This is a genomic window from Calidithermus roseus (genome assembly GCF_003574095.1).
GTDB classification, from domain to species: domain Bacteria; phylum Deinococcota; class Deinococci; order Deinococcales; family Thermaceae; genus Calidithermus; species Calidithermus roseus.
In genome coordinates this window covers 1-55,211 of record NZ_QWLA01000014.1, presented here as the reverse complement: position 1 = coordinate 55,211, position 55,211 = coordinate 1, and the positions used below count along the sequence as shown (strand labels likewise).

Genomic DNA, 55,211 nt, shown 5'->3' with positions numbered 1-55,211 from the left:
GCGCGGGGAGGGCATCCAACCGAGCCAGCTGGGCACTCAGCCCCTCGGCTTCGCGCCGCAGCCGGGCCTCCAGATCGCGCAGGTGGGCGATCTCCTGGCTCATCAGCCGCCGCTCGCCCTGCAGGGCCTCGGCCTGGCGCAGGGCCTCGGCGTGAGCCTTGTTGAGCTGCTCGAGGTCCCCTTGCAGCTGGGTCTTTTCCCCCTGCAGCTGTTCCAGGCGCTCGGCGAGTTGCCCCCGCTCGGCTTCGAGTTCGGCGATGCGGGCCTGGGTCTTGCGAGCTTCGGCCTGGGACTCCTGGATGCGTGCTTGCACCAGGCCGCGCTTGAGCGCGAGCAGCTGCCGGGCGAGCGCGCGGGCCTGGCGGGCGGCTTCGGCCTGGGCCGCTTTGGCCTGCAGGCTCTCCTTCAGCTCAGCGTGCTTTCGCCCCAAGCCCTCCATCTCGCGCGTGGCCGCTTCCAGCCGCTCCTGCGCGGTGCGGCTGGCCAGGGTCACTGCCTTGAGGCCGGCGGCTTCCTCGAGGTAGGCCAGCAACACCTCGGGCCCCGCCTGGAGCACCTCGCCCACCTCCCCCTGCCCGATGATGGCGTAGCCTCCGCGCGCGAGCCCCGAACCCGCCAGCGCCCGCTCGATGGCCTTGAAGGTGGCCTTCTGGCCCGAAAGCCGCACGTCGCTGCTGCCATCGCGGTCGAGCCGGCGGGAGATCACCAGCCGCTCGCGGCCTCTGGAAAGCACCAGCTCGACCTCGGCAAAACCCATGGGGGCGTGGCCGTCCGAGCCGTGGAACAGCAGGGCCTGGGCTTCCTCCCCCCGCAGTTCCCGCGCCCGGGCCCCCACAATCCAGCGCAGGGCCTCGACCAGGTTGCTCTTGCCCGACCCATTGGGCCCCACTACCCCGGTCACGTTGGGGCCGAAGTCCAGCCGGGTGCGCTCACCGAACGATTTGAAACCCTGGAGGGTGATCTGCTCTATCCGCATGGTCTAAGAACATCCGCCTCGCGTCGATCGAGGGCTGAGTGTACCGTATAGGACTGGGTTTGCCTACTCAGTATGTAAGTGAATAGATTCACGATAAACCTGATCGTGAAAAATTTATAAGCTGGCCTATTGAGACCGGGTGATGGGCTCGAGCAAGCTGAGGTGCCCGAGCGATTCAACTTCCTTACCCTCGAGCAAAAAACGCACCGACTTGACCTGGGGAAAGTCGAGCAGCGTGTAGGCCATGCCGTAGACGAGCATCACCTCGGCGGCGCTGCCTTGTCGGAGCTTGCCGTACTCGGCGGGCAGATTAACCACGGCCATCTCACCGTACAGGTACACCTCGGGCACCCCCAAGCCAACCGGGGCGATGGGGAAAGCTCCCTGGGCCTGGGGCCCCTTGAGCAACTCGGCCAGGGCCAGCTCGAGGGGGTCGTCGCCCGCGGCAATCCGGATGGTTCGGGTCTCGACGGCAAAGCCATCGGCCTTGGCATTGGCAAAATGCAGGCGCACGGCGCGCTGGCCCAACTGCTCGTCGGCCTTGCTGGGGAGGCTGACCACCGGCACCTGCAAAGCCCCCTGGGTATAGAGGAAGACCCAGGCTCCGCCGATTAGTACCAGCAGGCCCAAAAGGTTGAAGAGGGTCAGGAAACGTCTCATCGGGTGCCGCCTCCAAGCGGGGGGGACGCGTCGATAGGCTGGGTTCGAGGTTCCTCCAGGGGGATCCCCAGGTACTTGAGGATGGCCTCGGTCAGTGCCTCCACGATCTTCCCACGCTGTTCAGGGTTGCTGGCTTCGTCCATGCCCACCTCGAGCAGCACCGCCGCGCCTCCGGCCTGCGAGAGCACGAAGTAGGGGCCCTGGGCCTCGAGGGGTACCAGGGCCCGGCTGGCCAGGGCACCGGTGATCTCCCTGGATAGGCGCAAGCTGGCGCCGGGTTCGGCCACGAAGCGGCCCAGCACGTCCCGGCGGGGCCCCGGCGTCTTGGGCAGGAGTTGCCGCCCTTTGTCCAGGAAGGCCAGGCCGCGCTCGTCGGGGTAGGTGTAGAGGGTGACGTTCTTGCCACTGGTCGCGTGCAGGCTGACGAAGACCTGGGCGAAGGTGGCCTCGCCGGCCCGTTCCCGCAGGGAGGGGTTGCGGTCATCCGAGCGGGTCAGGGTCACGCTCAGGTCACGGCTGCGGAGGTTTTCGGCCAGGCGACGGGCGAGGTTGAGGACGATGTCCTTCTCACGCACCCCCCCTACCACGACTCCCGTATCGCCGCCGCCGTGGCCGGGATCGAGCACGACCTGGGGGCTGAACTTGCCCTGACCCCACTCCAGCATCACCGCGTTGCTGGAATAGGAGATCCGCAGAGAGCCGGGAACGGAAGGAAGGGTCAGGCGCAGGCCGTAATCAGCCGGGCTGAGTTCGAGGCCCCCGCTCTCGCCGGCCTCCACCACACCGATGAGGGCCAGGGTGGGGGGACTCTGCTCGAGCAGGCGCACCTGCACGTCGCGGTCAAAGCGCAAAATCACCCGGCCGGGGTCGGAGCTCGCGCTCTTGCGCACCGCCAGCAGGCGGGCCGGACGCAGACCCAGCACGTAGATGCTGCCTACCTGGCGATACTCCAGGTCGAACACGGCAGCCAGGCCGCGGATGGGAAGCCAGGGCTCACCCTCCCGCCGCCAGGCCTTGCCGGTGCTCCCGGCCTCGGCGGCGCTGTTGGCATAGGCAAACCACTCCACCCGCCCCCCCAGACTGACGTAGACGCCTGTACGGGAGGCGGTGAAACCCAGCCCCAGGGCCTGGGCGATGGGCTCAGCTGGGCCGTAAGCAACCCCGCCGGCGAAAGCCACGGGCACGGTGCGGTTGCCTACGGCCAAGGAGGACTGGTCCTGGGCTGCGGTGAAGGCCAGCAACAACAGGGCCAGTAAGGCCAGCATCGGCCAGCGCCCGCGTTCATCTCTGGCGAACAAGCCGAACATCGCTACAGTTCTAACCGCTGTGAACACTGCTTGCAAGCTCACCAGCTCTCCAGCTCGCGCTGCACGGCCCGGCGCTTATCGTCGTCCTTCTTCTGAAAGGCTTTCTTGCCGCGCCCAAGCCCTATGAGCATCTTGGCCAGGCCGCGCTCATTGAAATAGATCTTGAGCGGGACCAGGGTCAGACCCTTCTGCTCGACCCTCGAGCGCAGCTTTTGCAACTCGCTTTTGTGCAACAGCAGCTTGCGCAGGCGGCGGGGGTCGTGGTTGGTGTAGGAACCCTTCTCGTAGGGGGCGATGTAGAGCCCTTCGATGAAGAGTTCGCCGTCCTCGAAGCGGGCGAAGGCACCGGTGAAGTCCACCTGGCCCGACCGGATGGACTTGACCTCGGTGCCCCGCAGTACCAACCCTGCCTCGTAGGTCTCGAGGATCTCGTAGTCGTGGCGTGCGCGGCGGTTCTCCAGTCCAGCCATGAGCACTTCAGTCTAGAGGCAAAGCGCCTGAGATGCAAAGGCTGGTCGCATGAACCCACTGAGCTATAATTGCTTTGGCATATCCGCTGATATATCCACTTGCCAGCCCGCACCAGACTGTCGGTGGCTGGTAGTCGCGCCTCCAGATAGTTCAGCAATTCACGATGTTACGCCGTCGCCAATGGCGACAGTAAAGGAGGTGAAACAATGGTTAGGCTTGTAGGCAAGACAGCGAGCACGCGGCTGGAGCTTTTGTCTGGGGCGGTTTCGGTGGTACTGGCCATCTTGGGCCTCGCGGGCGTTTTCGCCACGAGCTTCGTTCAGATCGCAGCCGCGGCGACCGGCTTGGCCCTTCTGGCTTATGGCGGAGAGATGATGGGCCGGGTGATGGACCTGGCGGGCCGTCTGAGCGAGGAGGAAGCCAAGCGCCTGCGGGACCTCGGCCTCAACGGTGGTGGGGAGTACGCCAGCGCCCAGGCCGCCGGCATCAGCGGGGTGATCCTGGGCATCCTCGCCATCCTGGGGGTGGGTGCTGGAACCCTCCCGGCGGTGGTGGCCATAATCCTGGGGGCCGCACTCGCTTACTCGGCGGGTTCAGTGAGCCGGTTCCTGGCCCTGACTCTCGAGGTCACCAACCTCAGCCCGATCGCTAAAGTGGTGGCCCAGGAACGGATTTCCTCGGCCGTCGGCGGATACGTGCTGGCCGGAATCGCGAGCGTGGCCCTGGGCATCTTGGCTCTGGTGCTCACCGAACAGGCCGTGGTGCTGACCCTGGTGGCCTTCCTGGTCCTAGGGTTTAGCCTCCTGGGTGGAAGCATACTGTCTACAGCGAGCTAAAAAGGGCCACCAGGAAGTACCCCCCGCTGAAGACTGGCGGGGGGTATTGTGGTATGCGGTATATTCAGGCCCGATGGGTACGCGCTTAGCCCTCTATCTCGGCCTTGGCGTGGTGGCCGTGCTGGTTCGGCTGCTGTGGGAGCTGCGCTTTGCCGGGGCGGGTTCGTATGCCCTGGCAGCGGTTGCAGCCCTCGCAGCCGGGCTGTGGGCAATCCAGGGCAAACCGCTTCCTCTAGCCTGGTTGGGGCTGGCCATTGGATTGGCGGGGACTGTGGCGGGGTATGGCCTGCCCTGGCTATCGCTGTTGATACCGCTGGGCGTATTCGTGGGCTACTGGGGCTGGGCGAGGCACGTCAGCGAGAAGGATCTGGGAGCGTTTTGGGGCTGGGCGTTGGTCTGGCCCGCGGTGGGCCTGCTGCTGGTGTGGCAGGTGATTCCCGCCTTTTACGCTTTGTGGCTTTCCTTTCTCGACCGCTTCAACTTCATCGGGCACAGCCGCTTCGTGGGGCTGTTGAACTACGAAATCCTGCTGACGCGCGACCCGCTGTTCTGGAAGGCCATGGGCAATACCTTCTGGTTCGTGGCCTTCACCGTGCCCATCGGGATCGGGCTGGCGACCCTCATGGCCATCCTGCTCAACGAGAAGGTGAAGCTGCAGGGGCTCTTTCGCACGCTGTACTTCCTGCCCTACATCACCGCGCTGACCGCGGCAGCGGCGGTGTGGGACTGGATCTACAACCCCGAGTTCGGCTTCTTGAACTGGCTGCTGGGAACGCCTGGCTTCCAGTGGCTGAGCACGCCGGAGGGGATCTTCGCCCGAATACTGAGGCCGCTGGGCATAAACCTGAGCGGTTTCTGGGCCGGACCGAGCGTGGCCTTCGTGGCGGTGATGGCCATGAGCATCTGGCACTTTCTGGGCTACCAGATCGTGGTGCTGCTGGCCGGGCTGCAGAACATCCCCAAGGAGTATTACGAGGCCGCCGAACTCGACGGGGCGAGCTGGTGGCAGAAGGTGCGCTTCATCACCTGGCCACTGCTCTCCCCTACTACTTTTTTCCTCTTCACCCTCTCCCTGATCGGGGCGTTCCAGGTCTTCACCCAGGTGCTCATCCTCACTCCCACCGGCGGGGTCTTGCAAGACACGCTGACCCTCGCGCTCTACCTCTACAACAAGGGCTTCCGCGACTCCAACTTCTCCTACGCCTCGGCGCTGGCGGTAGTGGTGTTCATCATGATCCTGGTGCTGACTCTGGTGCAGCGGCGGGTGCTCGAGCGGAGGGTGACTTATGAGGCTTAAACCCCTGCTGGGACAAATCACCGTCTACACCGTGCTCATCGCGGGCTCGGCGATCATGGCCTTCCCCTTCTACTGGATGCTCGCCACCAGCCTCAAGAGCCCGCAGGAGGCCCAGCAGGCCGTGCCGGTGTGGGTTCCTGAGCGGCTCAAGCCGGCCAACTGGGCCGCGGCGGCCCGGCTGGGAGCCCAGGGGGGCTCCATGTGGTGGGGCGGTTACCGGGCCGGGCGCAGCGTGGTGCTGCGGGTGTACACCGGGGAGAAGGGCCCCGAGCCGGTGGTCACCATCCCCACGCCCCCGGCGGCCTTCTCCGACCCCAGGGCCGACAACACCCGCATCGAAACGGCCTTCGAGGACGGCTGGTGGGAGGTCACGCTCACCAACGGCGGGCAGGAGTCCTTCCGGCTGCTGCCGGTGCGCCTGCGCATCGCCAAGAGCTACCCCACGTACCGCCTCGAGCTCCAGCCCGACAGCATCAGCAGTCGGGGCGAGGACTGGGAACTCTCCTGGAGCAACCTGGCGCCGGGGGTGCTGGGCTACGTGCTCCACAACTTCCGCGAGGCCTGGTACGCCGCGCCCTTTGGTCGCTACTTCTTCAACAGCTTCTTCACCGCGCTCACGCAGGTGCTGGGGGGCCTCTTCATCGCGGCCATGGCGGCCTTCGCCCTCGCGCGCATCCCCTTCCCCGGCAAGGAGTTCGTCTTCAGCCTGATCATCGCCACCTTGATGATCCCCGGCGAGGTGCTGCTGATCCCCAACTACATCCTGCTCTCGCGCTTGGGGTGGCTCGATACCTACTACGCCCTGATCGTGCCCTGGCTGGCCTCGGTGTTCGGCATCTTCCTGCTGCGGCAGTTCTACCTCTCGCTGCCCCAAGACCTCTTCGACGCCGCCCGCATCGACGGGGCGACGTACTGGAGCCAGTTGTGGCGTATCGCCCTGCCGCTTTCGGTCCCCGGCATGGTCACCTACGGCATCTTCACCTTTCTAGGGGCCTACAATGCCCTGCTGTGGCCCCTGATCGTGACGAACTCCCCGGAGATGCGCACCATCCAGCTCGGGCTGCAAGCTTTCATCGGGGAAGCAGGCAGCGACTACGGAGCCTTGATGGCCGCCTCTACCCTGTCCATCCTGCCCATCGTCCTGGGCTATTTCCTGGCTCAGAAGCAGTTCGTTCAGGGTGTGGCGAGAAGCGGGATCAAATAGGGTAGAAATTTTTCACCCAACGCGCACCGGGGATCGCGTTGTACCGGGAATTGCCAGGGACAATTCGCCCCAAAGTTCATAGTCATAATGAAAACGTCGGAAAGCGCCGCCTCGACATGATCAATCCGGCTTTGAGGGTGAGTGCGCATGCCAGTTCAGCGGCGCGGCGGTAGCTCGGCGGAGGGCTGGGGAACACCGTAAGTTGATGCTGCCGTCCACCTCGAGCAAGCTCCGAAGCGAGCCCAGCAAGCCGATGGAAGGGGGAGAGTCATGGCATGGCCTACTGGAGATTTCGTGACGGAACTACCGTATACAGCCACGCCCTGGTGGAGGGCCATAGCCCTTTTGCCGAACACTTGCGGCGCGAGTTGATCTGCCTGGCCTATGGCTGTGGCCCTCTGGTCTGGTTGACCCTGGAGGGTCAGGCGGTGGAGCTGGATACCGCCAACGATCAGTTGCTGGCGCGGTGGCTCGAGCAGGAAGCCAGGCTATTCGGCCTGGAGCTTGCCGAGAGCGACTTCAGTACGACCGCTCGTGTCCCGCCCCAGCCATCCATTTCGGGGCGCGTTCGGTAGAGGAGGCAAGAGGCACGCTGGTGGCTATCGGTGATCTGGAGGTAAAGATGATCAAAAACATCGTTCTGGCCTTCGACGGTTCCGAGCACGCGCAGAAAGCGGCTCGGCTGGCGGGGGACCTAGCCCGGCAGTACGGAGCCAGGCTGCACATTATCCACGCCTACGATCCGGTTCCCGGTTACCTGGGCGAGCCCTATCTGCAGGAGGTGCTTTTGCGGCGTACCGAGGCAGCGAGAGAAATTTTGCAGCGAGGCCAGGAGATCGTTGGTGAGGTTCCCGAGCTGGAAAGCGAGGCCCTGGAGGGAAGCGCTGCGGAGGTCATCCTGCGGGTTGCCGAAGCCCGCCAACCCGATTTGATCGTGATGGGCACGCGGGGGCTGGGACAGTTGCGTGGCTTGCTGCTGGGTAGCCAGAGCCAGAAGGTGGTATCCCACGCGCAGTGTCCGGTGCTGCTGGTGCGGTAAGGCCCCCGGAGCAACCTATGAACGAAAGCCAAATTCTCACTATGGGATTCTGAATCCGGGGCGGAAGGTTCGTGTCCGGCCCTCGAGGAGTAGAAACCATGAACCAGCGTGGGCTGTCCCATCCGGAGGCCCAGGCGCGGCTGAGCAGGTATGGCCCCAACGCCCTCCCGGAGAAGCCGCTCGAGCCCATCTGGGCCCGGTTTTTCCGCCAGTTCCAAAGCCCTTTGATCTACATCCTGCTCTTCGCGCTGCTCTTCGATTTAGGGCTGTGGGTCTACGAGGGTATGCACGGCCTACCCATCGAGGCGCTGGCCATTGGGCTGATCCTCCTGCTCAACGCGGGCTTGGGGGTCTATCAGGAGTACCGCTCGGAAGGGGCACTGGCCCGTTTGAAGGGACTGGCGGCCCCACAAAGCTGGGTGCTGCGCGATGGAGAGTGGCTACGCCTGCCCAGCCGGGAGGTCGTGCCGGGAGACTGGGTACGCCTGGAGGCCGGGGACCGGGTTCCCGCCGACGGGGTGCTACGGGAGGCCCAGGGGGTGATGCTGGAGGAGTCGGTGCTCACCGGCGAGTCGCTGCCACAGGAAAAGGAGTCGGGGCAGGAAGCCTTTAGCGGTACCCTGCTGGTGCGGGGAAGGGCCCTTCTGGAAGTCAGCCGCACAGGCGCACACAGCAGCATGGGTCGGCTAGCCTTGATGCTGGGCGAGATCGAGGCCGGCAAGACCCCCCTCGAGCAGCAGCTCGAGCGCTTTGGCCGCCAGGTCGCCCGCTGGGTGCTGATCCTGGCCGGGGCAATTGCGGCAGCCGGCGTGCTGGTGGAGGGCCTGGAACAGCTCGACGAGGTCGTGGTGTTCGCCGTAGCGCTGGCGGTGGCCGCGGTTCCAGAGGGGCTCCCGGCGGTGCTCACCCTCACCCTGGCCCTCGGCGTCGAGCGCATGGCCAAGCGCAAAGCCGTGGTGCGGCGCCTGGCCGCCGTCGAGGCACTGGGCTCGGTCACGGTGATCGTCACCGATAAGACCGGGACCCTGACCGAAAACCAAATGGAAGTGCGCCACCTCGACTCACCCGACCCTGCTCGAGCCCTCAAGGCCGTGGTCATCACCAACAATGCCGACGAGGACACCGGGGCCGGAGACCCGTTGGAGCTGGGGCTCATGCGCTTCGTCCAGGCTCAGGGGATGGACACGAGCGCCTTCAGGGAACTTCCACGCCGCTCGAGCCGCCCCTTCGACAGCGCCTGGAAGTACATGCGGGTCACGGTAGAGGAAGGGGGGAAGCCTGTGAGCTACTTCAAGGGAGCCCCCGAGGTCTTGCTGAATCGAAGCCGGCTGAGCCCCGAAGAGCAACGATCGTGGAGCGAGAAAGCCCTTGCCTATGCCAGCGAGGGGTACCGGGTACTGGGTATAGCCGCAGGACAGGGGGAAGTCGAGGAAGGCCTGGAATTTCTGGGCCTGGTGCTGTTTTGGGATCCCCCTCGGCCCGAGGTCCCCGAGGCAATCGCCACAGCCCAACAGGCCGGGATCCGGGTGCTGATGGTCACGGGAGATCACCCCGCCACCGCGCTCGCCATCGCCCGGCAGGTCGGGATTCACAGCGAAGGCGTGCTGAGTGGGGAGGACCTCGAGGCCTACACCACCGAAGCCCTGCAGCAAGCCCTGCAACAGGTCAGGGTGTTTGCCCGCGTGCGGCCTGAACACAAGCTGCGCCTGGTGCAGGCCCTGCAGGAGCAGGGGGAGATCGTGGCCATGACCGGCGACGGGGTCAACGATGCCCCGGCCCTCAAGCGCTCGGACGTGGGGGTGGCGATGGGGCAGCGCGGCTCGGACGTCAGCCGCGAGGTGGCCGACCTGGTGCTGCTGGACGACAACTTCGCCACCATCGTGGCGGCCATCGAGGAAGGGCGCAGCATCTACGAGAACATCCAGAAGTTTTTGCGCTTTTTGTTCTCCACCAACCTCTCGGAGGTGCTGCTGGTCGCGTTGGGGGCCTTCATCGCCTTCGTGCTGGGGCTGCGCGAAGCCGATGGCTCGCTTTTGCTCCCCCTCACGGCGGTGCAGATCCTGTGGATCAACCTCATGACCGACGGCCTGCCCGCGCTTGCGCTGGCGCTGGACCAGAACCCTGCAGTGATGCGGCGCCCCCCCAAACCGCCCAACTCGCCCTTGCTGGACCTGGCCTCGCTGCGCTTCGTACTGATCTCGGGGGCAGTCAAAGCGTTGCTGGGCCTGGGCTTGCTGGGGCTGGTGCCGCGAATGGGAAACCCACTCGAGACCGCCCGCAGCGTGACTTTCCACTTCATGGCCATTGGGCAGCTCTTCTTCGGCTACCCCTCGAGGCGCACCGAGGTCTCCCCACCCCTGAACCCGGCGCTCCACCTGGTGGTGCTGCTGGGGATCGGGGTTCAGGTGTTGGTGGGAGTCTGGCCCACGACCGTTCAGGCCTTCGGGACCGTCATGCTCCCGCTGCCCTTGTGGGGGATAGTCCTCGCCGCCGCGCTTTTGGCCTGGGTCCTGGCCGAAGTCATCGGCTGGTGGTTCTGGCACGAGAAACGAAGTGGTTATGAAAGCCAAGAAAGCCCTGGTTAGACCGATGGCTGAGGGCAGGGGCCCTCTGCCTGGTGCAACCGGCGTTGGGCATTCGGCTTTTGGTCTTCGCCGTGACATAATCCTGACAAGCACTACCGAATGTAGGGCTGTAAACCGAGGAGGAAGCATGAAACGGAGTTTCACGCTGTGGCTGTCGCTGGGAATCGTTGGCTTAGCCGTGGCTCAGCCCAAAGCCGAGGACGTGATCAAGGAGCAGTGCGCCAAGGCCGAGGTGGTGGCCGAACTCTGGCATGGCTTTACCGGGGGTGCGCCCAAAGCGGCGCTGGAGAACCTCATCGTGGAGTTCAACCGGGGCAAAGGGGGCACAGTCTGCGTCAAACCCGTTCCCCAGGGCAATTACCGCGACCTCTCCACCAAGCTCAAAGCGGCCTTCGCAGCAGGCAAGGTTCCGGCCATGGCCCAGGCTTTCGAGAACAACATCGCCCTTTACCTCGAGGCCGACGCCGTGCTGCCGGTCTCGAGCCTGGGCCTCGACCTCAAGGGCCTCAACCCGCTATTCGTCAACGCCACCAAGATCAAGGGTCAAGTCTACGGCGTGCCCTTCAACAAGAGCGTCCAGATCATGTACTACAACAACGACCTCTTGAAGAAGTACGGCGCGAAGGTGCCCACTTCCATCGACGAGTTCGTGGCCACGGCCAAGCGCCTTTCGGAGGGCGAGAAGACCCCGGTCTACTTCTTCGTGCCCGACGCCTCGACCTACGCCTACTGGTTCTTCACCCGTGGCGGCAACTACCTGCAAAACGGCAAGCTGGTGCTCAACTCGAAGGTGGGCGTGGAGACGCTGGAATTCCTGGTCCAGGGGGTCAAGGACGGCTGGGCCAAGCCCATCACCCAGGGCTTCATCAACCAGAACTTCGGCTCAGGGACCTTCGGCTTCTCCACCGATACCTCCGCTGGTTATAGCTTCTACAAGAGCGCGGCCAGGTTCGACCTAGGTACCGCGACCCTGCCCGGCAAGACCAGCAAGCAGCCCGGCTACGCGCTGGTGCAGGGCACCAACCTCATCGTCTTCAAACAGGCCGACGCCAAGGAGCGCGCCCTGGCCGCCGAGTTCCTCAAGTTCGTGATCACCCCCAGGGCTCAGGCGGTTTTCGGTGTGGCCACCGGCTACGTGCCGGTCCACCTGGGCGCAGGAGCCGATCCCACGGTGACCCGCTACGTCAAGGAGAACCCCTGGTTCGGCACCATCCTCACCCAAAGCCGCTTCGCCCGCTACGAGCCAGCCATCGCCGAGTGGGAGCAGATCCGCTTCGATATCCTGGGTCAGGCCATCAAGGAAGCCGTGCTGGGTCAGGCCACGCCCAAGGCTGCGCTGGACAAGGCTCAGAAGCAGGTGGAAGACCTGCTGGCGGGGCGGACGCGCTAAGCAGCCAAATTAGGGCCTCACTCCGCTCGAGCCGGGCCTCGAGCGGAGTAATCTATTGCAGGCGCGCTGCTTGGACGCGGTTCAGGAGCAGCCGGATTGAAAAAGTGGGGTATAGTGTGAGCGCTGCTGTGAAGCAGAACCCCACACAGGGAGGAACTATGCGCGTAGGAATCAACGGGTTTGGGCGTATCGGTCGCCAGGTGTTTCGCATTCTCGAGGAGCGCGGGGTAGAAGTGGTCGCCCTCAACGACCTCACCGACAACTCCATCCTGGCTCACTTGCTCAAGTACGACTCCAACTACGGCAAATTCCCCGGAAGCGTCAGCTACGACGAGAACAACATCATCGTCAACGGCAAGACCATCCGGGTCTACGAGGAGAAAGACCCAGCCGCCCTGCCCTGGGGCGACATCGGCGTAGACATCGTCATCGAATCCACGGGGCGCTTCACCAAGCTCGAGGCCGCCGAGGCCCACCTCAAGGCCGGGGCCAAGAAAGTCATCATCAGCGCGCCGGGCAAGGGCGACATGCTCACGGTGGTGATGGGCGTCAACGAGCACATGTACGACCCCGCCAAGCACCACGTCATCTCCAACGCCAGCTGCACCACCAATGGCCTGGCTCCGGTGGCCAAGGTGCTCAACAACCGCTTCGGCATCGAGCGGGGCCTCCTGACCACCGTCCACGCCTACACCGCCAGCCAAAGCCTCGTCGACGCGGCCAAGGACGACCCCCGCGACGCCCGCGCCGCCGCGCTCAACATCGTGCCCAGCGAGACCGGGGCGGCCAAAGCCGTGGGGCTGGTGATCCCCGAACTCAAGGGCAAGTTCGGCGGGATGGCCTTCCGCGTGCCCACCAGCACGGTGAGCGTGGTGGACTTCACCGCCGTGCTCTCGCGCGAGGCGAGCAAGGAGGAGATCAACGCCGCGATGAAGGAGTACGCCGAGGGGCCCATGAAGGGCATCCTGGCCTACACCGAGGAGCCATTGGTGTCCTCCGACCTCAAGGGCGACCCCCACTCCTCGATTTTCAGCGCCCTCGACACGCTGGTAGTGGGCAACCTGGCCAAGGTGGTGAGCTGGTACGACAACGAGTGGGGCTATTCCTGCCGCGTGGCCGACCTGACGCAGTACATCGGCAGCAAGCTGTAGCGACGCGAGGGGCAAAACGCCAAACGCGAGTGGCTATCGGCCATCAGCCATTGGCTATCGGCTATCGACTATCGGCTATCAGCTATCGACTATCGACCATCGACTATCGACATATTCCATGAGGTGAACCATGCGTACCCTCAAGGACTTCGACGCATCCGGTAAGCGGGTATTGGTGCGGGTGGACTTCAACGTGCCCGTGAAGGAAGGCAAGGTTAAGGACGAGACCCGCGTCTCGGCGGCCATCCCCACCCTAAAGCACCTGCTCGAGCAAGGTGCCACGCTGGTGCTCTTCAGCCACCTGGGCCGGCCCAAGGGGGGTTTCGAGGAGGCCAGCAGCCTGGCCCCGGTGGCGCCGGTTCTTCAGAAGCACCTGGGCCGACCCGTGATCTTCATCGGCGGCAGCCCCGAGCTGACCCCGGCTTCGGAGGCCGTGCTCGAGCGGGTCAGGGCGCTGCCCGCAGGCTCGGTGGCCCTGCTGGACAACGTGCGCTTCGAGGCGGGCGAGGAGAAGAACGATGAAGCCCTCGCGCGCAAGTACGCCCGGCTGGGCGACGCCTTCGTGCTGGACGCCTTCGGCTCGGCACACCGCGCGCACGCTTCGGTGACGGGGGTAGCCCAATTCCTGCCCAGCTACGCCGGGTTCTTGATGGAGAAGGAGGTTTCCAGCATCAAGCGGGTCATCGAAAATCCCGAAAAGCCCTACTGGGTGGTGCTGGGCGGGGCCAAGGTCTCCGACAAGATCGGGGTGATCGAGAACCTACTGCCGCGCGTGAGCGGCATGGTGATCGGCGGGGCCATGGCCTTCACCTTCATCAAGGCTCAGGGGGGTAAGGTGGGGGCCAGCCTGGTCGAGGACGATAAGCTCGAGCTGGCCCGTGGCCTGCTGAAGCGTGCGCAGGAACTGGAGGTAAAACTCCTGCTGCCCAGCGACGTGGTGGCTGCGCAGAAGATCGAGGCGGGGGCCCAGACGCAGGTCGTCCTGGCAGATCAGATCCCCGAGGGCTGGATGGGCCTGGACATCGGCCCCGAGAGCGCCAGGGCCTTCGCGGCGGCGTTGCAGGGTGCTAAGACCGTACTGTGGAACGGTCCCATGGGGGTCTTCGAGGTGGACGACTTCGCCAAGGGCACCCTGGCCGTGGGTCAGGCCATCGCCGAGCTGAAGGGGGCCTTCACGGTGATCGGCGGAGGGGATTCGGTGGCAGCAGCCAACAAACTGGGCGTGGCCGACAAATTCAGCCACGTCTCGACGGGAGGCGGGGCCAGCTTGGAATTGCTCGAGCTCGGCACCCTGCCCGGCATCGAGGCGCTGTCGTAAGAACGCCGATAGCCCAATGGCCTATGGAGTCTCTTATGCGCAAAACCCTGGTTGCGGGCAACTGGAAGATGTACAAGACCCCCTCCGAAGCCAGAGCCTGGTTCAAGGAGCTGCTCGAGCGCTACCCCACCACCCCCGCCGAAGCCGCCCTCATGGTCTCCTTCCCCTCCCTTCCCGCCGCCCAGGAGACGCTCTCGGATACGGTGGTGGCCTACGGCGCCCAGGACGTCTCGGCTCACGTAGAAGGGGCCTATACCGGGGAGGTCTCGGTGCGGATGCTGGCCGACGTAGGCTGCAAGTACACCGTGATCGGGCACTCCGAGCGTCGCAGCTATCACCGCGAGAGTGACGCGCTGGTGGCCGAGAAAGCCAGGCGGCTCTTGGAGCACGGCATCATCCCCATCCTCTGCGTGGGGGAGCCGCTGGAGGTGCGCGAGGCCGGTGGGGCGGTGGAGTACACCCTCAGCCAGCTCGAGGGGAGTCTCGAGGGGGTGGAGATCGAGGAGCATGACCAACTGGTGATCGCCTACGAACCGGTCTGGGCCATCGGCACCGGCAGGACCGCCACCCCGGAGGACGCCGAGGCCATGCACCGCGAAATCCGCGCCTGGTTCGCCCGCCGCTTCGACCTGGCCTTTGCCAACGGGGTGCGCATCCTCTACGGTGGCTCGGTCAAACCCGACAACGCGGCGGCCTTGTTCGCCCAGCCCAACATCGACGGGGGGCTGGTGGGCGGAGCTAGCCTGCAGGTCGAGAGCTTCATCGCCTTGCTGCAAGCCGCGCCCGGAGGCAGGGCATGAAGGTGGAGAGCTTCGAGCACTACCAGCGCGAGTCGCGCAAGACCTGGAACCTGGTCCACACCGACCACCCCATCGTCTACCCCACCCTGGGCCTGGCCAACGAGGCAGGCGAAGTCGCGGGCAAGGTCAAGAAGCTCTTCCGCGACAAGGGTGGGCAGATCGGCGAGATCGACCGCGAAGCGCTGAAGCAGGAGTTGGGAGACGTGCTGTGGTACTTGGCCCAGATCGCCACCGAGCTGGGTTTGAGCCTACAGGAGATCGCCGAGGCCAACCTCGACAAGCTCTTCAGTCGGCTCGAGCGCGGCCAGATCAAGGGCGAGGGCGACAACCGCTGAAGGACGCGGTATCTTGACCTATGCCCGCCGAGCTCCACCCCCGCACTAAGATCACCACCGAGAGCATCTTCTCCCGGATGAGCCGCCTGGCCCTCCAGCACGGCGCGATCAACCTGGGGCAGGGCTTCCCTTCCAACCCGCCACCCGCGTTCTTGCTCGAGGCCGCCCGCAAGGCAGTGGGGACGGTGGATCAGTACACCCCGCCCTTCGGCCTGCCCAGCCTGCGCGAGGCCCTGGCCGAGGATTTGGGGGTCTCACCCGAGGACATCGTGGTCACCGCCGGAGCCACCGAGGCGCTGTCCTCACTGGCCGACTCCCTCTACGGCGTGGGCGACGAGGTGGTGATGCTCGAGCCCTACTTCGACGCCTACCTGCCCCAAACCCTGATGGTGGGCGCTAGGCCCGTGCTGGTGCCCATGCGCCTCACAGATCGCTGGGAACTCGACCTGGAAGCCCTCGAGCGCGCCATCACCCCACGCAGCAGGGCGCTGCTGGTCAACAGCCCCTATAACCCCACGGGGTCGATCTTCTCGCGGGAAGAGCTCGAGGCCATCGTGACCCTGGCCCGCGAGCACGACCTCTGGATCATCAGCGACGAGGTATACGACGAGCTGTACTTCGAGGCGCCACCCACGCCCCTGCGCGCGCTGGCCCCCGAGCGGGTGTTCACGGTGGGCTCGGCGGGGAAGCGGCTCGAAGCCACCGGCTGGCGCATCGGCTGGATCGTCACCCCGCCCGGCCTAGCCCCCGCCGTCACCGGGATGCGCCAGTGGTCGAGCTTCTGCTCGGCAGCCCCCCTGCAGGCTGCCGTCGCCCAGGCCCTGCCCATCGCCCGTGCCGAGGGCTTCTACCCGCAGCTTCGGGAGAGCTACCGCCAGCGCAAGGACCTGCTCGCGCAGGGGCTGCAGGCCATGGGCCTGGAGGTCTTCGAGCCTGTGGGCACCTATTTCCTGACCGCCCGGATGCCGGGTCTGAGCGCCGAGACCCTGGTGCAGCAGGCCAGGGTTGCCATCATCCCCGGAAGCGCCTTCTACGCCTCGAGCCCGCCCCCCGAGGGGCTCGTCCGCTTCGCCTTCTGCAAAACCCCCGAGGACATCGCGCAGGCGCTGGAGCGGCTCGAGCGTTTCCTGAAGATACGAGGCTGAGCACTCAGGTTCTATGTGTATTATTTCACGATAAACCTAGCTCGTGATTCTTTTATGCACCTGTCAAGTCCCCCGTCCGAGACTTGACAGGCTCGATTGCATTTAATTATTAATTAGGAGTCCTAAATTTTAGGAGGTGACTGTGCAAAGCATCCCCGGCTATACCTACGGCAGTCCTGCCCTCAACCCCTCGCCGCTGAGCCTGGAGGACCTCGAGAAGCTCAAGGCCAGTCTGCTCTTCACCGATGATGACCACACCGCCCTGCGTCAGGCCGGGGAGGTGCTGGCCGATCAGGTAGAGGAGATCCTGGACGTGTGGTACGGCTTCGTAGCTTCCCATCCCCACCTGGTCTTCTATTTTGGCGGCCCGGACGGCAACCCCAGCGCAGAGTACCTAGCAGCCGTGCGCAAGCGCTTCGGGCAGTGGATCCTCGACACCTGCCAGCGACCCTATGACGCCCAGTGGCTGGCCTACCAGCACGAGATCGGCCTGCGCCACCACCGGAGCAAGAAGAACCAGACCGACGGTTTCGGCACCGCTCCCCAGGTGCCCATGCGCTACATCGTGGCCTTCATCTATCCCATCACCGCGACAATCCGTCCCTTCCTGGCCAAAAAGGGACACTCCCAAGAGCAGATCGAGCGGATGCACCAGGCCTGGTTCAAGACGGTAGTCTTGCAAGCCCTCCTGTGGTGCTACCCTTACGTAAAGGACGGTGACTTTTAAGCCGCCAAGCCCCCATGAGCGAGAACGCTTTCTCCGAGGAAGCCATTGGCAGTCGAGTGATCACGGGCTTGTCCAAGATCAGCCTGGCCCTCAAGGCCCAGGCCTGGAAGGGTGCCAACCAGCAGGGGCTGACCCCCACCCAGGGCCAGATTCTGGCCCTGTTAGGGCATAAAGGCAGCCGGCGGCTGGGGGAGATCGCCGAGTTGCTGGGCATCACCCCAGCCACCACCAGCGAGGCAGTGAAGGCGCTCATTGCCAAGGGGCTGGTGGTCAAGAATCGGGGAGTGGGCGACGCCCGCTCAGTGAGCCTAAACCTGACGCCCGACGGGAGGGCGGAGGCCGAACGCACTGCACTGTGGCCCGACTTCCTCCTGGCAGCGTTGGAGAGCCTCGAGCCCGAAGAGCAGCGCATCTTTCTGCGGAGCCTGGTCAAGATGATCCGTTCCCTGCAGGAAATGGGCCACATTGCACCCGCACAGATGTGCGTCACCTGCACCTTCTTCCGCCCCCACGCTCACCCTGACCCCGCCCGTCCGCATCACTGCGCCTTCGTGGACGCCGCGTTCGGGGACGGGGGCCTGCGGCTAGAGTGCGCCGACCACCAGCCTGCGCCGCGCGAGCAAGCCCACGCAGCATGGAGCAGTTGGTCGAAGCCCTAACGGGTGCTGGGGTAAACTGATCGGCGTGGATACAGTTCGCTACCTTGACGATGATGGAAAACCCTTACGGGACATACCTCTGAGTGAGGAGGAACTGCTGGCGGGCTATCGCGCCCTCCGGCGAGCGCGGCATTTCGACGAACGCGCGCTGGTGCTGCAACGGCAAGGAAGACTGGGGGTGTACCCGCCTTTTCGTGGCCAGGAAGCGGCGCAGGTGGGAGTGGCGCTGTGTTTGGAGCCCTCGCGCGATTGGCTGCTGCCGAGCTACCGCGAGACAGCGGCGGCCATCACCTTCGGAATGCCTCTGAGTAAGCTCATCCTGAGCTGGCGGGCCGACCCCGCTGGCTGGGGCGCGCCGCCCGAGGTGAACATGGTGCAGTTCTACATCCCCATCGCCACCCAGGTGCCCCAGGCCGCGGGAGTGGCCCACGCCCTGCGGCTGCAGGGGAAGGACGCGGTGGCGGCAGTGTTCATCGGGGATGGCGGGACTTCCGAGGGCGATTTCCACGAAGGGCTCAACTTCGCCTCGGTCTTCGACGCGCCACTGCTGGTGGTGGTGCAGAACAACGGCTGGGCCATCAGCGTGCCGACCCAGAAGCAGATGAAAGTCCAGCGCATCGCGCTGAAGGCCCAGGGCTACGGCATACCCGGCGTGACAGTAGACGGCAACGACTTGGTGGCGGTCTGGACGGTGGCCCGCAAGGCCGCCGCCCGGGCCAGGGCCGGGGAAGGCCCCACCCTCATCGAAGCCCTGACCTACCGGGTGGCTCCCCACACCTCCTCCGACGATCCGGGGCGCTACCGCACCGAAGACGAGGCCGAGGCCTGGAAAAAGCGCGACCCCATCGACCGGATGCGGGGTTGCCTGCTGCACCTGGGCCTGTGGGACGAGGAGAAGGAACGGGCTTTGAGCGAGGAACTCGAGGCCGAGTTCGTGGCGGCGGTGGAAGAGGCCGACAAGGCTTCCGAACCCAGGCCCTGGGAGATCGTCGAGCAGGTCTACGCCGAGATGCAGCCCGACCAGCAGGCGGCGTGGAACTACCTGCACGGAGGTGAGGCATGATCGCCGAGCGCGGCACCCGCATCATCAACCTGGTCCAGGCGGTGAATGAGGCGCTGGACTTAGCCCTCGAGCGCGACCCCCGGGTGGTGCTCTTCGGCGAGGACGTGGGCAAGATGGGCGGGGTCTTCCGGGCCTCCGACGGCCTGCAACCCAAGTACGGCGACAAGCGCGTCTTCGACACCCCGCTGGCCGAGAGCGGGATCGTGGGCTTCGCCATCGGCATGGCCATGGCCGGCCTGCGCCCGGTGGCCGAGATCCAGTTCGCCGGCTTCCTCTACCCCGCCCTCGACCAGATCCTCTCGCACCTCGGGCGCATGCGCCACCGCACGCGGGGCCGCTTCACCATCCCGCTGGTGATCCGCGCTCCCTACGGCGGTGGGGTCAAAACGCCCGAGCAGCACGCCGACAGTCCCGAGGCCATCCTCTGCCACGTCCCCGGCGTCAAGGTGATCATCCCCAGCAGCCCCGAGCGGGCTAAGGGGCTGCTGCTGTCGGCCATCGAGGACCCCGACCCGGTGTTCTTCCTCGAGGCCATCAAGCTCTACCGCGGCGTCAAGGCCGAGGTGCCCGAGGGCTACTACACCCTGCCCATCGGCAAGGCCCGCGTGGTGCGCGAGGGGAGCGCCGCGACGCTGATCGCCTACGGCGGCATGGTCGAGGTCTGCCAGAAGGCCGCCGAGGTGGCCGCGCGCGAGGGGGTGGAGCTCGAGGTCATCGACGTGGAGACCCTGGTCCCGCTCGACACCCCGACCCTGGTGGAGTCGGTGGCCAAGACGGGCCGGGCCGTGGTGGTCTACGAGGCCATGCGCACCGGGGGCTTCGGCGCGGAGATCGCAGCCCGCCTAGCCGAGGAGGCCCTGGACTACCTCGAGGCCCCCATCGTCCGCGTGGCCGGCTGGGACGCGCCCTACCCGCCCTTCAGCGCGGTGGAGAACTTCTACCGCCCCGACGCCAAGCGGGTGCTCGAGGCGGTGCGGCAGGTGCTGACGCACTGAGCCAGGCCGATAGCTGAACGCCAAACGCAAGGCGCCCAAAGCCGATAACTCCAAGCGCACCGGGATGAGGGTGAGGCAGCACCTCACCCTCTGGTGCTTGGCACGGTAGCTGAGGGCTGAGAGCCTTCTGCTCCTGGCTTGGTTTAGACTCTTGAAGGTATGCAACGCGCCTTCATCGAGGAAATCAGCAAGTACGAAGGGCAGGAGGCCCTGATCCGCGGCTGGGTCACGGGCCGACGCAGCAAGGGCAAGATCCACTTCCTCACCCTGCGCGACGGAACCGGTTTCATCCAGGCCACCGTGTTCAAGGGCGAACTCCCCGACGAGCAGTTCGAGCAGGCCGACCACCTCCCCCAGGAGGCGGCCATCGAGGTGACGGGGCTGGTGCGCTCCGACTCCCGTGCTCCGGGCGGCTTCGAGCTTTCGGTCAGGAGCCTGAAGATCATCAGCCTGCCCAGCAAGGAATACCCCATCACCCCCAAAGAGCACGGCGTGGACTTTTTGATGGACCACCGCCACTTGCACCTGCGCCACCGCAAAGCCTGGGCGGTGCTGCGGGTGCGCGACGAGCTCGAGCGGGCCATCCACGACTTCTTCCACGCCCGCGGTTTCATCCGCCTGGACTCCCCCATCCTCACCCCCAACGCCGTCGAGGGCACCACCGACCTCTTCGAGGTAGACCTCTTTGATGGGGAAAAGGCTTATCTCTCGCAATCGGGCCAGCTTTACGCCGAGGCCGGGGCCATGGCCTTCGGCAAGGTCTACACCTTCGGCCCCACCTTCCGCGCCGAGCGAAGCAAGACCCGCCGCCACCTGCTGGAGTTCTGGATGATCGAGCCCGAGGTGGCCTTCATGACCCACGAGGAGAACATGCAACTCCAGGAGGAGCTGGTGTCCTACCTGGTGGGGCGGGTGCTGGAGGAGAAGAAGCTCGAGCTACAGATGCTCGAGCGCGACACCGCCGTGCTGGAGAAGAGCGCGCAGGGGGGTTACCCCCGTATCCACTACTCCAAGGCCGTGGAGATGGTCAACCAGATCGCCAAGGAGAAGCCCGAACAGGGGCTCGAGCCCATGCAGTGGGGCGACGACTTCGGCGCTCCCCACGAAGCGGCCCTGAGCAGCCAGTTCGACCGCCCGATCTTCGTCGAGAAGTACCCCGCTGCCGTAAAGGCCTTCTACATGCAACCCGACGACGAAGACCCCCGGCTGGTCAAGAACGCCGATATGCTCGCGCCGGAGGGGGTGGGCGAGATCATCGGCGGCAGCCAGCGCATCCACGACCCCGAGTTGCTGCTGCAGAAGATCCGCGAGCACGGCCTGCCCGAGGAAGTCTTCGACTGGTACATGGACCTGCGGCTCTTCGGCACGGTGCCCCACTCGGGCTTCGGGATCGGCCTCGAGCGCACCGTGCGCTGGATTTGCGGCATCGAGCACATCCGCGAGGCGATCCCCTTCCCCCGGATGTACACCCGTATGAGGCCATGAGCTATTGAGTTACGCCGCACACAGGGCTAAGATATTCAAATTCCGGCGGCCTGGCTTGCACCGACCTCATCCGCGCGGTATCCACCTGTATTTGGTGGCGGAGGTCCATCGTGAAATGGGGCATTGGAGTGGCTATAACACTGGTCGGAGTTCTGCTCGGCTTGGCCCAAGCGGGGGGCTCGAGGCTTCTGGGTCTGCCGATGCTGGGCGAGTTGAACTCCGTTTACCAGGGTACTCCGGTGATGACCGTGGTTCCCTACGAGAACAGCTATCTGGTCTTCACGTGCACTGAGTTGGAGAACCTGACCTGGGTGGGACAGCAGGAGTACGCCACGCTCATCGAGCAAGCTTTCGTTGGGGAGGTAGAAGACGAGGGTTGGAGCTATACGATGCTCCAGAAGGAGCCCAGAGGCTTTTTCTTCAGCCTCGAGCGCAACGGGCGCGAGCGGGTGCTTGGCTGGTGGAGTTTCCTCGGGGAAGGTACGGCGCTGACACTCTGTCGGGACGACATTGATTGATTTGGAGCGCTCACCGCCCTGGCTCAGCCAAACCACGCTCCAGAATTACTCCCACCAGCGCCCGCTCAACACCAGTAGCACGCGGATGACCAGCGGGACGATGACCAGCAAGACCTGCGCGAAGCCGGGCTCTCCCCAGGTAAGAGCAAGCACGTATGCGAACCCGAAGATGGCCCCAAAGGGCAGCCAGCCCACCTGGGGCCAAAGCCGTTCGTGGGTGAGCTTGTGCAGGGCTCCAATTGCCAAGGCTAATACCAGGCCAACCAGGGCCGGGCCGGGCAGCAGGTAGAGCACGTAGCCGAAGGCTGGGGCCAGGCCACCCCCACCGCGGAAGCCGAAGAACAGCGGCCAGATGTGGCCTGTGGTCAAGGCCACCCCCATCCAGGGCCGCATCTCTGGACTTGCCGTTTGCGCCAGCAGGGCGACCAGTACCCCTCGGCCAATGTCGGCCAGACCTACCCCGATTCCCCACGCCGGCCCGAGCTGGCGAAAAACCCCGGAGGCTCCAGCGATGTCCCGCCGGCGAATGTCGAGGTGTCTGAGCCGACCGACCACGATGGCCAGGTTTAGCGAGCCGATGAGGTAGGCCAGCGCCAGCAGGAGCCCATCCATCCCTGGTCTAGCCTACAGGTAAAGCGGCCTCGTAGCCCATAGCCAGGAACTCCAAACCCCCGTACAATCACCCTGAAGCCCCTCAATCCCAGGGCCGGAGCATGAGAAAGGAGATTCCTCCTACCCAACCACTCACCTACGCACTGGGGGAGTTTGGCCTGGCCCTGCCCACCCATGTGGTGGGGACCTATCTGCTGTTTTTCTACACCGACCAGCTGGGGCTGGCGGTGACCTGGGTGCTGCTGGCGCGAAGCATCAATACCCTGTGGGATACCGTCAACGACCCCCTACTGGGCTATCTCTCCGACCGCACCAATAACCCCAGAGGCCGGCGCTGGCCCTGGCTGCGGGTGTCTTTGCCGCTTTACGTGCTGGTGGGTCTGATGCTGTGGATCGTGCCGGAAGGCTTTGAGGGCGTGGGGCTGTTCGCTTATTTCCTGGTGCTGCTCCTGCTGTTCGAGACCCTCGCGACGATGGCCTGGGTGAACCACAACGCCCTTTTTCCGGCACTCTTTCGCCAGGAAGGGTCTCGAGCCAGGGCCAACGGCCTACGCAAGGCAATGGGGCTGGTGGCACTGCTACTGGCGGTGGCGCTCTCCCCCGTGCTCTACAACCGATTGGGCTTCGCCGGGATGGGCCTGGCCTGGGCCGCCGTGGCGGCACTCACCCTCCGGCTGTACTTCTCGAGGCTGCGGGAGCCACCCTGGACACCTCCCCCCTCGCAAGCAGGTTTGTGGTCGAGCATCCTGGGTTGCCTGCGCAACCCCAGCTTCCGGCCCCTGCTCCTGGCGCTGGCCCTGGTCCAGACCGCCCTGGGGCTGCTGATGAGCGGGATTCCCTTCTTCGCCAAGTACACCCTGGGCCTGCCCGAAGACCACACCAGCTTGCTGTTTGGCACGATCTTCGCGGTAGCGCTGCTGAGTGCTTTCGTCTGGCCGCACCTCATCCAGCGCATGGGGAGCGGACTCAGCCTGCAGGCCGCCTTATGGCTGTTTGCCCTGGCCCTCCTGCCGCTGTGGGGGGTGACCAGCCTAGCTACAGGCATGTTGGTGGCAGCAGCCGTGGGGTTCGCCGTGAGCGGAATGCTGGTACTGCAAGACGTGGTGCTGGCGCAGGTGATCGATCAGCGGGCCGAGCAGACCGGGATGCGGCAGGAGGGGGTGCATTATGGGCTGGTGGGAGTATTGGGACGGTTATCCGGCCTGCTCCAGGGCCTGATTTTTGCCACCCTCACCCCCCTGTTCGGCTACGTGAGTGGTCAGCAGCCCGGCCCCGAGCCAGAAACCGCCTTTCGCTTCCTGATCGCCGGGCCGCCCGTGCTGGCTCTGATCCTGGCCGTGCTGTCCCTGCGTCGCAGCCTCAGGCCTGGCCTGGCGGGTCAGTGAGCCTATCCCTGGCGCCGGGGGCCGGAGGGCCGGGGTTCGCCCTCGTAGGGTAGCGGCACATACTGCACGCTGGGCTTGCCACCCCTGGGCTGGGGATACATCTCCATCAACGCATAGACCTCCAGGGGCATCTCGGTGGAGACTTTGAGCCCCAGCGACCGGGCCTCCTCCACGCTGATGGGGTAGTCGTGGGTCCAGGTACCCTGGGAGAGGATCCGGGCTACCTCCTCGGCCTGGGCTTCCTCGAGGTGTTTTCGCAGCAAGCCCTTGACCGTGGCCTTGACCTGAAGCAGGGCTTTGCGAGCCACGTCGGCGAGGATCAGAGTCTGGTCGTCGATCTCGCCGATGGGCTTTTGCTCGAGTACCTTCAGCACCGAGGCCGCAGGGTACTGCCCCAACTGGGGGTCCACCGGCCCCAGCACCGCGTTGTCGTCCATGATGATCTCGTCGGCAGCCAGAGCGATGAGGGTTCCGCCGGACATGGCGTAGTGGGGCACGAAGACCGTGACCTTAGCAGGGTGCTTCAAGAGGGCCTCGGCGATCTGCTCGGCGGCCAGCACCAGCCCGCCGGGGGTGTGCAGCACAAGGTCGATGGGCACGCTTTTGTCGGTGAGGCGGATGGCCCGCAAGACCTGCTCGGAGTCGTCAATGTCGATGTAGCGGGCAAAGGGAATGCCTAAGAAGGAGAAAGCCTCCTGGCGGTGGATGAGGGTGATGACCCGGCTCTTGCGCCTGCGCTCGAGTTCGGTGATCTTGCGCGCGCGACCCAGCAAGAGCATTTGCTGGTTGAAGTAGGGGGTCAGGGTGGAGAGAATGAAGAAGAGCCAGAACAGTTGGAAGAAGATGTCCATCGCGCCTCCTCGGCAAAAACCAACCTGCCCAGGCCCCTCACCCGCTCCGCCCGACCCGCTGCACCTCGCTCGAGCCAGGCCGCCGTGACCTGCCCAACCAGTCCGGGGCGTAGCGCATCAGCAAGCTACCCAGCGGGATGGAGGCCAGCACCAGCATAACCGCTACCTGGGCCACCAGAGTATAGCCCTGCTCCAGCGCCAGCGCGCCCAAAATCAGGTTGAACTCACCCCTCGGAATCAGGTAGAGCGCAGCGTAGTGCTGCCGCTTTGGGCTGAGCCCGGCCTCCCTGGCCCCTCGCAGGTTGAGCGGGAGCTTCAACAACAGGCCCAGCGCTGCCAGGCTTGCCGCCAACCACCCCGCACCTTGCAAAAGTCCAAGGGCCTGGGCCCCCACCGTGAGGAAGAACAGCGCCACCCCCAAATCCCGTACCGGGCCAAAGAGGCGCTCCAACCGCTCGCGCAGGCCCAGTCCGGCAGCCACCACTCCGCACAGGAAGGCCCCAATGCCCTCCGAAGCTCCCAGCACGTGGAACAAGGCCGCGCTCCCGCCAACCATGGCTGCCCCTGTCAGCAGCACCAGTTCGTCCGAGAAGCCCTCCACCGCCCGGCTCAGCAGGGGGCCCAGCCTCCTTGCCACCACCCAGTAAGCCAGCGCCAGCCCCACCCCCCCTAGCAACCCTGAGCCAACCTCTGGCCCCAGGAGCACCAGCAAAGCCGCCACCACCAGGTCCTCGAAGACCAGCACCCCCAGCACCACCTCGCTCTCTGGGTAGGTGGCCCGGCGCAGGTCCAGGATCAGCTTGACGATCACCGCGCTGGAGGAAACGTAGAGGATGCCACCCAGGAGCAAGGCCCCCCGCCACTCCAGCCCCGCCAGCAGCCCTAAGCCAGTCCCCAATGGCAGCGCCAGCGCGTCCCAAACCCCAGCCCGCAGCACCCGATGCGAGAGCTGGCCCAGGCGATCGGGGCCGAACTCCAGCCCCACCGAGAACAGCAAGAGCAGCAACCCCAGCGAGGGCAGGGGCTCCAGCGCCTCCACCTCCAGGCGGCCCCCCAGCGCCAGCCCCACCAGCAGATAAGCCGGAAGGGGAGGTAAACGCAGGCGGTGGACCAACGCGGCCCCCAGCGCCAGCAGAGCTGCGGCCAGGCCGAAGGCTTCCACCGAGGGATGGATCAAGCGCTCACCCTCCGCAAGAAACGCTCCACGGCTGCGCGTGGGCCAGCCACCACCAGCGTGTCGCCCGCTTGCAGCACGGTGTCGGGATGGGGGTTGGGCAGCAGGGCCTCCCCCTCGCGCAGCACCGCCAGCAGGTGGGCCCCCGGAGTGGCGAGGTCTCCCACCCGCTGCCCCGCTCCGGGCGAGCCAGGCGCAACCTTCACCCATTCCATGGTCTCCGCCGCCAACTTGGCCCGGGTATCTCCCACCGCCTCGGGAGCGAAAAGCACCCCGGCCAGGATGGCCCCCAGCTCACGGGCCTCCTCGTCGGTGAGGTCGAGGGTGGCGGCGGGCTCCTCGAGTTCCCCCTTCTCGAAGTACTGCAACTCTCGCTGGCCCGAGTGGTGCACCACCACCACTATCCGGTCCCCGGAGTGCACGCTGATGGTATACTTCCGGCCTACGCCGGGCAGAATCACTTCCTCAACGCGCATCCTTGCCCCTCCCCAAGCACTGGGCGGCCAGGGCACGAGCCGCCACCAAAGCCAGCAGACCACTGCTCCACAACAGTACTTCCATGCCCTGGATGTCGCCGCCAAACAGGCCCAGCAGCATCTCCCGCAGCACGAAGGCCACGCCCACCTCCAAGAGCACCTCCAGCCGGATGCGCTCGTACTCGAAGTACTCCACAAAAGCCCGCACCAACTCCAACATCACCACCAGCGAGAGCACGTTGGTGACCAAATCCTTCAAGCCCAAGCGCACGCTGGGCTCGGAGAGGGTCAGGCCTAGCTCGAGCAGCGTCCGCCCAACCCCGATCAAAAGCCCTAGCAACAAGGCCAGGATCGCCAGGTTGAAAATGAGCTGGATGGTGAAGCGAAACCCCCGGAGAACACTCTGCTGAAGACCCTTTTGCATGATTCGCCCACTTTGGCTTCAGCCCTCGATGGCAATGGAGCGCCGGGATGGGCCGGGACTGGGAGCGCGGGGGATTTCCACCTCCAGCACCCCCCGCCTCAAGCGGGCCTGGATCCCCTCGGGCCGGGCGTCAGCGGGCAGGGGAATGGAGCGGTAGATGCGGCCATAGTAGATCTCGGAAAGGTGGCGCTTGCGCTGCTCCTCCTTGCGCTCAGCCTCGATGACAAGGAAAGGCCCCTCGAGGTACACCTGGACATCCTTCTTGTCCAGGCCCGGCAGTTCGGCGCGGAGCAGGTAACGCCCCTCTTCCTCTACCAACTCGCTGCTAGGTTCGAAGTCCGCTCCTTCAAAAGCCTTCTCCAAGGCCTCGTCCAGGGCTTTGCGGAACTTGTCGCGTCCAAGGCGTGTAAAAGGCCAGATGCGCTCTAGCATGGCTTCTTCACCTCCAAAGCTCAGTTCTTTTGCAGATGGGGAGACAGCCGGGCCAGGAGGGCTGCTTTGGGCACGGCCCCGACGATGCGCTCGGCGGGCTGGCCGTTCTTGAAGAGGATCAAGGTGGGGATGCTGTGCACCTGATAAGCGCTGGCCGGGAGGGGATGGCGCTCCACGTCGAGTTTGACCACCTTGAGCTTACCCGCCAGCTCCCGCGCGAGTTCCTCCAGCACCGGGGCCACCGCCCGGCAGGGCGCGCACCACTGGGCCCAGAAGTCCACCAACACCGGCACGCCAGCCTGGAGCTCGGGCGTGAGGCCACCCTCGCCGGCCTCTACCAGCCAGGGCAGGGGCTTCTTGCAGGCCCCGCAGACCGGCACCTGGCCGGCGGGCGGGGTGCCCAGGCGGTTCTTAGCCCCGCAGGAGGAACAGGTCGCCACGGTGCTCATGAGGCCACCTCAAGCGGGCTGCACCGGACGGCGGCTCGAGGCCAGCAGGGCCAGGACCCACCCTACCAGCACCAGCAGCAATCCCCACTGCGCCAGCTCCGGCGATAGGGCACTGCTCCACAGGGCGTCCAGCGCGTAGGCGCCCGGACCGGCGATGCCCACCGCAGCAGCCACGGCCAGGTTGGTAAGGGGCAGTTCGAAGCCGCCCTGGGTAACCCAAAGCCGGGGCCAGTGCGCCTTGGCGATGGCGGTGAGCATGGCGGCAGCAATCAGCAGCGAGCCCACCGGGCTAAACAGCCCCAGCGCCAGGAAGAGCCCTCCCAGGAACTCGCATCCGCCCGCCAGCAGCGCCCACAGCCGCCCTGGGCGAAATCCCAGCGACTCGAGCCAGCCCGCGGTGCCGGCCAGCCCGTGCCCGCCGAACCAACCAAAGAGCTTCTGCGCCCCATGGGCAGCCAGCAAGGACCCAGTTACCAGCCGGAGGATCAACAGGGCTAGATCGGTCATCGTCTACTCACCCCCTTCATCGTGAAGGCTCTGGACATGTCTGGAGGAGTCTCCAGCGAACGAGCGTGTGAAACCCTCATCCCGGCGACTCCTCCCGGTTTCAACAGTAGTGCATTGAGCGTGGTCTTGTCAAGATATCTGACTGTATTATTGGCGATAGCCTGAGGAGGCCGTGCGCACATCCGATAAACCGCGACAAGGGATCGGCAAGGCCTGATATACTGACTAACAATCGTTAGTTAGCACCTCGGGGAGGATCGATGCAACTCAGCAGTTACGCAGCAGGAAGCTGGTTTAAGGCCAGCGACAGTGGGACCCTGGTCACAGACGCAGTCTACGGAGAGCCCATCGCCACAGTCAGCAGCACGGGGCTGGACTTCGGCGCGATGGTGCACTACGCCCGCGAGGTGGGTGGCCCCAACCTGCGCCGCTACACCTTCCACGAGCGAGCCGCCATGCTGCGGGCCCTGGCGCAGTACCTCATGGAGCGCAAGGAAAGCTTCTACGAGCTTTCCTTCAAGACCGGCGCCACCCGCCGCGACGGCTGGGTGGACATCGAGGGCGGAATCGGGACCTTCTTCTCCTACTCCAGCCTAGCCCGGCGCGAGTTGCCCAACGAGAAGTTTTTGGTCGAGGACGACGTACAGCAGATCTCCAAGGCCGGCAGCTTCCTGGGGCGGCACATCCTGGTCCCCCGCGAGGGCGTGGCGGTGCACATCAACGCCTTCAACTTCCCCGTATGGGGGATGCTCGAGAAGCTAGCCCCCGGCCTCATCGCCGGGGTTCCGGCCATCGTCAAGCCCGCCACCCAGACCGCCTACCTCACCGAAGCCGTCTTCCGGGCCATGATCGAGTCGGGGATCCTGCCCGAGGGGGCCATCCAGCTCATCTGCGGCAGTACCGGCGACCTGCTGGACCACCTCAGCGAGCAGGACCTCGTGACTTTCACCGGCTCGGCCAGTACCGGGCGCAAGCTCAAGACCCACCCCAACCTAGTCGCCCACTCGGTGCCCTTCAACCTCGAGGCCGACAGCCTCAACTGCTCGATCCTGGGCGCTACGGTAGAGCCGGGCGACCCCGAGTTCGACCTCTTCGTGCGTGAGGTGGCCAACGAGATGACCGTCAAGGCCGGGCAGAAGTGCACGGCCATCCGGCGGGTGATCGTGCCCGCCGAGAAGGTGGAGGCAGTGATCGAAGCCCTCAAAGAGCGCCTGGCCAGGACCACCATCGGCGACCCCCGCCGCGAGGACGTGCGGATGGGCCCGCTGGTGAGCACCATCCAGCGCGAGGAGGTCAAGGAGCGTGTGGGCGAACTCTCCCGCAGCTGCGAGGTAGTGCTCGAGCCTCCCCTCGAGCTCCTGGGCGGCGACCCCGAGAAGGGCGGCTTCCTCAGCCCGCGGCTGTTGTACTGTGACCGGCCGCTCGAGGCCCGCGAGCCCCACGAGGTCGAGGCCTTTGGCCCGGTGGCCACGCTGCTCCCCTACCGCAACCTCGACGAGGCCATAGAGCTCGCCAGGATGGGCCGGGGCAGCCTGGCCGGTTCCATCGTCACCCACGACCGCACCGAGGCCCGCACGCTGTTCTTCGGCTGTGCCAGCTCGCACGGGCGCCTCCTGATCCTCAACCGCGAGAACGCCAAGGAGAACACCGGGCATGGCTCTCCCCTGCCCCAGCTCATCCACGGCGGGCCGGGCCGGGCCGGGGCGGGCGAGGAGATGGGCGGGGTGCGCGGCATCAAGCACTTCATGCAGCGCAGCGCCATCCAGGCCGACCCCACCACCTTGAGCTTCATCTCCAACGAGTACGTGCGCGGGGCCGAGACCAGGAGCGACGGGATTCACCCCTTCCGCAAGTACTTCGAGGACCTGCAAATAGGCGAGAGCTTCCTCACCCACCGCCGCACCGTCACCGAGGCCGACATTGTCAACTTCGCCAACGTCAGCGGCGACTACTTCTACGCCCACGTCGATGAGATCGGGGCCAGGGACTCGATCTTCGGCAAGCGCGTGGCCCACGGCTACTTCCTGATCTCGGCGGCTGCTGGGCTCTTCGTGAGCCCGGCGCCGGGGCCGGTGCTGGCCAACTACGGCCTCGAGAAGCTGCGCTTCATCGAGCCGGTAGGCATCGGCGACACCATCCAGGCCCGCCTGACGGTGAAGAGCAAGACCAAGAAGGATCCCAAGCCCGGCGAGCGCCTGACCGGGGTGGTGACCTGGGCGGTGGAGATCACCAACCAGGAGGGCAAGACCGTGGCACTGTACGACATCCTGACGCTAGTCGAACGCAGGGGGGAACCCTCAGCACAAGCCTGAACGGCGGGCCAGATCGAGAGGGGGTGGCTGGGTCACCCCCTCGCTATATAGGGTGCTCTTCACGAACCCGCCACACCCTCCTGCTCCCCATGCCGCTGGCGACCGCGAGCCCCACAGGACTCGCGGACGATCAGGGGGGTGGGCAGGCGGATGTGGGTGTGCTCTGGGGGGTTGCCCCGCATCAGGCTCGAGAGCATCTCCACGGCCAGGCGGCCCTGCTCCACAGCCGGAATCCGGACCGTGGTGAGTGGGGGGGTCATGTAAAGCGCGGTGGGGATGTCGTCGTAGCCCACGACGGCGATGTCCTGGGGAATCCGCAGGCCCTTCTCGTGGATGGCGGCCATAGCCCCCAGGGCGATGGTGTCGTTTCCGGCGAAAAGGGCGGTGGGGTAGGGTTTGCGGCGCAGCAACCGCTGCATGGCCTCGTATCCGCTGGCGGCGGAGTAGTTGCCGAACTGGACCAGCGCCGGGTCATACTCCAGCCCCGCCGCCTCGAGGGCGTGGCGATACCCCCGGTGGCGGCTCTGGGTGGCGTAGTAGTTCTCGGGCGAGAAGGTGATGTGGGCGATGCGGGTATGGCCCAGGGCGATGAGGTGCCGCGTCGCCCGCTCGCTCGCCTCCTGGTCGTCGGTTTCCACCGAGTAGATCTTCGACTCCAGCCCCGGCCACAGGCGAAAGCCGATCAGCACCACCGGGAAGTTGCGCCGGATGAGTTCGGGCAACTGGCTGTCGTCGGAGCGGATGTTGACCACGATCAGGCCATCGATGCGCTGGCCGCGCACCAACTCCAGGTAGGCGTCGGGCCTGGAGACGTCCTCCACCGTCTCCAGCAGCACCCGGTAGCCGTGCTGGTGGCTGGTGTGGCTGAGGCTGTAGAGCAGTTGGGGGATATAGGCATCGACCTGGAGATGCTCGGCGTGGGAGACCACCAGGCCGATGGTGAGGGTCTGGCCGCTGACCAGGCTGCGGGCAGCAGCATTGGGCACGTAGCCCAGCTCCTCCGCCGCCTGCAACACCCGCCGGCGGGTCTCCTCGCTGATGCTGATGCCGGGAACCCCATTGAGCACCAGGGACACCGTGGTCCTGGAGACCCCGGCGCGTTTGGCGACTTGGTAGCTGGTGACTCTGGGCTTTCCAGTCATGCTGCCCTTCAGGCTCCTCAATCATTATAGAGCGTTCCTTACGGAGTTTGAATCTATTGACAAGGCCAGGAGGACGTCGGAATCAGCATATCCTCGCTTTGAGAACAGCCTGGGCACGATTTCTCCGGGAAGTCTCCCCCCAGGAGCATTCCTAGCTTCTCACAACGGCCTCCCTCGAGCGCAGCGGCTCGGGAATCCAGTCACCGTGGGCGGCCAGCAACTCATCCACCAGGTTCCAGATCTGCTCGAGGTCGAGTTCGGCAGCGGTGTGGGGGTCGAGCATCGCCGCGTGGTAGACGTGCTCGCGCTTGCCGGTGAGCACAGCTTCGACGGTGAGTTCCTGCACATTGATATTCGTGCGCATGAGGGCCGCCAGATGCGGTGGCAGGCTGCCGATGCGGGTGGGCTGGATGCCGTTTTTGTCCACCAGGCAGGGCACTTCCACGCAGCAGCCGTGGGGAAGGTTGTCGATGAGGCCGTGGTTGAGCACGTTGCCGTAGACGACGCGGGGGGTGCCGGTCTCCTGGCTGTGGATGATCAGCGAGCCGTACTCGTGGCTGCGGTGGACGGGGAGGGGTTGGGTGCTGTGCTCGAGTTCGGCCCGCAGGTGCTCCCACCCCGCGATCTGCACCTCGCAGCGGCGGATGTACTCGTCGAGGGGGATGCCGAACTTCTCGATGAGGTCGGGGCGGTCCCGCTTGATGAAGTAGGGCGTGTACTCGCTGAAGTGCTCGCTGGACTCGGTGACGAAGTAGCCCAGGCGGCGAAACATCTCGTAGCGCACCTTGTCGGCCAGGGGGGCACCCTCCACCAGCCGTTGGGGGGACTGCCCGCTCTCGAGGTACTCCCAGATGCGCGGGTAGAGGTCTTCCCCGCCCCGCTCGAACTTGAGGTAGAAGGCCATGTGGTTGATCCCGGCGCAGAGGTAGTTGATTTCCTCCACTGGCACCCCGATGTCACGGGCAAGTTGCTCGGCGGTGCCCTGCACGCTGTGACACAGCCCCACCGTCTTGATCCGGGTGGCCTTGAGCAAAGCCCAGGTGTTCATGGCCATGGGGTTGACGTAGTTGAGGTGCAGCACCTCCGGGCATAGCCGCTCCATGTCGCGGGCCATCTCCAGCAGCACGGGGATGGTGCGCAGGGCCCGCATGATCCCGCCGATGCCCAGGGTGTCGGCGATGGTCTGGCGCAGGCCGTACTTCTTGGGGATCTCGAAGTCGAGGACGGTGGCGGGCTTGTACCCGCCGACCTGGACCATGTTGATGGCGTAGTGGGCCCCCTCGAGCGCGGCCTCGCGGTCGGTGGTGGCGATGATCTGGGGCCTGGCTCCGAGGCTCTGGGCCAGCCGGTGAGCCACGACCTCCGAGGTTTTCAGCCGCTCGGGGTTGATGTCGTAGAGCACCAAGGTGGATTCGGAGAGTTCGGGGAAGCTCAGGATGTCGCCCATGAGGTTCTTGGCAAAAACCGTGCTCCCCGCGCCGATAAAAGTGATCTTTGGCTTTGGCATAAGCGTCTTACCCCCTTGCTTGGACCAGACGGGACAGGTTGAAGTGAGCCGCGAAGAGCAGCAATGCAGTCTCACCGAGGTTCCAGAAGAAGTGGATGGTTACCCGCGGGGCCGTGGTCAGCCCAGGGATTTGCCCGCAAATGCTGCTTTCTGCCAGCCAGCCGTCGCGCCCCAGGATGCCCGGCAGGGCCTGGCTCACGCCGAAGCCGGGCAGGCCCAAAGCCGCGAGTTCCTGTGTCAGCTGCAAGTAGCGCGCCAGCAGGTAAGCGTGCTCGAGGGTGTGCCCCGTCATCCACAGCAAGAGCGCCCAGCCCCACCCACCGGCCATCCCCCGCCGCAGCAGGTACACCGTCAGCACCCAGACCACCGTGTTCCAGATGAAGTGCACCCACTCGATGTTGAGTGAGGAAATGAAGCCCTGTGAAAGCGCCGGAGGACGGTCGAGCAGGTAGTACTGCACCATCTGGGTGGCGTGCTCGAGGAAGTGCAACCCTTGCAGCATCAGCAAGGCGCTGAGCACGAAGGCCGCCACCCCGAGCCGCCTGAAGTCGTCCCACCACTTCAAGCCGACGGGCACGGCCAGGGTACCCAGGAAGATCAGGCTACCTCCCCACACCGGCATCCCTGCCCCGTAGACCGCAGCTCCGGCCAGGATAAGGCCAACCGCGGCGGCCAGCAGGACCAGGGCCCTGCGGTTGCGAAAGTCGAGCAGCTCGAGCAGGCTCCCTCGGCTCTGGGTCACGGGCGCTCCTTGCGGGTGAGGGTGAAGAGGGTTCCGGCCCGGGCCACAACCTCCGAACGCTTGCCGTCGGGCCAGATGACCTCGAGCCTGCGCACCTCCTCGCTCGGGTCAACGCCGAAGTGGAGCCTGGGAGCGTCGCCCGAGAGGTAGCCACTGATGGCCGTCACCTGCCGCCAGAGCCGGTGCTTGTCGGTGTATAGCAGCACCTGGGCACCCAGGGCTCGGGTGTTGAAACTGCCCTCCCAGCGCAGCTCGACCTCCACCGACCTACCGCCGCACAGCCGGTTCTCGAAGAGCTGCGCCGGGTTGCCCAGGTTGCTGACTACGATGTCCAGGTCACCGTCGTTGTCGAGGTCGGCCAGGCTCATCCCCCGCCCACTGCGCCGGGAAGCGAGGTTCCAGTCGGGTTTGCGCTCGAAACGCTGGCCACCGCGGTTGCGGAAGACCCGATTCTCCTCGACCAACTCGCCGCCCGGCAGGTACCCGAACAGATCCGCGTCGATCATGCCGTTTACCACGTAGAGATCCTCGTAGCCGTCGTTGTCGAGGTCGCCGAACTTGCCCGACCAGCTCCAGCCCGTCGCATCCAAGCCCAGCTCGTAGGCCCGGTTGCGATAGCCCTGGCTCGAGCGCACCTGCAGCATGTTCTCCGGTCGTCCTACGGCAGAGCGGGTGAGCCGGCTGTAGCCCTTCTGCATCAGTGGAATCCAGGCCGCCAGTGCCTTCAAGTCGCGGAAGTCGGGCTTCATGTCGGTGGAGAAAAGCTCCGGGCGGCCATCGTTGTCGATGTCGGCCACGGAGAAGCCCATGGTGTGCTGGCTGGTGCGGGGGAAGGGGCGGATTTGCTCCCAAGTGCCTTGTTCGAAGACCATGTCGGGCAGGTCGAAGTCGTTGCCCACGATCAAATCACGCTTTCCATCGTTGCTGGCGTCGAAAGCACTCAGGCCCAGGGCCTGCGCGTTGCGAGCCAGGCGCCGGGCCTCAAACCCTTCGGGAGTGGGCCGGTAAAGAACGGTCCCGGCTCCTTCGGAGAACAAAAAGCCGTGGCGCAACTCGGCCTCGAGGATCGCGTCGTACGAAGCGGTGACCAGCTCGAGCCGCCCGTCGCCGTCGAGGTCATCCCACAGCATCGAGTAGGCCCGGTAGCGCACCCCCGGCAGCTCGGCAGGGGCGAAGCCCCTGCCCCGCAGGTTCTGCCAGTAGCTAGGTGTCCCGAGGTTGTGGGTGAAGGTCAGGTCGAGCCAGCCGTCGGCGTTGACGTCCACGGCGGCCACGGCCCGCGTGCTGAGGGCATCGAGCGTGGTCTTGCGAAACTTCAACCCGCCCTGATTCCACAGCACCACCGCCTCCCCGCCCTGGTTGGCGAAGGCGATGTCGATGAGCCCATCTTCGTTCAGGTCGCCGAGTGCCACCCCCGAGCCGTTGCCGTCGTAGCCACGCGCGGGTTGCTGGCGGCCCTGGGCGGCGTGAGGAAGGTCGTGGGCCAGAAAGCTCCGTGCGCAGGTGGAAGGCTGGAGTGCTCGAGCCCCGACGCCGAGCGGAACTTCCGCCCCCTCGGGGCCTGACCCACCCGGTGCGGCCCCTCGAGGTGCCCCGGTCCCCACCCCGAGCGCGATCATCAGGGCAGTTCCGGCAAGCAGCATTCGCAGCTTCATGCAAGCACCTCGAGGACCGTGCGCTGGCTATCGCTTAAAGACCGCGTTGACCTTGGCGTTGGCTTCCTTGAGGGCGTCGGCAGCCCTGGCCTTGCCCAGGAACACCGAGTCCATCGCGGCGTTCATGATGCTGGTGATCTCGGAAGCATAGTCGGTGATGGGGAAGAGGAAGGTCGCGCCCTTGGTGTTGGCAATGGTGGTGAAGGCGGTCACGTCCAGGCCGTTCTTCTTGTATACCTGCAGCGCGGCGTCCACGCCCGACTTGATCGCCGGGAAGACCACGCCATAGGATCCCACGATGTTCTGGCAGGCGGGCGAACCGAGGAACTTGACCCACTTCCAGGCCTGCTCCTGTTTCTTGCTGCCCGTCCAGATGGAATCGGCCAGACCGTTGAACATGCTCTTGCGCCCGTTGGGGCCTGCCGGCAGCAGGGCGAAGCCCACGTCGAACTTGGCGTTGTCCTTGAACCACTTGATCATCCACGAGCCGTGGGGCAGCATGGCCACCTTGCCCGAGGTGAACAGGGCCTCAGACCCCAGACGGGTCACGTCGGTGACGGGAACGGCGTAGCCTTTCTTGAGGCTGAGGTCGGCCAGCCACTGGATGGTCTCGGCCAGCTTGGGGCTGTCGTAGTAGTACTTGGTGTCCCAGGGGCCGTCGTTGAACTTGAAGCCGTTAGACACCGCCAGCCAGCTCCACTCGGTCTGGCCGTAGCCGCCGCCGGAGCCGTTGGTGGTGAAGCCGTACTGCACCACGTTCTTGGGGTCGAAATTCTTCGAAAGCCCGTTATTGCCGTTCTTGTCCTTGGTGAGCTGGGCAATTACCCTCTCGAAAGTACCTCCGTCTTTGGGGTTCCAGGTCCAGGTGCGGAGGGTGGCCTCGCTGATTCCGGCCTCCTTGAGCAGTTTCTTGTTGTAGACGATGGCGATGGTGTCCCAGTCCTTGGGCAGACCGTACTGCTTACCGCCGCGGCCCCACAACTCGTACAGCCCAGGGTAATAGATGTTGGTCTTGACCCCGTCGCGCTTGATCAGGGGAGCGATGTCCACGATCTGGCCGTTACTGGCGAACTCGGGGTACTTGGCCAGGTGGTTGGTGAAAACATCGGGAGCGGTACCGGAGACAAAGCCGGTGGTGAGCCCCGTCCAGTAGTCATCCCAGCCCTTTTGCACGACGTTTACCTTGATGTCGGGGTTCTGCTGCTGGAAGGCGTTGGCGCAGGCCTGGTAGGCTGGCTGTTGGTTGGAGTCCCACAACCAGTAGGTGATCTCGGTCTGGGCGAAAGCCTGGGCAGCTAAAGCCGCGACTGCTGCGATGGCCGTCCTGCGAAAAACTTGGTGCATGAGTCCCTCCTCTTGCAAGGATTCCTATTGCCGATAGCCGAAAAACCCTTCGCTTTTCCCGCTGACCGTCTACCTCACCCCTTTCGGTTAGCTCGAGCTTTCCCACACGAGAAGAAGATGGCTATTTCAAACCGCTGAACTGCAACGACTCCACCACCTGCCGCCCCAATACCACCAGCAGGATGAACACCGGGATGATGGCCAGGAAGGTGGCGGCCATCAGGCCCGTCCAGTCCGGCGAGCCCTGCGGGGTCTGGGACTGGAACATCTTCAGCGCCACGGTGAGGACTTGCATGTTGTTGTCCTTGCTGACGATCCAGGGCCAGAAGAACTCGTTCCAGGTGTTGATGGTGGTGAGAATCGCCAGGGTGACCAGAGGGGTTTTGCTGATGGGCAGGATGATGCGCCAGAAGACGTAAAAAGGCGAGGCCCCGTCGAGGTAGGCAGCTTCCTCGAGTTCCTTGGGCACGGCCAAGAAGAACTGCCGCAAGAAGAACACCGCAAAGGGGGTCATCAGCACGAAGGGCGCCACCATCCCCTGGAAGGTGTTGAGCCAGCCCAGGTTCTTGACCAGGATGAAGTTGGGGATGAACAGCACGGCGCCGGGGATCATGGTCGCGGCCAGGAAGAGGAAAAAGATCAAGTCGCGGCCAGGGAAGCGCAGCCGGGCAAAGGCATAGGCGGCCATGGCGCTGAAGAAGGTCTGGGAGACGACGATGGTGAGGGTGAAGAGCACCGAGTTGCGCATGGCGGTGAGGAAGTTGATATTGGCCACACCGCCCACCGCCAGGTTCTCCTCGAGGCTCACCATCCCCAAAGCCCGCCGGAAGTTGAGGAGGGTGGGGTCAGAGGGGAACAGGAGGGTGGCCTGCTCGAAGAGTTCCTTAGGGTGAGTGATCGCGGTCTTGATGACGATCCATAGCGGAAAAAGGGTGATGAAAATCAGCACCGCCAGCAGCACCCAGGCCACAATTCGCCCTGGAGTCAGTTGGTATACCACGCGATTGCGCACCCTGATAGGATTCGTCTCAACCGGATTCATGCAAAACCTCCTATGCCAGATCGGAGTGGCCCGCCCGGAAGAGGCGCATCTGGAGCAGGGTGAAGACCACCAGGATCAGGAAGAGCACCATCGACATGGCCGAGGCGTAGCCCATTTTGAAAAACTGGAAAGCGTTCTCGTAGATGTACCAGACGATCACCCGCGTGGCGTAGGTGGGGCCGCCGCCGGTCGCCACCGCCACGGTGTCGAAGATCTGGAAGGAGCCGATGACGCTGGTGACCAGCACGAAGACCGTCACCGGCCGCAAAAGCGGGAGGGTGATGCGCCAGAACATGCGCCACTCGCTGGCCCCGTCGATCGAGGCGGCTTCGTAGAGCGAGCGCGGAATGGACTGCAGCCCGGCGTAGAACAGCAAGGCCGTAAAGCCCATGTGCCGCCAGATGTTGACTCCGGCAACCGTCGCCAGGGCCTGGTCGGGCGAGCCGAAGAAGGGCTGGCGCTCGAGCCCTAGGAGGCCCAGGAAAACGTTGATGTACCCCAGGATGGGGTGGAGCAGCCACAGGAAGATCATCGCCACCACCACGTTGGAAAGCAGGTAGGGCAGGATGATGACCGCCCGCACGAAGATCGAGCGCACCAGGCGATCCATCAAGACCGCCAGCAGCAGCGCGAGCACGGTCTGCAGGGGGATGTTGAGCAGCACGTAGAGCCCGGTGACCTTCAGCGCGTGCCAGAAATTGGGGTCGGCCACCAGGGCCTGGTAGTTTTCCAGCCCCACCGGCCTGGGGGGGCGCAGCAGGTTCCAGTCGGTGAAGCTGATGGAGAAAGCGCGGATCGAAGGCAGCAGATAAAACAGCACGAAACCGATGAAGGCGGGGAGGATGAAGAGCCAGCCGGTCATGGCCTCACGGCTGAAAAACTGCCGCAAGGCTGGGGGCAGCCTTCTGGGCCTTTGTATCGCTCCTGGTTCCGGGGCCTGCTCCATACTTACCTCCCAAGGACAAAGAGACAATAGATAGCACCACTATGGGTACTAACTCGTGTTACTAACGCGTGTCACAAAGCTAGCCCAATTGTTTCCCTTTGTCAAGAAGATGGGCGAGAATCCAGTCCTGGAACAGGTTCTGCCCGGTAGCCTCTCTCGGTTTGGATCAGCCTCCCCAATGGATGACCCGGCTCGTGGGTGAAGCACAACAGGTAATCGCCCTCGAGCCAGCGCGCGTACATCTTCTTGCGGGTTTCCAGCGTGGTCATGGGGTACAGGTCGAAGGCCATGATGTAGAGCAGCGGGGTCTGCATGAGGGTGGGGATCAGGTCGGCGGTGAAGGCCAGCCGCCGGCCCTCGGACTCGAGCTCGACCGCCTGCATGCCCAGGGTGTGGCCCGGCACGGGAAGCAGGCGCAGGCCCGGCAACAGCTCAGTCTCCCCTTCCACGACCTCGAAGAGCCCGGCCTCGAGCACGGGCTCGATGTTCTCGGGCAAGTAGCTGGCTCGGCTGCGCTCGTGAGGGTGGATGGCGTCCTCTAGTTCCTGCTGCTGCACGACGTAGCGGGCTTTGGGAAAGGTGGGAAGCAGGCGGCCTCCCTGCCAGCGGGTGTTGAGCCCGGCGTGGTCGAAGTGCAGATGGGTGTTGATCACCCAGGCGATGTCCTCAGGCCTGACGCCGAGCAACGCGAGCTGGGCCAGAAGGGGGTTCTCCTCGCTGAGCCTGTAGAGTTCACGGTGCTTGAAGCCGGGCTTGCGGTCAATGCCGGTTTCGACGAGCACCCACTGCCCGGCGATCCGCACCAGAAGGGGATTCATGCTCAGGCGAATTCGGTTTTGCTCGTCAGGCTGGGTAAGCTTGCTCCAGATGACACGGGGAACCACCCCGAAGGTAGAGCCCCCGTCGAGCCAGATCTCCCCGTCGTTGAGCACGAACAGCTCAAGCTCGCCGAGCTTCAGGTGGAGCGGGGAGCGCATCGAAGTTGATTATCTCAGGCTCATAGGGAGCGAGTCTACGCCGCATGACCTCGAGGGCATCGGGGTTCTGGTCCACCAGCACGAAACCCCGCCCATGCCGCGCGGCAGCCTCGCCGGTCGTCCCTGACCCTGCGAAGAAGTCGAGCACGACCTCGCCGGGGTTGGAGTGAACCCTAATGACGCGCTCGAGCAGCTTGAGCGGTTTCTGTGTGGGATAGCCAGTCTTCTCCCTGCCGCCCGTGGGCACGATGGTCTGCCACCACACGTCGGTGGGGGTTTTGCCCCTGGCTGCCTTCTCGGGACCGACCATCCTGGGGGTCATGTAAGGGATGCGGTCGATGGCCTCGCGGTTGAAGGTGTAGGAGTCGGGGTCTCTGGCATACCAGAGAATCGTGTCGTGCTTGGCGGGCCAGCGGTTGCGCGGGCGGCCCCCGTAGTCGTAGGCCCAGATGATCTCATTGATGAAGTGCTTTCGGCCAAAGATGTCGTCCAGGAGCACCTTGACATAGTGGACCTCACGGTAGTCGAGGTGGACGAAGAGCGAGCCGGTGGGGGTGAGCAGGCGGTAGGCCTCGCGCAGGCGGGGCTCGAGGAAGCCCAGGAAGTCCTCGAAGGAATCGGGATAGACCGGAGACTCCAGCGGCTCGCTGCGGTACTTCTTGCCGCCAAAGCCGCTGCGTGAGCCATTTTCATCCTGCACCACCCGCATGCGGTTGCGCTTTTGAGGCTTGCCGGTGTTGAAGGGCGGGTCCAGGTAGATCAGGGGGAAAGACGCGTCCGGGAGGGTTTGGGTATAGCTCAGGCACTCCGCCTGGACGATGCGCTTCATGGCTTGGATTGTACTGGTTGGGGGCCGATGGCTAAGCACTCACCTGCCTGAAGAGCCCCAGCCGCACCTCCTCCAGCACGGGCTCTATGGGTCTTCCCTCCTCGTGGGCGCGAATGAGGGCGCTGGCGATTACCGCTCCGTCAGCGGCCCTCGCGGCCTGGGCAGCGGTGGAGCGGCTCGAGATGCCAAAGCCGATGGCCACCGGCACGCCGGTGTGCTGCTTGATGCGCTGGACCAATTCCGGGAGGCCCTCCGGCAGGCGGTCGCGGGCTCCGGTGACGCCGGTGACGGAGACGGTGTAAACGAAGCCGGTGCAGAAGGGGGCGACGACCCCTATGCGGGCGTCGGTGGAGGTAGGGGCCAGGAGGAAGGTGGTCTCGAGGCCCGCCGCGTGGGCTTTAGCGACCAGTGCGGGGTCTTCGTCCGGGGGAAGGTCGGGCAGGATCAGCCCGGTGGCCCCGGCGTTGCGGAAGGCTTCGAAAAAGCGCTCAGGTCCCGTGGCGATCACGGGGTTGATGTAGGTCATCACGAATAGCGGCTTGTCGGTGAGGGCGCGCACCTGACGTACGAACTCGAGCACGTCCTTCAGGCGGGTGCCCTGGCGCAGGGCTCGTTCAGAGGCCCGCTGGATCACCGGGCCGTCGCCCAGGGGGTCGGAGTAGGGCAGGCCGATCTCGAGCACGTCGGCAAAGGGTAACACCCGCCGTACGAGCTCGAGGGCCCCTGCGGCGTCGGGATACCCGGCCATCACGTAGGGAATCAGCGCAGCCCGGCCCTCAGCGGCGGCGCGTTCGAAGGCTTCGCGGGTGGTCATCAGGCTACCTCCTGGGGCACTTGCCCCTCGAGCCTGGACCCTCGACGCTCCTCCAGAATGCGCATCACCTCCACCACGTCCTTGTCTCCCCGGCCCGAGAGGTTGATGACGATGAGTTGCTCGGGATCCATCTCGGGAGCGAGCTTGGCGGCATAGGCGATGGCGTGGGCGCTCTCGAGGGCGGGCAGGATGCCTTCCAGGCGCGAGAGTAGCTTGAAGCCCTCCAGGGCCTCGTCGTCGGTGATGCCCACGTATTCGGCGATGCCTTGCTCGGCGTAGTAGGAATGCTCGGGGCCCACACCGGGGTAGTCCAGGCCAGCAGATACCGAGTGAGCAGGCTGGATCTGGCCGTCTTCGTCGTAAAGCAGGTACATCATCGCCCCGTGCAGCACGCCCTTGCGGCCCGCGCCGATGGAGAGGGCGTGCATCCCCGAGGTCAGCCCGTGCCCAGCGGCCTCGACGCCGATGAGGCGGGGACGGTCTTCCTGGTAGGCGAAGGGCGCGAAGACCCCGATGGCGTTGGAGCCTCCCCCCACGCAGGCGATCACCGCGTCGGGGGTCGCGCGGCCCTCTTTGGCCAGTAATTGCTGTTTGATCTCCTCGCCCACGATGCTCTGAAAATCGCGAGCCATGGCCGGGTAAGGGTGCGGCCCCACCACCGAGCCGATGATGTAGAAGCTCTCCCGCACGTGGGTCACCCAGTCGCGAATGGCCTCGTTGGTGGCGTCCTTGAGGGTCTTGGTGCCGCTCTCCACCGCCCGCACCTCGGCCCCCAGCAGCCGCATACGGAAGACATTGAGCGCCTGGCGGCGCACATCCTCGGCACCCTGATAGACCACGCACTCCAGGCCCATCAAGGCAGCCACCGTCGCCACCGAAACGCCGTGTTGCCCGGCTCCCGTCTCGGCGATGACCCTCTTCTTGCCCATGCGCTTAGCTATCAGGGCCTGGCCCAGGGTGTTGTTGATCTTATGGGCTCCGGTGTGGTTGAGGTCCTCGCGCTTGAGGTAGATCCGGGCTCCACCGAGGTGGCGGGTCAGGTTTTCGGCGAAGTACAAAGGCGTAGGACGGCCCACGTACTCGCGCAGGTAGTACTCGTACTCCTCGAGGAAGTCGGGGTCGTGCTTGAAGTGAAGGTAGGCGGCGGTGAGTTCCTCGAGCGCCGGGATCAGGGTCTCAGGCACGTAGCGCCCGCCAAAGTCGCCATAGCGGCCTCGAGGGTCGGGCAGGGGGTAGCTGGGGAGCTGCATGGGCACCTCGTTAAAGGTCGATGCTGATAGCTGATAGCCGATAGCTAAAAGCCCAACGCCGACGACCAGACGCCATCGGTTCGGGGTTATCGCTTTGGGTACTTTACGTTTCGCGTCTGGCGTCTTGCGTACGACCCAGGAGTACGACCCGCGCCCGGCGTTCAGCGTTGGGCGTGGGGGCAAAGCCTCCACTTCTGGTGGTGCCACTTGTAGCTGCGGGGGGTGCGGGGTCTTATGCCCTTCATGCTCGCCTTCAGGGTAGCGGCCATCACAGGGCATCGTCAAGCTTCGGGTAGAGTGTTGGGGCGATGAGCAGTAACGATTTCGCCAGCAAACTCGATCGTCTAGCCCAGATCGCGGTGAGGGTGGGCCTCAACCTCCAGCCGGGACAAGAACTGGTCATGACCGCCCCCGTCGAAGCCCTCGAGCTCACCCGCAAGATCACCGAGCAGGCCTACAAAGCCGGGGCCTCTTTGGTCACCACCCTCTTCAACGATGACGCGGCCACCCTGGCCCGTTTCCAGTACGCCCCCGAAAGCAGCTTTGACAAGGCCCCCGCCTGGCTTTACCAGGCCATGGCCGAGGCCTACCGCAGCGGTGCGGCCCGGCTGGCCATCAGCGGGCAGAATCCCGGACTGCTCAGGGGGCAAAACCCCGAGCACGTAGCCCGCGCGAGCAAGGCCCAGGCCATCGCCTACCAGCCGGCGCTCGAGCTCATCACCCGCTTCCACGTCAACTGGACCATTGTCTCCTATGCCACCCCCTCCTGGGCCAGGACGGTCTTCCCCGACGATCCCGAGGACGTGGCCGTCTCCAAGCTATGGGAGGCCATCTTCCGGGCCTCGAGGGTAGACGGGGACGACCCAGTGGCGGCCTGGGAAGCCCATAACCGACGGCTCAAGGAGCGGGTGGACTTCCTCAATGCCAGGCGCTACCAGGCCCTGCACTTCAGGGGGCCCGGCACCGACTTGCGGGTGGGCCTGGCCGAGGGGCACCTGTGGGTCGGCGGCAGAAGCCCGGCCAAGAACGGCGTGGCCTGCAACCCCAACATCCCCACCGAGGAGGTCTTCACCACGCCCCACAAAGACCGCATCGAAGGTTACGTCAGCTCGAGCAAGCCGCTTTCCCACCAGGGCAGCCTCATCGACGGCATCCGGGTGCGCTTCGAAGGAGGCCGCATCGTCGAGGCCAGCGCCCGCCAGGGCGAGGAGATCCTGCGCAAGCTGCTCGAGAGCGACGAGGGCGCGCGGAGCCTGGGCGAGGTCGCGCTGGTGCCTCACTCTTCCCCTATTGCCCAGATGGGCGTCCTCTTCTACAACACCCTCTTCGACGAAAACGCGGCCAGTCACATCGCCTTAGGGCAGGCCTACAGCGAGTGCATGGTAGACGGCGACCGGCTCAGCCCAGAAGAGCTGGCCGCGCGGGGGGCGAACTCGAGCCTCATCCACGTTGACTGGATGATCGGCTCAAACGAGATGGACGTCGACGGCCTCACCCACAGCGGTACCCTCGAGCCGCTGATGCGCTCGGGCGAGTGGGCGTTTAGCGTTTAGCGTCTCGCGTTTGGCTGTACGCCTGGTTATCGCCATTAGCTATAGACACACAATTTAAACTCGCTCAGTAGAAGTCTGGTTATTTGCCGCAGGGATTTACTCTTTGGCTTGCTAGGCTCGAGTTCGAGCTATGACCCTGGTTCAGGCCATCGAAATTGTGCTGCGGGAAGCGGAGGGTCCGCTTTACCACCGGGAAATTACCCGGCGCATCGTGGAGAAAGGGCTCTGGAAAGAGACCGATAGCCTGCCCGACAACGTCTTGCAAAAACTCACCGCCAGCGTGCGCTGGGCGTACTCTCCTTTCGAGCGCGTCGCACCGGGGTACTACGCCCTGCGGGCGAGGGATTTCGACTTCGGCACGAACGAGCCTCCGGTTCCGGAATCGGTAGCCGACTGAGCGCGGCGCAGACGAGGTGCGCGCTTAATCTTTGCCTGGAACGCCCTTTCACGAGCCCCCAGCCGGTCCGTAAGCCTCTGATCGACTACAATAGCCCTATTAGCTTATGGCTAAGGGCTCGAGTCCAGGCCCCTCAGCGCTATCGAGGGTGAGAGAGCGCCTCAAGCCGGTGCTCTCCCGGCGAGCAGGGCTGGCTTTGGGAGTGTGGGGGGAGCCGGGCATCGGCAAAACCTATACCGTGCGCGAGCTACTGTGGGAAACGTCCTGCCGCAGCTTCAGCCTGCACGCTACCACTCCCCTGCCTGCCCTGGTGCACGAGCTTGGGGAGTCACCCCGCTCCACCCCGTTCCCACTCTGGGCCCAGGCGCTGCTGGAGCGCCTGGAGCGCGGCGAGCATCTTGAAAACGAGAAGGCGGCCTCGGCCCTGAGCGCCCTCCTGGCGGCGCGGGCTCCCGTAGTCCTGCACCTGGAGGATCTGCACGAGGCCCCGGCGCAGCGGCTCGAGCTGGTGCAGACGATGGCCCGCATGGTCTCGCGCAGCAGGGGAACAGCCCTGCTGGTGACGAGCCGGGTCTTACCACCGGAGCCCTTCCGGGCTTTGCGGATAGAGCCCCTCTCCTTCGAGCATTCGAAAAGCCTGCTCGAGGCCGAATTGGAGTCGAGCCTTCCCAGTGAAGCTGTTTTATGGATCTACGAGCAGGCCCAGGGAAATCCGCTTTTCACCCTGGAATACCTCCGCCATCTGGCCCGCCAGGGATTCTTGTGGAACGACGGCAGCCGATGGCACTGGCGCACACCTCTCAAGGGTGAAACGCCGGTGACGGTAGAGGCCCTCATCGAGCAAGCCTTGAAGGAAGCAGCCAGGGGCGGCCTGGAGGCCGTCATCGCGGCCAAGGCCGTATTGCCTTTGGGGGTCGAGGAAGCTTTCTGGGCCCAGGTCGCGGAGGTTTCGCCGGAAAGCTTAGAACATGAGAAACGCCGCCTCGAGGGGTCTGGGGTGCTGCGAAACGGGGAGTTTGTCCATCCGCTCTACCGCGAAGTAACCCTGCAAAGCCTCGAGCCCGGCCAATCCCAGCACCTGGCCCGTAGAGCCTTGAAGACGCTGGAGCGGGCTTTGCCGGAGGCGGAGGCGCTGGTAAGGCTTGTCGAGGCCGCAGGGCTATCACCCCAGGAGTCACAGGAGTGGCTCGAGCGTGCAGCCGCCCGAAGCGAAGCCGGTGGGGAGGCGGTGAAGGCGGCTCGATTGCGCGCCGCGGCAGTGGCGTATGCTGCCGATAAAGCGCTCCCCTCGCTGGAAGCGGCCAGGGCCCTACGCTCATTCGATCCCGGCGAAGCCATCCGCCTGGCCGAACAAGCCGTAGCTGCCAATCCCGGCCAGACCGAGGCCGTACACCTCCTGGCCGAGTTGCTCACGATCCGGGGCCGGATGGCCGAGGTGGACGCGGTGCTGACTTACCTACCCCCGGACGAGCGCCAGGGGCCGGGCTGGGCCTCACGACTTCTGATCCTGCGGGCTTTAGTGGGGGACTTCACGGGCGCACTCGAGGTCTGGCGGGACAATCCATCCTTGCACTCCATCCCCGACCCCGAGGTGCTCTACCAAGCTTCCTTCGCCCACTCCGCCACCGGAGACCCAAAGACGGGCCTGGAGATCGCCACGAGAGCGCTCGAGTTGCCGGGGCTCACGCTGGAACAAAGGGCCAAGCTCTTCAGCACCCGCGCCGGGGCCTGCTACTACATGGGCGACTATTCTCAGGCCGACGCCTATTTTGCCCAAGCCCTTGGGCTGGCGCGGGAAAGCGGCCTTCCCAAGCCCATCGCCCACATTTCCTTCAACCGCGCTTACACCCTGGGCCTGCTGACACGCTATGCCGAAATGCAGGCAAGCCTCGAGGAGGCCATCCGGGCTTACAGCGAACTCGGGGAGCTCAAACGCTACGCCCACGCCAAGGTGCTGGTAGCCCAGCTGTACATGGGTTTTGCCGAATACCCGCGGGCTGAGGAGGCCTTGCTGGAAAGCCGCGACCTCCTCTTGCAAATGGATCCCTCCGAGTCGCTGGTAGACTGCGAGAAAACCCTCAGCCGGCTGTACTGGCTCTGGCGGCCTCCCTACGGCAAGGTGCTCGCACTCAAGCACGCCTACGCCAGCCTGGAAGCCGCCCGGAAGCTGCGCAGCCCCCGCAACCTGATCAACGGCCTTATACCTGCCGCCCATGCCGAGACCTGGCAGGGCCGACCTGAGCGAGGGCTCGAGCTGGCCCAGGAAGCCCTCACCCTCGCCGAGCAGTTGGGTCAACCCTGGTTCAGGCTCTCGGCCAATCTAGCCCTGGCCGACGCTCTCGAAGGCTTAGGCCAACCTGATGAGGCTCTCGAGGTCTACCGCCAGGCCGAAGCTGCCGCCCTCAACCTGAAGCTGATGGTCGAGGCCGATACCATCGGGCTCGAAGTGGACCGGCTGACCGGCAACTCCCGGCGCGCTGCCGAGCGGATTGCGCGGCTAGGAGCGCTCGGGCTCAAACAACCCATAGAATTCGCCCAGCGGTATTTTCCTGAGCTGTTCAAGGCAGAAACCGCGCCCAGCCCAACGCCCGATACCTCCTCCAACCCGGAGAAGCGGATCGAAGGGCATCCTCCGGGCGCTCTACAGCTGCGGGTCCTGGGCCCGCTGCACTTTGCCGGAGCGCCCGTGCGGGGCCGCAAGCGCCGGGAGCTGCTGGCCCTGTTGCTCGAGGCCCGCCTAGCCGGACGGAGCGAGGTGGGCCGCCTGGAACTTCTGGATGCCCTCTATCCCGGTGAAGACGAGGGGAAAGCCGCTTCCTCCCTCAAGGAGCTCATCCACAGCGTACGCTCCACCTTGGGTACGCTCTCCATCACCACCACCCCCACCGGCTATGCGCTGGGTGAGGCGGTGAGTTCGGACGTGGAGGAGTTTCTGCGTACTGGGGACAGCGGGCTGTGGCGGGGGGCTTATCTCGAGGGCCTCTCCCCCCTCTCTTCCTTCAACGAAGGCGTGCGCGAGACGGTGCACCTGACCCTGCGCCTCGGGATCGAAGCACTGCTCGAGACCGACCCCAAAGAAGCCGTGCGGCTGGGGCGCATCCTGCTCGAAGCTGAGCCCTATGACACGGGGGCGCTGCGGCTGACGCTCGAGGCCCTGCGCCGAGCACAGAACCACAAGGGCCTAAACCGGCTTTACGAAGAAGCCAGGGAACGGATGCAGGAGGTGGGCGAGAGCTTGCCTCCGTCCTGGCAGAGCTTCCTGGGCTGAAGCGCTTGGCTGTGGGGGGAGTCGGAATGTACCGGCTCCCTCACTTTGCAAGCCACCGGCAAAACCCGACCGACTTCTGACCGCCGTCTGACCAAGGCTGGAGCACCCTGTAGGCCGAAGGGGGTAAAGGTGTGGAAGACGAAGCAGGGGTTTTTTACCGCATCTGCCCGCGCTGTGCCAGAGCCGTCCCGGTGCGTTCCGCCGAACACTACTGCACCAACGACGGCGTGCGCATGCTCGAGGCCTGCCCCAGTTGCGGAGCCCGGATCACCTCGCCCTATGCCCGCTTCTGCGGCAGGTGTGGGCGGGAATTTCTCTGGGGGCACAGGATTTTGGAGATAAAAGCAGGCAAAGGAGGATTGGAATGAAGTATTGGTTTGTTGGTGTATTGCTGTTGGCTGCTTTGCTTGGCGCCTGCACCCAGGACAACACCGGGGGCGGGTCGAACTCGGTCATCATCAAGGCCGCCGAAGGGGGGGTAGTCGAAGCGGGTGGGGCCAGGATCACCATCCCGCCGGGGGTGCTGAGCCAGGATGCCAGGGTCACCCTGGACGTGAAGGCCAAGCCCGCCGAACCCCAGGACAACCCGATGCGCCCTGCCGGGCCACTGGTGGGCCTGGACCTGGGCGGGGCCAGCCTCAAAGCCGCGGCCACCCTCGAGTTGCCCACCGACGCGGACACCCCCGAGGGGAACCCGGTGGTGCTGGAAACCCTCGCCAAGCCCGAATCCGGTGAACCCCGGCTGTGGGTACACGCGGCCACGCCCGTAGGGGCCCAAGCCTCCGGCCTGTCGAGCAAGCTCGCCTACGGTGTGATGCGGGCCGGTATGTACACCGCCTACGTGGTGCCCGCTCCCAAGCCCAGCGAGGGCGGAACCCAGTCCCTGCAGGTGCCCTTCTACTACCAGGCCGGTCTACCCTGGTGCACCCCCACCTCGCTCTCCATGGCGCTCAACTTCCACAAACCCCAGCCCGCGCTGGTCTCCAACCCCAAGACCCCCGGAGGCTTCGCCAGCAACTACGGCCTGGCCAGCCTGATCAAGCAGCCGCCGAACAGCGGCTCCGGAGTCGGATCGATCCTTCAGGCCGCAGGCATCCCCGAAAGCACCTACAGCTTCATGCGCTGGGACGCCGAGCTCATCCCCAGCGAGGGCTCGAGCGGGAACTTCACCGCCTTCCAGGCCTACGCGGCCCTGGCCACCCTCCTGGGGCGCAAGCCGGTCTGGACCAGCTCGGACCGCCAGTGGCACGCCTTCGTGATCACGGGGGTGACCAAGGATGGCGTCTACATCGCCGATTCCAACGCCCGCCCCAACACGGACTGGAACGGCACCCACCCCTCCATGAGCTGGAAAGCCTTCCGCGAGGCCAACTGCACGCTCAAAGACCCCAACGACCCCACCAAAGGCTGCGCCGACTCCGGCGACGCGGCGAAACCCGACCTCTACACCCTGATCTTCTACAACGACCCCAAGCCCGAAAGCGAGCGGCGTGGCTCGATCGAGCTATCCCACGGCGAGACCATCTACTTCGGGGGTGTGGGCTATCCCTTTCCGGCTTCGCTCATATTCCGTAACCTCTCCAACCGGGTGATCTCGCGCTGGAAGTGGGACGGAGGCTACCCCAACGGCCACTACTTCAATGACGAAGCCACCACCCTCCCCACCTTCCCCTACGGCAACAACCTGGTGCAAGACAGTGAGTTCCGCTACCTGATCTACCGCAGTAGCCGCATGGAAGCGAGCTTCAACGTGGTCAACGTGACCGATGTGGGGCTGGGCTTCGAGGTCGAGGCCAGGCTGTACGTGGGCAGGAGCATGAAGGCTCAGAAGTTTGCCAACGTCAACGTGGACGCTTACAATCTCGAGCCCGTGGACTTGGAATTTGGCAACCTGGCGGGCGTGGTCGGGGCGGTGGGCGGGCCCACCCCGGCGCGGCTGGAGCTCAACCTGCGCCAGGGCGGCGTGCTGCAGGACGTCAAGCACATCGCCTTCAAGCTCGCCCCCGACCCCACCGACTTGCCCAAGGTGCGCATCCTGGTGCCCAGCAGCCCTACCACCCTGCTCAAGGGTGAGCCCTTCACCTTCCGGGGCGAGGGCTTCGACGCGCACACCCTGCCCGATGGCCGGGCCCGCCTGGCCTGGTTCGAGGGTGGGAGCCACCTGGGCGACGGTGGGGCGTACACCCTGACCCCCAACGCCGCCGGCTCGCGCACCCTGACCCTGGTGGCCACCGGCGAGTACGGCCTGCAGGCCGCCACCTCGGTGAGCGTCAGCGTGATCGATCCCACCCGCACCCCCGGCGAAATCGTGATCGTGGAGCCGAAGAACGGGGCCAAGTACTGGAGCCCGGACATCAACCAGCCCCTCGTGGACGTGCCCCTGGTGGGCTATGCCACCTACTCCAACGGCGCGGCGGTGCCTGGCGAGCGGCTGGTGTGGAGCGCCCAGGCCCAAGGCGGCGGCGAGGTGGAGGTGGGTAGGGGTTCGAGCCTGAGCGTGAAGCTGGTCGGAGGCCGCAACTACGAACTGCCTTACACCATCCGCCTCACCGTCCTCGACGACAGCGGTCAGGCCATCGGCAGCAAGACCGTGAGCATCACCGTCGGCTACACCTACGTTGGCTAGGCAGGAGGTGAGCCATGACCCGTATCTGGATCTTTCTCCTAGGACTGCTGGCGGCCTGCAACACGGGCACTCCGGCCAACCCTCCCCTAATCAATAGCTTCGCCGCCACCCCCTCGAGCCTGCCCAGCGGCGGGGGAAGCGTGAGGCTCGAGTGGGACGTCAGCGGTGCGAGCAGCCTGAGCATCAGCGGGGTGGGCAACGTCAGCCCCAGCGACAAAGGCAGCAAGACCTTGAACGTGACCGCCAGCCAGACCTTCACCCTCACCGCGAGCAACAGTGCCGGAAGCGTGAGCAAAGATGCCTCGGTGACGGTGGCCCCCACGCCCTCCATCAACATCAACCCCACCTCGAGGGCCTTCGTGGCCGGCGACCCCGGCGGCAGCTTCGACGCCATCGTGAGTGGCTCGACGGCTACGGTGAACTGGACGCTCGAGGGTCCTGGAAGCCTGAGCTCGAGCAGCGGCCCGAGCGTCATCTACACCCCACCCACCAGCGTGACCACCATGACTACTGCCACCCTCACCGCCGTGCTCGAGGGCACTGGCCTGAGCGCCAGCGCCACCATCAGCATCGTGCCCGCCGTGCTCACCGGAGGGGTGCTGTTCTACAAGGGCGACGGCTCAGGAGCGCTGGGAAGCCTGGATAGCGGCGGGGCGTACACCCCACTCAAAAGCTACGTCGCCGGAGAGTTGCCCGCCAGAGTCACCCACTTCGGCAAGCCCTACGAGCTGTACGAGCTGTTCTACAGCGCAGCCGACGGCTCGGGAGCCCTGGGCAGCTTCGACGGGGCGGGGAGCTTCCGCAAGCTGCGCGGCTACGCCCCAGGAGAGCTCCCGGCGGGACAGAACCAGATGGTGAGCCTCAGCGACCGACTGGTCTTCTACAAAGCCACCACCGGGACCACCCTCTGCGGCAGCTACGGCAACGACTACGACTTCAGCAACCCCGTGACCCAGATCGGCTACTCGACCGACTGGGATCTCATCCTGCGGGTAAACGACGCCAACGGAGTGTTCTTCTACAAACAGCCCAGCGGGATTGGAGGCTACGGGACCTACGACTCGAGCTGCAAGTGGACTTACGTTTACTCCAACTACAGCTTCAGCACAAACTGGAGCCACATCCTCCGCACGCCCGGCGGGGTGCTCTTCTACCGTAAGAGCGACGGGATCGGCGCGCTGGGCACTTTCGCCGCTGGCGGGAGCTTCACCCAGACCGGCACCTACATCTCGGGGCAACTGGCGAAGGGTTGGGAGCAGGTGGTGAACACGTCGGCGGGGGTGCTCTTCTACAAGAGCGACGGATCGGGCGAACTCGGCACCTTCAGCGGCAACACCTACACCAAGGTCAAGGCATATGCCGCCGGGGAACTGCCCGCCGGGGCGGCACTAGTGGCGCCGGTAGGCAAGTGATGTGAGGGACGGAGAGCACTTGGTCGTACGTCCTACGTCGAAGGCGAACTTCCAAAGGGCGGGTCTCGAGCCCGCCTTTCTTACGCTTGCGGTACAATCATCGCCAGTGCCGAAGTGAAGCAGAATCTGGGCGAGAGCATGAAAAGCACGAGCGTCAAACCCCGAACCCTGGTAGCCAACCACCGCTTCTGGCTGATCTTCTTTGGCCTGATGTTCTTCTTCGCCGCCAGCGTAGTGTTTTACATCTGGCGGGCCCTCAAGCCAATTCCCCCAACCCCCCAGGCCCTCAGCGCCCTTAGCAGCGACACTGCGGTGTCGGTCGAGGCCAAGGACTGGGGCTACCTGATGAGGCCCACGGGCGACAGTGCCCAACTCGGCCTGGCTTTCTACCCCGGCGCGCGGGTGGACTACCGTGCCTACGCCCCGGTGCTGCGGCAAATAGCGGCGGCGGGCTACCCCGTGGCCCTGATGTGGGTGCCCTTCAACCTGGCCATCACCGACCAGGACCGGGCCAAGGTGGTGCTCGAGGGCTACCCCCAGCTCAGGTGGGTGCTGGCCGGGCACTCCATGGGCGGGGTGGCCGCGTCTAATTTCGCGTTTTCAGACGACTCGGCGGTCAGGCAATCGGTGGTCGGGCTGATTTTCTGGGCCTCCTACCCGCAACACGACCTCTCCGGGTTCACCCTGCCCACCCTGGCCCTCTTCGGCAGCAAGGACGGGCTGATCCCGGCGGAAAAACGCGCCCTCGAGGTCTCCCGCATGCCCAAGGGCACCCGTGTAGAGGTGCTCGAGGGGCTCAACCACGCCGCTTTCGGGGCTTATGGAGCCCAAGCAGGGGACCAGCCCGCCGACCTGCCCCAGGCCGAGGGATGGGAGCGGATCGCGCGGGCGAGTATCGAGTTTTTGCAGCAAGTCGATGGCCGATAGCCAGGCTGCGACGTCAGTTACACGCGGCGTTGGCAGGGTCTACCACCTTGGACACGTCGATGAGGCCATGACCTAGCTCGAGCGAGGGCGTGGAGAACTGGGCTGCGCTGCGCAAGCACTCCTGCACCGCTTGCAACACCTGACTCCCGGTTCCTTCGGGATAGAAAGTGCCGTACTGACGCTGGTTCTGGTAGAGGTGCAGCGCCACCGTAGCGCTGACGAAGGCCGCTGACATCGAAGTACCGTAGGCGTTGCCCACTGTGTCGGTTCCCTGGCTGCCATAGCTGGGGACGGCGGTACCGGGGGCCACGAAGTCGAGTTCCGGGCCATAGTTGGAGCCAAAACCACTGCCCCACACCGCCCGCCGACCCTGATCATCGGTCGCGCCCACGGCGATGACGTAGGGTGAGGAAGCCGGATAGCCCACGCTGGCGCTGTCGCCGTTGCCGCTGGAAGCCACCACCACCAACCCCTGGGCCGTGACTCGAGCCAGCACGCTCTCGAGGTAGGGATCATAGGCCTGCCCGGAGAGCGAGAGGTTGACCACCTGGGCCGGAGTCGGGTTGGTGAAGGTCTGGCCGCCGATCTGGGTCTGCCCAGCGGCGTACTCGAGGGCCTGGGCGATCTGGAGCGTACCGGTGCGGCCCTGGGCGTCAAAGATCTTGATGGGCAACACCTGGACCAGGTTATAGCTCACCCCAGCCAGCATGGAGCCGTCATTGGTCGTAGCGGCGATGACGCTGGCCACGGCGGTGCCGTGGGAGTTGCCGTCGTGGGGGTCTACCGCACCCTGGCGAGGCTGGGGTGCTTCGAGGCTCGAGCCCACCACGTCCAGCCAGCTTGCCTGCGGCGTGAGGTTGGGCGCGAGGTCGGCGCGTCGGGTGAAGAAGCCGGTGTCGGCCACGGCGACCACCGGGCGCGAGCACCCGGCGCTGAGGCTCTTCCAGGCCTGCTCGAGGCGCATCTGGGCGAAGAGGTCGCCCTGGGAAGGGTACTGGCGGTTGGCCGGAGGCACGGCAGCCTCGGCGGCCTCGTAGAGGTACTCAGGCTGGGCATAGTCGGCCAGACCCTGCTCGAGGAGGCTGCGGGCTCGAGCCATTTCCTGACCCTGCGGCACCTGCACCAGGCCCCAACCACCCCGCAGGCTCAGTGCGCCCAGCTTTTGCAGGCGGCTCTCGCTACGGCTGAACACCAGCAGGCGGCCCGTGGCATAGGGCCGGTCGAAGCGGCCCAGGCCGGTTGGTTTGAGCGGCTCCACGGCGGCAAGGGCAGCGGCGTGGGCGGCAGGCTGGCTCGAGCTCGGGCAGCTCACGGAAGCCTGGGGCTCGACCGTGATGGTTTGGGTCTTGCTCACGCCGCCGAACTCGAGGGTGAAGCGGTAGGTTTTGGCGGTAGTGGTAGGGTTGCCCCGCACCCTCACCGAGAAGGAACGATCACGGGTGGTGAGGGGAAATCCGGGCAGTTGGGGGTCGCTCGAGATCGTGACCTCCGCGACGCCCTCGGCTTGCCAGAAGAAGGAAAGCTCTCCCCCGCTCATCGGAAGCTGGGCGGGTACGACGGTGAAGTTGGCCTGCGCGACAGGCTGGCCGCAGCCTGCCAGCATAAGCAGGATCGAGAAAGCAGCTGTAAAGGTGAAGGGGGAAAGCCGGGGTCCGTCAGAAACGCTTTCTTCGCGCTCGGCCGGTTGCACCACTGGCTCCCCGGTTCCCTTGGTGCCCACGTTGGGAAACACGGTTCAACGCCTCCGAACGCCCTAAACAACGCCTAGGGCCAGGCTGGGAGCCTGACCGGCGAGAAACGCCCACGGCGTGGCAAAGCGCGTACGAGGTGGTTGTCTCTCGGCCGGTTGCGCCACTGGCTCGGCCTGTCCCAGGCGCCCAGATGCAGGACAGGCTTCTTCGCCTCCGAGAGGAGGTAACCCTCCAGTGACTGTTATAGCACATGAACCACTGGGGGCAATGGTAATACCAACCTTAGATAGATAGTCATCCATTGGGGATCCACCTGAACCCCGCCACCCCCCGGATGACCTCGGGGTGCTCCTGGAGATAGACACAGCGCTCTACCAGGCGCTCTTGCAAAGCCTCCAAGCTGGGGAAGCTCTCATTGGCCACCGCTTCCCGCAGCAGAGGCACCACCGGCTCCGCCGGGGAGAGCTCCGGGGTGTAGGGCGGTAGGTGCAGCAGCAGCAGACCGG

The 55,211-nt window shown here is 65.2% G+C and carries 51 protein-coding genes, 1 pseudogene and 2 riboswitches; of the genes and pseudogenes, 27 read left to right on the top strand and 25 right to left on the bottom strand.

Going from position 1 to position 55,211, the window contains the following annotated elements:
* The 4 genes from Mrose_RS05430 to smpB all read right to left on the bottom strand — a co-directional run.
* A partial coding sequence (locus Mrose_RS05430) for an AAA family ATPase (protein ID WP_147371577.1) occupies positions 1 to 976 on the bottom strand: 976 nt, incomplete at its 3' end.
* 126 nt (positions 977 to 1,102) lie between these two features.
* On the bottom strand, positions 1,103 to 1,636 hold the full coding sequence (locus Mrose_RS05425; RefSeq protein ID WP_119276409.1) for a GerMN domain-containing protein: 534 nt from the start codon (positions 1,634 to 1,636) through the stop codon (positions 1,103 to 1,105).
* On the bottom strand, positions 1,633 to 2,943 hold the full coding sequence (locus Mrose_RS05420; protein WP_119276408.1) for an N-acetylmuramoyl-L-alanine amidase family protein: 1,311 nt from the start codon (positions 2,941 to 2,943) through the stop codon (positions 1,633 to 1,635). The genes Mrose_RS05425 and Mrose_RS05420 overlap by 4 nt, the downstream gene beginning before the upstream one ends.
* A gap of 38 nt (positions 2,944 to 2,981) precedes the next feature.
* A complete protein-coding gene (gene smpB / locus Mrose_RS05415; RefSeq protein WP_119276407.1) occupies positions 2,982 to 3,413 on the bottom strand; it encodes an SsrA-binding protein SmpB in 432 nt (143 codons plus the stop codon).
* 207 nt (positions 3,414 to 3,620) lie between these two features.
* Between smpB and Mrose_RS05410 the strand changes: the two genes are divergently transcribed.
* The 18 genes from Mrose_RS05410 (at position 3,621) to Mrose_RS05325 (ending at position 21,961) form a co-directional block, all read left to right on the top strand.
* Complete coding sequence (locus tag Mrose_RS05410) at positions 3,621 to 4,250, top strand: hypothetical protein (RefSeq protein WP_147371576.1); 630 nt, start codon at positions 3,621 to 3,623, stop codon at positions 4,248 to 4,250.
* A gap of 73 nt (positions 4,251 to 4,323) precedes the next feature.
* The gene (locus Mrose_RS05405; protein WP_182482687.1) at positions 4,324 to 5,547 is read left to right on the top strand and encodes a carbohydrate ABC transporter permease; all 1,224 of its coding nucleotides are present in this window, start codon (positions 4,324 to 4,326) and stop codon (positions 5,545 to 5,547) included.
* Complete coding sequence (locus Mrose_RS05400; protein WP_119276405.1) at positions 5,537 to 6,751, top strand: carbohydrate ABC transporter permease; 1,215 nt, start codon at positions 5,537 to 5,539, stop codon at positions 6,749 to 6,751. Before Mrose_RS05405 ends, Mrose_RS05400 begins: the two co-directional genes overlap by 11 nt.
* A gap of 275 nt (positions 6,752 to 7,026) precedes the next feature.
* Positions 7,027 to 7,326 (top strand): hypothetical protein, encoded by a 300-nt coding sequence (locus Mrose_RS05395; RefSeq protein ID WP_119276404.1) that lies wholly within the window; start codon positions 7,027 to 7,029, stop codon positions 7,324 to 7,326.
* Between the two features lie 47 nt (positions 7,327 to 7,373).
* Positions 7,374 to 7,790 carry a universal stress protein gene (locus Mrose_RS05390; protein WP_119276403.1) on the top strand — a complete coding sequence of 139 codons (417 nt, stop codon included), beginning with the start codon at positions 7,374 to 7,376 and terminating at the stop codon, positions 7,788 to 7,790.
* A gap of 98 nt (positions 7,791 to 7,888) precedes the next feature.
* A complete protein-coding gene (locus Mrose_RS05385; protein WP_119276402.1) occupies positions 7,889 to 10,375 on the top strand; it encodes a cation-translocating P-type ATPase in 2,487 nt (828 codons plus the stop codon).
* 127 nt (positions 10,376 to 10,502) lie between these two features.
* Positions 10,503 to 11,765 carry an ABC transporter substrate-binding protein gene (locus Mrose_RS05380; RefSeq protein ID WP_119276401.1) on the top strand — a complete coding sequence of 421 codons (1,263 nt, stop codon included), beginning with the start codon at positions 10,503 to 10,505 and terminating at the stop codon, positions 11,763 to 11,765.
* Between the two features lie 158 nt (positions 11,766 to 11,923).
* Positions 11,924 to 12,916 (top strand): type I glyceraldehyde-3-phosphate dehydrogenase, encoded by a 993-nt coding sequence (gap, locus tag Mrose_RS05375; protein ID WP_119276400.1) that lies wholly within the window; start codon positions 11,924 to 11,926, stop codon positions 12,914 to 12,916.
* Positions 12,917 to 13,046: 130 nt separating this feature from the next.
* Positions 13,047 to 14,234: a phosphoglycerate kinase gene (locus Mrose_RS05370; RefSeq protein ID WP_119276399.1), complete on the top strand. Its 1,188-nt coding sequence runs from the start codon at positions 13,047 to 13,049 to the stop codon at positions 14,232 to 14,234.
* A 35-nt stretch (positions 14,235 to 14,269) separates the two neighbouring features.
* The gene (gene tpiA / locus Mrose_RS05365) at positions 14,270 to 15,034 is read left to right on the top strand and encodes a triose-phosphate isomerase (protein ID WP_119276398.1); all 765 of its coding nucleotides are present in this window, start codon (positions 14,270 to 14,272) and stop codon (positions 15,032 to 15,034) included.
* Complete coding sequence (locus Mrose_RS05360) at positions 15,031 to 15,369, top strand: nucleoside triphosphate pyrophosphohydrolase family protein (RefSeq protein WP_119276397.1); 339 nt, start codon at positions 15,031 to 15,033, stop codon at positions 15,367 to 15,369. The genes tpiA and Mrose_RS05360 overlap by 4 nt, the downstream gene beginning before the upstream one ends.
* Before the next feature lie 20 nt (positions 15,370 to 15,389).
* Entirely contained in the window at positions 15,390 to 16,514 is a 1,125-nt protein-coding gene (locus Mrose_RS05355) for a pyridoxal phosphate-dependent aminotransferase (protein WP_119276396.1), read from the top strand.
* A 142-nt stretch (positions 16,515 to 16,656) separates the two neighbouring features.
* Positions 16,657 to 17,241, top strand: a complete 585-nt coding sequence (locus tag Mrose_RS05350; RefSeq protein ID WP_119276395.1) for a protoglobin domain-containing protein — start codon at positions 16,657 to 16,659, stop codon at positions 17,239 to 17,241.
* Between the two features lie 14 nt (positions 17,242 to 17,255).
* The gene (locus tag Mrose_RS05345) at positions 17,256 to 17,900 is read left to right on the top strand and encodes a MarR family winged helix-turn-helix transcriptional regulator (RefSeq protein ID WP_119276394.1); all 645 of its coding nucleotides are present in this window, start codon (positions 17,256 to 17,258) and stop codon (positions 17,898 to 17,900) included.
* 25 nt (positions 17,901 to 17,925) lie between these two features.
* Positions 17,926 to 18,963, top strand: a complete 1,038-nt coding sequence (gene pdhA / locus Mrose_RS05340) for a pyruvate dehydrogenase (acetyl-transferring) E1 component subunit alpha (RefSeq protein ID WP_119276393.1) — start codon at positions 17,926 to 17,928, stop codon at positions 18,961 to 18,963.
* Complete coding sequence (locus tag Mrose_RS05335) at positions 18,960 to 19,958, top strand: alpha-ketoacid dehydrogenase subunit beta (protein WP_119276392.1); 999 nt, start codon at positions 18,960 to 18,962, stop codon at positions 19,956 to 19,958. Before pdhA ends, Mrose_RS05335 begins: the two co-directional genes overlap by 4 nt.
* 159 nt (positions 19,959 to 20,117) lie before the next feature.
* On the top strand, positions 20,118 to 21,443 hold the full coding sequence (gene asnS / locus Mrose_RS05330; protein ID WP_119276391.1) for an asparagine--tRNA ligase: 1,326 nt from the start codon (positions 20,118 to 20,120) through the stop codon (positions 21,441 to 21,443).
* A gap of 110 nt (positions 21,444 to 21,553) precedes the next feature.
* Complete coding sequence (locus Mrose_RS05325; protein ID WP_147371575.1) at positions 21,554 to 21,961, top strand: hypothetical protein; 408 nt, start codon at positions 21,554 to 21,556, stop codon at positions 21,959 to 21,961.
* A 45-nt stretch (positions 21,962 to 22,006) separates the two neighbouring features.
* On the opposite strand, the gene Mrose_RS05320 is transcribed toward Mrose_RS05325, so the two are convergent.
* Entirely contained in the window at positions 22,007 to 22,573 is a 567-nt protein-coding gene (locus tag Mrose_RS05320) for a glycerol-3-phosphate acyltransferase (protein ID WP_119276389.1), read from the bottom strand.
* A gap of 101 nt (positions 22,574 to 22,674) precedes the next feature.
* On the opposite strand from Mrose_RS05320, the gene Mrose_RS05315 reads away from it, so the two are divergent.
* Positions 22,675 to 23,958, top strand: coding sequence for an MFS transporter (locus Mrose_RS05315; RefSeq protein ID WP_119276388.1), 1,284 nt, complete (start codon positions 22,675 to 22,677; stop codon positions 23,956 to 23,958).
* A 2-nt stretch (positions 23,959 to 23,960) separates the two neighbouring features.
* On the opposite strand, the gene Mrose_RS05310 is transcribed toward Mrose_RS05315, so the two are convergent.
* From Mrose_RS05310 to Mrose_RS05280, 7 genes are read right to left on the bottom strand one after another with little or no spacing between them, the layout of a single operon-like run.
* Entirely contained in the window at positions 23,961 to 24,809 is an 849-nt protein-coding gene (locus tag Mrose_RS05310) for an SDH family Clp fold serine proteinase (protein ID WP_119276387.1), read from the bottom strand.
* Between the two features lie 37 nt (positions 24,810 to 24,846).
* Positions 24,847 to 25,983: a cation:proton antiporter gene (locus Mrose_RS05305; RefSeq protein WP_119276411.1), complete on the bottom strand. Its 1,137-nt coding sequence runs from the start codon at positions 25,981 to 25,983 to the stop codon at positions 24,847 to 24,849.
* A complete protein-coding gene (locus Mrose_RS05300) occupies positions 25,983 to 26,459 on the bottom strand; it encodes a cation:proton antiporter regulatory subunit (RefSeq protein ID WP_119276386.1) in 477 nt (158 codons plus the stop codon). Before Mrose_RS05300 ends, Mrose_RS05305 begins: the two co-directional genes overlap by 1 nt.
* Positions 26,449 to 26,883 carry a phosphate-starvation-inducible PsiE family protein gene (locus Mrose_RS05295; protein WP_119276385.1) on the bottom strand — a complete coding sequence of 145 codons (435 nt, stop codon included), beginning with the start codon at positions 26,881 to 26,883 and terminating at the stop codon, positions 26,449 to 26,451. The genes Mrose_RS05300 and Mrose_RS05295 overlap by 11 nt, the downstream gene beginning before the upstream one ends.
* Before the next feature lie 18 nt (positions 26,884 to 26,901).
* A complete protein-coding gene (locus tag Mrose_RS05290; RefSeq protein ID WP_119276384.1) occupies positions 26,902 to 27,315 on the bottom strand; it encodes an Hsp20/alpha crystallin family protein in 414 nt (137 codons plus the stop codon).
* 20 nt (positions 27,316 to 27,335) lie between these two features.
* Positions 27,336 to 27,764: a thioredoxin gene (trxA, locus tag Mrose_RS05285; protein ID WP_119276383.1), complete on the bottom strand. Its 429-nt coding sequence runs from the start codon at positions 27,762 to 27,764 to the stop codon at positions 27,336 to 27,338.
* A gap of 9 nt (positions 27,765 to 27,773) precedes the next feature.
* Entirely contained in the window at positions 27,774 to 28,271 is a 498-nt protein-coding gene (locus Mrose_RS05280) for a DoxX family protein (RefSeq protein WP_119276382.1), read from the bottom strand.
* Between the two features lie 260 nt (positions 28,272 to 28,531).
* Between Mrose_RS05280 and paaZ the strand changes: the two genes are divergently transcribed.
* Entirely contained in the window at positions 28,532 to 30,583 is a 2,052-nt protein-coding gene (gene paaZ, locus Mrose_RS05275) for a phenylacetic acid degradation bifunctional protein PaaZ (protein WP_119276381.1), read from the top strand.
* Positions 30,584 to 30,642: 59 nt separating this feature from the next.
* Here paaZ and Mrose_RS05270 read toward each other — a convergent pair whose 3' ends face one another.
* The 11 genes from Mrose_RS05270 to trpB form a co-directional block, all read right to left on the bottom strand.
* On the bottom strand, positions 30,643 to 31,725 hold the full coding sequence (locus Mrose_RS05270; protein WP_119276380.1) for a LacI family DNA-binding transcriptional regulator: 1,083 nt from the start codon (positions 31,723 to 31,725) through the stop codon (positions 30,643 to 30,645).
* A 151-nt stretch (positions 31,726 to 31,876) separates the two neighbouring features.
* The gene (gene melA / locus Mrose_RS05265) at positions 31,877 to 33,232 is read right to left on the bottom strand and encodes an alpha-glucosidase/alpha-galactosidase (RefSeq protein WP_119276379.1); all 1,356 of its coding nucleotides are present in this window, start codon (positions 33,230 to 33,232) and stop codon (positions 31,877 to 31,879) included.
* Positions 33,233 to 33,239: 7 nt separating this feature from the next.
* Complete coding sequence (locus Mrose_RS05260; protein WP_119276378.1) at positions 33,240 to 33,974, bottom strand: hypothetical protein; 735 nt, start codon at positions 33,972 to 33,974, stop codon at positions 33,240 to 33,242.
* Positions 33,971 to 35,629, bottom strand: a complete 1,659-nt coding sequence (locus Mrose_RS05255; RefSeq protein ID WP_119276377.1) for a CRTAC1 family protein — start codon at positions 35,627 to 35,629, stop codon at positions 33,971 to 33,973. Before Mrose_RS05255 ends, Mrose_RS05260 begins: the two co-directional genes overlap by 4 nt.
* A gap of 27 nt (positions 35,630 to 35,656) precedes the next feature.
* Positions 35,657 to 36,973, bottom strand: coding sequence for an ABC transporter substrate-binding protein (locus tag Mrose_RS05250; protein ID WP_119276376.1), 1,317 nt, complete (start codon positions 36,971 to 36,973; stop codon positions 35,657 to 35,659).
* 121 nt (positions 36,974 to 37,094) lie between these two features.
* On the bottom strand, positions 37,095 to 37,973 hold the full coding sequence (locus tag Mrose_RS05245) for a carbohydrate ABC transporter permease (protein ID WP_220452287.1): 879 nt from the start codon (positions 37,971 to 37,973) through the stop codon (positions 37,095 to 37,097).
* Between the two features lie 52 nt (positions 37,974 to 38,025).
* Positions 38,026 to 38,904 (bottom strand): carbohydrate ABC transporter permease, encoded by an 879-nt coding sequence (locus Mrose_RS05240; RefSeq protein ID WP_220452286.1) that lies wholly within the window; start codon positions 38,902 to 38,904, stop codon positions 38,026 to 38,028.
* 158 nt (positions 38,905 to 39,062) lie between these two features.
* Positions 39,063 to 39,938, bottom strand: coding sequence for an MBL fold metallo-hydrolase (locus Mrose_RS05235; RefSeq protein ID WP_119276373.1), 876 nt, complete (start codon positions 39,936 to 39,938; stop codon positions 39,063 to 39,065).
* Positions 39,901 to 40,767 (bottom strand): DNA-methyltransferase, encoded by an 867-nt coding sequence (locus tag Mrose_RS05230; protein WP_119276372.1) that lies wholly within the window; start codon positions 40,765 to 40,767, stop codon positions 39,901 to 39,903. Before Mrose_RS05230 ends, Mrose_RS05235 begins: the two co-directional genes overlap by 38 nt.
* A gap of 31 nt (positions 40,768 to 40,798) precedes the next feature.
* Entirely contained in the window at positions 40,799 to 41,581 is a 783-nt protein-coding gene (gene trpA, locus Mrose_RS05225; RefSeq protein WP_119276371.1) for a tryptophan synthase subunit alpha, read from the bottom strand.
* Positions 41,581 to 42,831: a tryptophan synthase subunit beta gene (trpB, locus tag Mrose_RS05220; protein WP_119276370.1), complete on the bottom strand. Its 1,251-nt coding sequence runs from the start codon at positions 42,829 to 42,831 to the stop codon at positions 41,581 to 41,583. Before trpB ends, trpA begins: the two co-directional genes overlap by 1 nt.
* Before the next feature lie 308 nt (positions 42,832 to 43,139).
* Here trpB and Mrose_RS05215 point away from each other — a divergent pair, with 308 nt between their 5' ends.
* The 7 genes from Mrose_RS05215 to Mrose_RS05185 all read left to right on the top strand — a co-directional run bounded on the left by Mrose_RS05215 (position 43,140) and on the right by Mrose_RS05185 (position 53,014).
* Positions 43,140 to 44,384, top strand: a complete 1,245-nt coding sequence (locus Mrose_RS05215) for an aminopeptidase (protein WP_119276369.1) — start codon at positions 43,140 to 43,142, stop codon at positions 44,382 to 44,384.
* Positions 44,385 to 44,514: 130 nt separating this feature from the next.
* Positions 44,515 to 44,781, top strand: coding sequence for a winged helix-turn-helix domain-containing protein (locus tag Mrose_RS05210; protein WP_119276368.1), 267 nt, complete (start codon positions 44,515 to 44,517; stop codon positions 44,779 to 44,781).
* A gap of 148 nt (positions 44,782 to 44,929) precedes the next feature.
* Complete coding sequence (locus Mrose_RS05205; RefSeq protein ID WP_182482685.1) at positions 44,930 to 48,049, top strand: AAA family ATPase; 3,120 nt, start codon at positions 44,930 to 44,932, stop codon at positions 48,047 to 48,049.
* 131 nt (positions 48,050 to 48,180) lie between these two features.
* Entirely contained in the window at positions 48,181 to 48,417 is a 237-nt protein-coding gene (locus Mrose_RS05200) for a double zinc ribbon domain-containing protein (RefSeq protein ID WP_119276366.1), read from the top strand.
* On the top strand, positions 48,414 to 50,675 hold the full coding sequence (locus Mrose_RS05195; RefSeq protein ID WP_119276365.1) for a C39 family peptidase: 2,262 nt from the start codon (positions 48,414 to 48,416) through the stop codon (positions 50,673 to 50,675). Before Mrose_RS05200 ends, Mrose_RS05195 begins: the two co-directional genes overlap by 4 nt.
* A 14-nt stretch (positions 50,676 to 50,689) precedes the next feature.
* On the top strand, positions 50,690 to 52,087 hold the full coding sequence (locus Mrose_RS05190; protein ID WP_119276364.1) for an immunoglobulin domain-containing protein: 1,398 nt from the start codon (positions 50,690 to 50,692) through the stop codon (positions 52,085 to 52,087).
* Between the two features lie 138 nt (positions 52,088 to 52,225).
* Entirely contained in the window at positions 52,226 to 53,014 is a 789-nt protein-coding gene (locus Mrose_RS05185; RefSeq protein ID WP_245969569.1) for an alpha/beta hydrolase, read from the top strand.
* A gap of 13 nt (positions 53,015 to 53,027) precedes the next feature.
* Here Mrose_RS05185 and Mrose_RS05180 read toward each other — a convergent pair whose 3' ends face one another.
* The gene (locus Mrose_RS05180; protein ID WP_220452285.1) at positions 53,028 to 54,704 is read right to left on the bottom strand and encodes a S8 family peptidase; all 1,677 of its coding nucleotides are present in this window, start codon (positions 54,702 to 54,704) and stop codon (positions 53,028 to 53,030) included.
* Positions 54,684 to 54,769, bottom strand: a riboswitch (cyclic di-GMP riboswitch). Its footprint overlaps the gene before it by 21 nt.
* Before the next feature lie 76 nt (positions 54,770 to 54,845).
* Positions 54,846 to 54,929: riboswitch (cyclic di-GMP riboswitch) on the bottom strand.
* Between the two features lie 70 nt (positions 54,930 to 54,999).
* Positions 55,000 to 55,211 (bottom strand): annotated as a pseudogene (locus Mrose_RS18780) (IS630-like element ISAva6 family transposase); the annotation flags it as partial.

What these genes read in the sequence shown, in the direction of transcription:
- Mrose_RS05230 (WP_119276372.1), bottom strand. Translation starts at nt 40,767, where the DNA reads ATGAAGCGCATCGTCCAGGCGGAGTGCCTGAGCTATACCCAAACCCTC.
- Mrose_RS05295 (WP_119276385.1), bottom strand. Translation starts at nt 26,883, where the DNA reads ATGCAAAAGGGTCTTCAGCAGAGTGTTCTCCGGGGGTTTCGCTTCACC.
- Mrose_RS05355 (WP_119276396.1), top strand. Translation starts at nt 15,390, where the DNA reads ATGCCCGCCGAGCTCCACCCCCGCACTAAGATCACCACCGAGAGCATC.
- Mrose_RS05255 (WP_119276377.1), bottom strand. Translation starts at nt 35,629, where the DNA reads ATGAAGCTGCGAATGCTGCTTGCCGGAACTGCCCTGATGATCGCGCTC.
- Mrose_RS05195 (WP_119276365.1), top strand. Translation starts at nt 48,414, where the DNA reads ATGAAGTATTGGTTTGTTGGTGTATTGCTGTTGGCTGCTTTGCTTGGC.
- Mrose_RS05250 (WP_119276376.1), bottom strand. Translation starts at nt 36,973, where the DNA reads ATGCACCAAGTTTTTCGCAGGACGGCCATCGCAGCAGTCGCGGCTTTA.
- Mrose_RS05390 (WP_119276403.1), top strand. Translation starts at nt 7,374, where the DNA reads ATGATCAAAAACATCGTTCTGGCCTTCGACGGTTCCGAGCACGCGCAG.
- trpB (WP_119276370.1), bottom strand. Translation starts at nt 42,831, where the DNA reads ATGCAGCTCCCCAGCTACCCCCTGCCCGACCCTCGAGGCCGCTATGGC.
- Mrose_RS05395 (WP_119276404.1), top strand. Translation starts at nt 7,027, where the DNA reads ATGGCCTACTGGAGATTTCGTGACGGAACTACCGTATACAGCCACGCC.
- Mrose_RS05210 (WP_119276368.1), top strand. Translation starts at nt 44,515, where the DNA reads ATGACCCTGGTTCAGGCCATCGAAATTGTGCTGCGGGAAGCGGAGGGT.
- Mrose_RS05190 (WP_119276364.1), top strand. Translation starts at nt 50,690, where the DNA reads ATGACCCGTATCTGGATCTTTCTCCTAGGACTGCTGGCGGCCTGCAAC.
- trpA (WP_119276371.1), bottom strand. Translation starts at nt 41,581, where the DNA reads ATGACCACCCGCGAAGCCTTCGAACGCGCCGCCGCTGAGGGCCGGGCT.
- Mrose_RS05345 (WP_119276394.1), top strand. Translation starts at nt 17,256, where the DNA reads ATGAGCGAGAACGCTTTCTCCGAGGAAGCCATTGGCAGTCGAGTGATC.
- Mrose_RS05300 (WP_119276386.1), bottom strand. Translation starts at nt 26,459, where the DNA reads ATGCGCGTTGAGGAAGTGATTCTGCCCGGCGTAGGCCGGAAGTATACC.
- gap (WP_119276400.1), top strand. Translation starts at nt 11,924, where the DNA reads ATGCGCGTAGGAATCAACGGGTTTGGGCGTATCGGTCGCCAGGTGTTT.
- asnS (WP_119276391.1), top strand. Translation starts at nt 20,118, where the DNA reads ATGCAACGCGCCTTCATCGAGGAAATCAGCAAGTACGAAGGGCAGGAG.
- Mrose_RS05405 (WP_182482687.1), top strand. Translation starts at nt 4,324, where the DNA reads ATGGGTACGCGCTTAGCCCTCTATCTCGGCCTTGGCGTGGTGGCCGTG.
- Mrose_RS05315 (WP_119276388.1), top strand. Translation starts at nt 22,675, where the DNA reads ATGAGAAAGGAGATTCCTCCTACCCAACCACTCACCTACGCACTGGGG.
- Mrose_RS05410 (WP_147371576.1), top strand. Translation starts at nt 3,621, where the DNA reads ATGGTTAGGCTTGTAGGCAAGACAGCGAGCACGCGGCTGGAGCTTTTG.
- Mrose_RS05335 (WP_119276392.1), top strand. Translation starts at nt 18,960, where the DNA reads ATGATCGCCGAGCGCGGCACCCGCATCATCAACCTGGTCCAGGCGGTG.
- tpiA (WP_119276398.1), top strand. Translation starts at nt 14,270, where the DNA reads ATGCGCAAAACCCTGGTTGCGGGCAACTGGAAGATGTACAAGACCCCC.
- Mrose_RS05235 (WP_119276373.1), bottom strand. Translation starts at nt 39,938, where the DNA reads ATGCGCTCCCCGCTCCACCTGAAGCTCGGCGAGCTTGAGCTGTTCGTG.
- Mrose_RS05310 (WP_119276387.1), bottom strand. Translation starts at nt 24,809, where the DNA reads ATGGACATCTTCTTCCAACTGTTCTGGCTCTTCTTCATTCTCTCCACC.
- Mrose_RS05280 (WP_119276382.1), bottom strand. Translation starts at nt 28,271, where the DNA reads ATGACCGATCTAGCCCTGTTGATCCTCCGGCTGGTAACTGGGTCCTTG.
- Mrose_RS05370 (WP_119276399.1), top strand. Translation starts at nt 13,047, where the DNA reads ATGCGTACCCTCAAGGACTTCGACGCATCCGGTAAGCGGGTATTGGTG.
- Mrose_RS05425 (WP_119276409.1), bottom strand. Translation starts at nt 1,636, where the DNA reads ATGAGACGTTTCCTGACCCTCTTCAACCTTTTGGGCCTGCTGGTACTA.
- Mrose_RS05320 (WP_119276389.1), bottom strand. Translation starts at nt 22,573, where the DNA reads ATGGATGGGCTCCTGCTGGCGCTGGCCTACCTCATCGGCTCGCTAAAC.
- Mrose_RS05185 (WP_245969569.1), top strand. Translation starts at nt 52,226, where the DNA reads ATGAAAAGCACGAGCGTCAAACCCCGAACCCTGGTAGCCAACCACCGC.
- Mrose_RS05380 (WP_119276401.1), top strand. Translation starts at nt 10,503, where the DNA reads ATGAAACGGAGTTTCACGCTGTGGCTGTCGCTGGGAATCGTTGGCTTA.
- Mrose_RS05215 (WP_119276369.1), top strand. Translation starts at nt 43,140, where the DNA reads ATGAGCAGTAACGATTTCGCCAGCAAACTCGATCGTCTAGCCCAGATC.
- melA (WP_119276379.1), bottom strand. Translation starts at nt 33,232, where the DNA reads ATGCCAAAGCCAAAGATCACTTTTATCGGCGCGGGGAGCACGGTTTTT.
- smpB (WP_119276407.1), bottom strand. Translation starts at nt 3,413, where the DNA reads ATGGCTGGACTGGAGAACCGCCGCGCACGCCACGACTACGAGATCCTC.
- Mrose_RS05385 (WP_119276402.1), top strand. Translation starts at nt 7,889, where the DNA reads ATGAACCAGCGTGGGCTGTCCCATCCGGAGGCCCAGGCGCGGCTGAGC.
- trxA (WP_119276383.1), bottom strand. Translation starts at nt 27,764, where the DNA reads ATGAGCACCGTGGCGACCTGTTCCTCCTGCGGGGCTAAGAACCGCCTG.
- Mrose_RS05420 (WP_119276408.1), bottom strand. Translation starts at nt 2,943, where the DNA reads ATGTTCGGCTTGTTCGCCAGAGATGAACGCGGGCGCTGGCCGATGCTG.
- Mrose_RS05360 (WP_119276397.1), top strand. Translation starts at nt 15,031, where the DNA reads ATGAAGGTGGAGAGCTTCGAGCACTACCAGCGCGAGTCGCGCAAGACC.
- paaZ (WP_119276381.1), top strand. Translation starts at nt 28,532, where the DNA reads ATGCAACTCAGCAGTTACGCAGCAGGAAGCTGGTTTAAGGCCAGCGAC.
- Mrose_RS05270 (WP_119276380.1), bottom strand. Translation starts at nt 31,725, where the DNA reads ATGACTGGAAAGCCCAGAGTCACCAGCTACCAAGTCGCCAAACGCGCC.
- Mrose_RS05290 (WP_119276384.1), bottom strand. Translation starts at nt 27,315, where the DNA reads ATGCTAGAGCGCATCTGGCCTTTTACACGCCTTGGACGCGACAAGTTC.
- Mrose_RS05400 (WP_119276405.1), top strand. Translation starts at nt 5,537, where the DNA reads ATGAGGCTTAAACCCCTGCTGGGACAAATCACCGTCTACACCGTGCTC.